The sequence below is a fragment of the Halomonas aestuarii genome (assembly GCF_001886615.1).
Taxonomy (GTDB): Bacteria; Pseudomonadota; Gammaproteobacteria; order Pseudomonadales; family Halomonadaceae; genus Halomonas; species Halomonas aestuarii.
Genome location: NZ_CP018139.1, coordinates 2,248,834 through 2,303,037 on the forward strand (window position 1 = coordinate 2,248,834; position 54,204 = coordinate 2,303,037).

A 54,204-nucleotide genomic window follows, 5' to 3' on the forward strand; every position below is an offset into this window, starting at 1 on the left:
ACGGCGCAATCGGCTCAATCGCTACCAGGCGAACTAGCCGCGACACCGCCGCCGCCAGAGCGTAACCTGACAGAACAACCCCATGATTTCATGGGGTTGTTCCATTTATGGGCAGTCGAAAAGCGGGTGTGCGAGAATAGCTACGCCTTCGTGACAGCAGACCAGGGAAGCCATGAGCCAAGCCGACCCCCATGTCATCGACGAGGTGGCGCGCCTGCGTGCCGAGCTCGACGACGCCAACTACCGCTACTACGTGCTCGATGAGCCCCGGCTGACCGATGCCGACTACGACCGCCGGCTGCGTCGTCTTCAGCAGCTCGAGGAGGCGCATCCGGAGCTGGTGACCGCCGACTCGCCCACCCAGCGGGTCGGGGCCGCGCCCGACGCCGGCTTCCCCGAGGTGCAGCACGCCGTACCCATGCTCTCCCTGGACAACGCCTTCAACGAAGAGGAGATCAAGGCCTTCGTCCGGCGCGTCGCCGACCGCCTCGAGACCCACGGCGACCCGCTGGCCTTCTGCTGCGAGCCGAAGCTGGACGGAGCTGCCGTCTCGCTGGTCTACGAGCGGGGCGAGCTGGTCACCGGCGTCACTCGCGGCGACGGCCGCACCGGCGAGGGCATCACCTCCAACCTGCGCACCCTGCGCTCCATCCCGCTCAGCCTTCGCGGCGACGCGCCCCCCGACCTGCTGGAGGTGCGCGGCGAGGTGATCATGAGCCACGAGGGCTTCGAGGCGCTGAACGACCGGGCCCGGGAGTCGGATGGCAAGGTCTTCGCCAACCCGCGCAATGCCGCCGCGGGTAGCCTGCGCCAGCTCGACCCGAAGATCACCGCCACCCGCCCGCTGGAGTTCAGCGCCTACCAGGTGGCGCGCATCGAGCCCCAGCCGGGCGACGCCAGCCACAGTCAGCTGATGGCCCGGCTCGGCGACCTCGGCTTTCGCACCAGCCGCGAGCTGACGGTGGTGGAGGGAGCCGAGGGCGTCATCGACTACTGCCGCGAGCTCGGCGAGAAGCGTGACGCCCTTGGTTACGACATCGATGGGGTGGTGATCAAGGTCGACGACCTGCGCCTGCAGCGCGAGCTGGGCTTCGTGGCCCGTGCCCCGCGCTGGGCCATCGCCTTCAAGTTTCCCGCCCAGGAGGAGACCACCCGGCTCAACGACGTGGAGTTCCAGGTCGGGCGCACCGGCGCGATCACCCCGGTGGCCAGGCTCGAGCCGGTCTCGGTGGCCGGCGTCACTGTCTCCAACGCCACCCTGCACAACGCCGACGAGATCGCCCGACTCGATGTGATGATCGGCGATACCGTGGCGGTCCGCCGGGCCGGCGATGTAATCCCCCAGGTGGTGAGGGTGCTGGAGGAGCGGCGCCCGGCGGATGCCCGGGCGATCGTCTTCCCCGAGCACTGCCCGGCCTGCGGTTCACAGATCGAGCACCTGGAGGGCGAGGTGGTGGCGCGCTGCTCCGGCGGGCTCTACTGTCCCGCCCAGCGCAAGGAGGCGCTCAAGCACTTCGCCTCCCGGCGAGCCCTGGACATCGATGGCCTGGGTGAGAAGCTCATCGAGGCGCTGGTCGAGCGAGACTGGGTGACCACCCCGGCGGACCTGTTCCGGCTCGAGGCCGAGCGCCTCGCCGAGCTTCCGCGCATGGGCAGGAAGTCCTCCGAGAATCTGGTGGCCGCCCTCGAGAAGGCCAGGCAGACGACGCTTGGCCGCTTCATCTTCGCCCTGGGGATCCGCGAGGTGGGCGAGGCCACCGCGGCCAACCTGGCCCGCCACTTCGGCAGCCTGGAGGCGCTGATGGGGGCCGATATCGAGGCGCTGGAGGCCGTGGAGGACGTGGGCCCCATCGTCGCCGCCCACGTGCATACCTTCTTCCGCCAGCCCCACAACCGCGAGACCATCGACGACCTCCTGGCCTGCGGCCTGACCTGGGAGGAGCAGGAGGTCGGCGAGCGCCCCCAGCCCCTGGCGGGGCAGAGCTGGGTGCTCACGGGCACCCTGGCGAGCATGACCCGCGACGAGGGCAAGGCGCGACTCCAGGCGCTGGGCGCCAAGGTGGCGGGCAGCGTCTCCCGCAAGACCGCCTGCGTGGTGGCCGGGGAGGCCGCCGGCAGCAAGCGGGAGAAGGCCGACCAGATGGGGGTCGAGGTCATCGACGAGGACGAGTTCCTGCGCCGCCTGGCGCGGTGGGAAGCGGGGGAGGACGACCATGGATGACGGCCGCTTCATCGAGGTGCCCTACCGCATGCTGCCGCCGGAGACCCTGGACGGCCTGCTGGAGGCCTTCGTCACCCGGCAGGGCTACGACACCACCGACACCGGCGAGGGCATGCGCGGCTGGGTCGGCCAGCTCAAGGCCCAGCTCGAGCGGGGCGAGCTGCTGATCGCCCATGACCTCAGGACCGAGTCCACCGAGGTGATGACCCTCGCCCAGTGGCGGGCCTTCGGGCGCGACCTGGCCGACGACGAGGAGGGCTGAGCGCCAGCCCGCCTTTCTCTACCTCAGACTCGACCGCGATGTACGGCAGGCGGCGTCCGGAGGCCTCACGCCGAGGCGCCGGACAGGAAGACCGCCGTGCAGTGCCGCGCCCGGGCCTCGCACTGCGCCGGGCCAAGCTCCATGCGCCGTCCCAGCAGGGTGTCGATGTGCCACTCGCCGAGCAGCATGCCGATGAACATGCCGGCCGCCTCGCGAGGATCCTCGAGGGCCAGCCGGCCGCGCGCCACCTGGTCGGCGAGGTAATCGGCCAGGGCCTGGCGGGTGCGGTCGGGGCCACGCCTCAGGAACAGCTCGCCGAGCTCCGTGGCCCGCTCGGCCTCGAAGGCCAGGCCGCGCACCAGGCGGCCACCCGGGAACTCACTCCATACGCAGATCGCGCGGCAGGATCGTCGCAGCGCTGGGAGGGCTCGTCGCCCTGACGGCGCTGGCCTGGTGGGGCGTGGGCTGGTGGCAGACCGGACGCTTCCTCGAGGAGACCGACAACGCCTATGTGCGCACCGACAGCGTGGCGGTGCGCGCCGAGCTCCCGGCGCGGGTCGTCGAGGTGGCGGTGGACGACAACCAGGCGGTGAAGCGAGGCGACCTGCTGGTGCGCCTGGACGCCGAGAGCTATCGCGACCGGGTCACCCAGGCCGAGGCCCGGCAGGCGGTGGCGGCGGCCTCCATCGCCCAGTCCCGTCGCCAGGTGGACCTGCAGCAGGCGGCCATCGATCAGGCCAAGGCCCAGTAACAGGCGGCCCGGGCCGACGTCGACCAGGCTCGCCAGCACCTGGAGCGTTCCTCGTCGCTGGCCGCCAGCCAATACGGCTCCCGCCAGCAGCGCGAGGATGACCAGGCCGCGCTGCGGGTCTCCGAGGCCAAGCTCGCCGAGAGCCGCGCGGCGCTGGTCTCGGCCAGGCGCCAGCTGTCGGTGGCCGAGGCCGATGTCACTCGCGCCGAGGCCAACCTCGAGGCGGCCAGCGCCGATCTCGACTACGCCCGCCATCAGCTCGACAAGACCCGCATCGTCGCGCCTCGCGATGGCGTGGTCGGCAACCTCACCGTCGAGGCCGGCACCCTGGCGCAGCCGTCGCTGACGCTGTTGCAGCTGGTTCCCATCGACTCGGCCTATGTGGCGGCCAACTTCAAGGAGACCCAGCTCGAACGGATACGGGGCGGCCAGCCGGTCGAGGTGCATCTGGATGCCTACCCGGACATCACCTACGAGGCCGTGGTCGACAGCCTGGCGCCGGCCACCGGCACCGAGTTCAGCCTGCTGCCCCAGGACAACGCCACCGGCAACTTCAACAAGATCGTCCAGCGCGTGCCGGTCAAGATCCGCATCACCGGGCCCAATGAGGCCCTGGGACAGCTGCGTGCCGGGCTCTCGGCGGTACCCGAGGTCGATACCCGCGAGCTTGAACCGAAGGAGGGAGGGCTCGCCGACGGCCTGGCCGAGGCGTCGAGCGAGGCGCCCCCGGTATCCTCCGGCGCCCGGGACGGTTCGTGAGCGAACGGTCCGGCGCCCCGGCCCTCGCCAGGACTGCCGCGGTCTCCAGCGACATGCCGCCCTGGCCGCAGCGGATCGGCTTCATCGCCGCGGTGTTCGGCATGTTCATGGCGATCCTGGATATCCAGATCGTCGCCAGCTCGCTCAACGAGATCCAGTCGGGGCTCTCGGCCAGCGAGGACGAGATCTCCTGGGTGCAGACGTCTTACCTGATCGCCGAGATCGTGATGATCCCGCTGTCGGGCCTCTTGATGCGCATCCTCTCGACCCGGGTGGCCTTCACCCTGTCCTGCGCCGGCTTCACCCTGGCGAGCCTCGGCTGCGCGCTGGCGACCTCCATCGAGCAGCTGATCGTGCTGCGGGCCATCCAGGGCTTCATGGGCGGGGCGATGATCCCGATTACCCAGGCGGTGAGCTTCTCGATCTTCCCGCGTCGGGCGATGGGCAGCGTGCAGGCGGTGATCGGCATGGTGGTGACCATGGCACCCTCGATCGGCCCCACGGTGGGCGGCTACGTCACCGAGGCGTTCAGCTGGCACTGGCTGTTCCTGGCCAACGTGATTCCCGGGGTGCTGGTGTGCTGGGCCGCCTGGACCTTCCTCGACATCGACAGGCCCAGGCATGAGCTGGTGCGCCACCTCGACCTGATCGGCCTGGTGCTGATCGCGGTGTTCCTCGGTTCGCTGGAATTCGTGCTCGAGGAGGGGCCCGGCGACGACTGGTTCGAAAGCGACCACATCATCCTCTTCAGCCTCACCTGCCTGGTGGCCGGGGTGTGGTTCTTCACCCGCACCCTGCGAAGCGATCATCCGATCGTCGACCTGCGCGCCTTCGCCAACCGAAACTTCGCGATCGGCGCCGGGATGGGCTTCGTCATCGGTATCGCCCTCTATGGGCTGGTCTATCTCATGCCGCTGTTCTTCGGCTATGTGCGCGGCTACTCGAGCCCGCAGATCGGCCAGGTGATGTTCGTCACCGGGCTGACCATGTTCCTGTGCGCGCCGGTGGTGGGGCAGGTCTCCAATCGCCTCGACCTGCGGGTGTTGCTCTTCCTGGGACTGCTGCTGGTCGGCGTGGGCACCATGATGAACGCGAACCTCACCGTGGAGTCGGGCTTCTGGCAGTTCTGCCTGCCGCAGGTCGTGCGCGGCATGGGGCTGATCATGTGCATCATCCCGGCTTCGCGCATTGCGCTTGGCACATTGCCGGCGGACGAGGTGGGCAACGCCAGCGGGCTCTTCAACGTGATGCGTAACCTGGGCGGCGCCATGGGGCTGGCGCTGCTCGACACGGTGCGCGACATCCGCGAGGACTTTCACTGGAACCAGCTCATTCCGGCCATCGATACGGGCCGCGAGGTGGTGGTGGCGGAGATCGCCAGGTACGAGGCAATGCTCGCCGGCTCGGTGCCTGATGCCTATCACGCCGCCGTCGGCATGCTGGTGCAGCGGGTCTCCCAGCAGGCCCAGGTGCTGGCCTTCAACGACATCTTCACCTGGATGGGGCTCATCTACCTGGTCAGCGTGCCGCTGGTGTTCCTGCTGCGGCGGCTGTCGGCCTGATTCGTCGACGTGTCAGATGACGCCTCGCATACCAACGCGGCCCCTGCACACGCAGGGGCCGCGTCGTTCAAGACCTGTCGGGATCAGGCGCCAGGGCGCCCTGTCAGCGCCTCACAGGTGGCGGGCGCTTTCGTCGCCGACGTAGGCCGGGTCGAAGGCCGGGCGGCTGAAGATGCGCCGCACCATGGGGGCGAAGTGCTCGAGCGGCCGGGTCGGGTAGTCCGGGTCGAAGGAGGCCTGATCCCAGCGCTCGCAGAAGTCGACGCAGCGCTGGTACCAGGGGTGATCCCGGTAGCGGTCGCGCTCCAGCGGATCACCGCCGAAGTGGTGAATGTAGTAGTAGTTCTGGAACAGCCCGTGGTGCTCGATGATCCAGGTCACCTCGGCTCGCACGTAGGGGCGGATGATGGACGCGGCGTACTGGGAGTGGTTGTGGGGCGCGAGATCATCACCGATGTCGTGGAGCAGCGCCGCCACGATCATCTCCTCGTCCTCGCCGTCGTCCTCGGCCCGGGTCGCGGACTGCAGCACATGCTCGAGCCGGGAGACCCGGTAGCCGGATAGGGTGTTCTCCAGTGCCCGGAGCGCCTCGAGGATGCGCTCGGGCAGCCCCTCGACGAAGCGCTCCTCGAGCTCCCCGAGCATCATGTACTCGTCCTTGGTGCCATCCTTCATCTGGGTGAAATTCACGGTATTCATGCGGCGGTCACGCTCTCGGTGGTCTCGGTGGCTTGATGGGGACGCGCCTGCTTGACGATCGCCCGGTAATGGCCGGTGGGGCCGTCGCGGTCGATGTAGCAGCCCTGCAGGTGGCGGAAGCCCTCGTTCGGGTCGTAGGCGGTGCGGCCGTGCAGCACCCGGTTGTTATCGAACATCATCAGCTCGCCATCGCCCAGGGGGAACTGGATCTCGTAGTCCGGATGGGCGAACAGCTCGCCGAGGCGGCGGCGGGCACGATGAAACGCCTTGGTGCTTTCCTCGTCCATCAGCGGCAGATAGTCCAGACGCGGACTGTAGTGCACGCCGTCCATCTTGCCCATGGCGTCCAAGTGGATCATCGGCCGGCGCTCGATCAGCTCGACCCCGTCGTCGATGAAGCGGAAGCGCACCGGCACGGTGGCCAGCAGGCGATAGCCCTCCGGGTCCTCCTCGCGCAGCTGCTCAGCGACGGCGAGGCTGTCGACCAGCGTCGACAGGCCGCCGGTGGTCTCGTTGGTCAGGCAGTGCAGCAGCTGGATGCCGGGCACCGGGTCGCGATAGGGGTTGTCGGTGTGCGGCGCCAGGGGCACGCTGCGATAGGCCAGGTCGTTGGACTCGGGGCGCGAGCAGACCTCGAAGTACTTGCCGAAGTTGGTCGAGCGCACGTGGCCGAAGGTCTCGCCTACCTCGACCAGGCGCGCGCCGTCGGTGGGCACGTTCTGCAGGATGATCACCCCGTGGCGCAGGTAGGTCTCGAGGGCCTCGCGGAAGGCGTCGTGATCCGAGAGCGCCTCCCAGTCCCGGGTGATGCAGGCGAAGTCGATGTCGCTGTTCCAGGGGCGCGGGGTGGGCAGGCCGTCCTCCTGGTCGAAGTCATCGGCGAAGTGGCGCAGGTCATAGCGCCCGGTGTGGCCGTCGCTGAAGGTCAGCCGGGCCCAGTGGCCGCCGAGATGCTCGGCCGCCACCAGGGCCAGGTCCGCGTCGAGCTGGTGCGGATTGAACAGCCGCTGCTGGGTGGGGCCGTCCAGGCTCTCCGGCTCCTGGCAGCGCTCGCGAAGCCACAGGGCCGGCAGCTCGGTGCGGGTGCCAGCGGCGTCTGTGGCGAAGACCTTGGCGGGGGATTCTTGGACGTGAAACATGGGGTCTGACATCATCTTGGCCCTGACGAAACGTGTGGGCCGGCATTCTACGCATCGGCCAGGCGCCAGGAAGGCGTGCCCATCTTATGCATCCCATAGAGTTGCCTTATGGCCGACAACGACGACGCACAGCCCAGCCTCAAGGCGCTCACCGCGTTTGAAACCACCCTGCGGCTGGGCTCGCTGACCGCGGCGGCCAAGGCCCTCGGCGCCACCCAGCCGGCGATCTCCCAGCGCATTCGCGGGCTCGAGGGGCAGGTGGGGCTGGTGCTCTTCGAGCGCAGCGGCGCCGGTCTCACGCCCACCCGGGAGGCGCTGCGCTACTACGACGAGATCGCCCCGGCGCTCAACCGCATCGACAACGCCACCCGTGCGCTCAGAGCCCGGGCGCGCTCGACCCGTCCCCGGGTGCTGATCGCCGCCAACTTCGGTTTCGCCCATCTGTGGCTGCTGCCGAGGCTCTCCCGGCTCGAGTCGGCCTTCCCGCAGGTGGATATCGAGGTGCTGGCGGTCGACCGGGACGACCAGGACCATCGCGCCGATATTGCCATCCACTGTGACCGCGAGAGCGAGCCCGGGGATCTCTTCACCCCCGAGGAGGTGTTTCCGGTCTGCAGTCCCGCCTTCGCCGCCGAGCATGGGCTCGAGGCGGGGGACGCCCCGGCCCGTTGGATGGAGCTTTCGCTGCTGCACATGGATGAGCGCAACTCGCGCTGGATCGACTGGCGGGAGTGGTGTGCCCTGGCGGGGGTGCCCTTCGAGGAGCGGGGGGCCGTGTTCCGCTACAACAACTACCCGCTTTTGATCAACGCCGCCCAGGCCGGCAAGGGCATTGCGCTTGGCTGGGACCTCCTGGTCGAGGAGGCACTCAAGGACGGCAGCCTGATCCCCCTGGCGCCGCCGATCCGCCGCGAGAGCCACGGCTATATCCTGCGCACCCGCTACGCTCACAGCGCCCTGATCGGCGAGATCATCCGCTGGGTGACCTCGGAGATCGAGCGCCGCGAGCCGTCATCGGCGACGAGCCCGCGCAAGGGGTGAGGCTTTATCAGCCGCGAGTCCCGCGTCCCTGCCCCCGTCACGACGTTGCCATCCGACGGACATGCCACTGTCAGCGATCCGTCATCTCAACGAGGGATCATTCCCCGTGCCGATCACCGGCGTCGGCCTTCGCTGCGAGGCGAGGGCGGCGTCGCTCGACGTGACTCGACCCATTTGATGACCAAGGACGCTCCAATGACCCAATCTGTCGACACGAACCGCCGCCGTCTCCTCGGCTTCATGGCGGGCGCCCCTCTGCTGCCCCTCGCCGGTGGTCTTGCCAGTCTGGGCGCCAGCGGTTCCGCCTTGGCCGCGAGCCAGGCCACGCTGGCGTCGGTCAACTTCCTGCCCATGCCGGCGCCCTCCCTGAGCCATCCGGCTGCCATGGCGACCACCACCATCGGCTCGGCCATGCAGCTGAAGATGAGCGACGGCACCAGCCGTCAGGTCAAGCTGGCCTACCATCCCTTCTTCATCACCGGCGATCGCTTGCCTGACGGCCAGGGCGGTTCCCTGGTCGCCGGCGGCTACTACGATATCGATAACCAACCGATTCGCGACCCCTCGGCCGACAACCGCCAGTTCTTCTCCGACTGCCCGGACGGCACCAGCCTGCTGACGGTCGAGAATGCGCAGGTCGACGGTGTCTACGGCAACCCGGTGTTCGCCGTCGTGCAGTTCGAGTACACCAGCCGCAACGGCGCCGATGAGGCGATGTATGGACAGCTGCCGTCGCCGATCGCGGTGCTGACCCTTGACCAGAACCCGGAAACCGGCGAGCTGACACTGGTCAAGTACCACAATGTCGATACCTCGGCGGTCGACGGCCTGTGGATCACCTGTGGTGCCAGCCTGTCACCCTGGGGCACCCACCTTTCCAGCGAGGAGTACGAGCCGGACGCCTCTGCGCCCGACGATACCTTCAGGAGCTTCTGCACCCACCTGTTCGGCGACGAGAGTCGCGGCAACCCCTACCACTATGGCCACCTGCCGGAAGTGACGGTCAACCCCGACGGCAGCGGCACCATCGCCAAGCACTACAACCTGGGCCGCATCTCCCACGAGCTGATTCAGGTCATGCCGGACGAGCGCACCGTGCTGATGGGCGATGACGCCACCAACGGTGGCCTGTTCATGTTCGTCGCCGACAGGCCGCGGGACCTGTCATCCGGCACCCTGTACGTGGGCAAGTGGACCCAGGTCTCGGGCGAGGGCCCCGGCGCCGGCGACATCGGCTGGATCTGCCTGGGCCACGCCAGCAGTGCCGAGATCAAGACGATGATCGACGACGGCATCCAGGCGGCGGACATCATGGACATCCGCACCGAGGATCCCGAGGACGACGGCTTCACCCGCATCCCCTTCAGCGGCAGGGTCAACTGGGTCAAGCTGAAGCCGGGCATGGAAAAGGCCGCCGCCTTCCTCGAGACGCATCGCTACGCGGCCCTGGTGGGTGGCTCGATGGGCTTTACCAAGATGGAGGGCACGACGGTCAATGCCGCCGACAAGAAGGCCTATTCGGCCATGTCCTACATCTACAAGACGATGACCGACGGCAGCAACGAGATCCATGTCGAGGGCCCGACCGCCGGCGCGGTCTATGAGCACACCCTGCGCGGCGGTCAGCACGACAGCGACGGCCAGCCCATCGACAGCGAGTGGGTGTCGGTGCACATGGCGGCGCCGCCCAACCTTTTCGGCGAGGACCTGGCCGAGCCCGACGCCCTGGGCAACACGGCGCATGCCGAGCGCATCGCCAACCCCGACAACATCAAGTTCTCCGAGGCGCTGCGCACGCTGTTCATCGGCGAGGACAGCGGCAACCACGTCAACAACTTCCTGTGGGCCTACCACGTCGACAGCGGTGAGCTGACGCGCCTGCTGTCCTGTCCTGCCGGCGCCGAGTCCACCGGGTTGCAGGCCGTCGATGCGATCAATGGATGGACCTACATCATGAGCAACTTCCAGCACCCGGGTGACTGGGCAAGCCCCCTGCACGACAAGGTCCGGGAGACCCTGGATCCCTACGTGCGCGCCAATTACAAGGACCGCCATGGCGCAGCGGTGGGCTACATCACCGGCATGCCGAAGCTCGGCTGACCCGCGCAGCAGCGTGCATGGCGCATGCCCTTGCGCCATGCACGCTGCCCGACCGCTCCCCCCGACGACGCCGGCGGGGTTCTGGCCGAGCGTCATCCACGCGCCCGGCCGTGCCTCGACGGCGAGCCCGCCTGAGTCATCAGGACGGGCCGAGGGTGCTTCCGCATGCCTGGCCCGTTATCGGTTCGTCTGGCCCGTGATCAGCTCGCGGATCAGCCGCCGCCCCGGGTGCAGGTGGTCGACCAGCGCCCCCTCCAGGGGCATCGGCTCGTCGCAGATCCGTGAGGCGATCACCTCGGCGCACAGGGGCGCGCTGGCAAGCCCGCGGGAACCATGGGCGGCGCTGATCCACAGGCCCGGATGATGGGCACCGGGCGTGTCGGGGATGCGCCTGGCGTCCTTGGCGAGGCTCGCATAGGCGTCGCGCCAGTGCGGGGTGTCCGGCACCGGACCCGCGTAGGGGGTCTTGTCCGGGCTCGCCGCGCGGATCGCCACCCGGCCGTCGAGATGTTCGGGGGTCAAGTCGACGCCGGCCTCCCTGAGTGCGGCGGTGAAGTTCGGCAGGCTCGCCTCCAGTTCTGCGAGGTTCGCCGCATGATCGGCCTCGCGCAGCGTCGTGTCGGTGTCATGGGGCGCGAAGGTGGCGCCGAAGCACAGCACGCCATCCACCGCCGGGGGCACATAACCGCCGGCGCAGACCACCCGCGACAGCGCCGGCACCTCGGCGCCCCGGGGCAGCCCGACGGCACTGACCTGACCACGGATCGGCTGCAGCGGCAGCGCCTCGGTCTGGGCGAAGCGGTTGGCGAGGGCGGCCGTGGCCACCACCACCTGATCGGCGGCGAGGGTCTCGCCGTCCCCCAGCGACAGCGTCCAGCCTTCCCCCTGGTGCGCAGGGCGAGCGGTGGGCGTCAGCTCGGTGACCTCTCCGCGGTGCAGGGTGATGCCCGGCGTCGCGGCGAGGCGCTCGCAGAGCAGGTCGGGCCTCACCCAGCCTGCGCCCGGGTAGTCGAGCCCCGTCGATTCGATCGCCACCCCGGCACGGGCGGACGCCTCCCCGGCGTCCACGCCCGTCACCACGCTCTCCGGCAGGGGATGATGGGCCAGGAACCGGGCCTGGCGCCGGGCCTCCCTTTCACCGGTCGCCAGCTGCAGCACGCCGCAGTCGTCCCAGAGCGTGCGCTCGGGGTCCAGCAACGCCAGCCAGCGCCGGCTGTATAGGAGCCCGGCCAGGTACACCCGGCTCTGGGCATTGGTCTCGGCGGCGAGCTTCACATAGAGCGCGCCCTGACGGTTACCGGAGCCGCCGGCGCCGGGGGTCTCCCGCTCGACCAGGGTCACCGCGACGCCGCGCCGGGCCAGCGCCGCGGCGGTGGTCGTGCCGGCGAGGCCTGCCCCGATCACGACCACATGGCGGGCCGGCCGGGGGGCGGGGGGCATGAACCAGGGCGTGGCGGTGCGACGAGGGTCCGCCGGAGACTCGGCGATCTCGCCGGCCAGCATCTCGCGCTTGCGGCCGAAGCCCGGGACCTTGCGCCAGGCGAAGCCGGCCGCCGCGAGGCCGCGCTTGACCGTCCCGGCACAGGTGAAGGTGGCCAGGGTGGCGCCGGGGCGCGAGCGGGTGGCCATGGCGGCGAAGAGCTCGGGGCGCCACATCTCCGGATTCTTCGAGGGGGCGAAGCCGTCGAGGAACCAGGCGTCGACCCGGCCATCGAGGCGCTCGAGCCGTTCGGTGGTGTCCCCGAAGTGCAGGTCCAGGGTGACCCGGTCATCGAGCCACAGCCGATGCACGCCGGCCACCGGCTCGGGCCACTGGGCGACCAGGCGGGCGGCCCGGTCGGCGAGGTCCGGCCAGGCGGCCAGCGCCCGGGCGAGATCGTCCCGCGCCAGGGGGAACTTCTCGGTGGAGACCAGGTGAAGCCGGGCGTGCGGCGAGGCATGGGCATCGAAGCAGGCCCAGGCGCAGAGCATGTTGAGCCCGGTGCCGAAGCCGGTCTCGCCGATCACGAAGGGGCGCGGGCCCTGCCAGGCGGCGAACCGCTCGGGCAGCCGGTTGGCGTCGATGAAGACATGCTCGGTCTCGGCGCGGCCGTCATGGCGCGAGAAATAGACGTCATCGAAGGCCCGGGAGTGGGGGGCCTCCTCGCCGCCCTCGTCCCGGCGCCAGTCCAGGCGGGCGGTCTGAAGGCCGGCCAGCGGGGGCAGGGCGTCGGGGGCAGCGGTCACGGCAGGGCTCCGGTCATTCCGGTCGAGGGTGGTCAAGGTTTGATCGATCGTGCCGCAGCGGCTCGCCGGCAGGGCTGGCGGAAGGCGTCCGCGGCGTTTCAACAGACTTGTCCACAGCAGCTGTGGGAAAACGGCTGTGGACAGGGCAGCCTGTGGGCAGGATCAGGGAAGGACCTTCTTGAACGGCTTCACGGTCACCTGGGCGTAGACGCCGGCGATCATGTAGGGGTCGGCATCGGCCCAGGCCTGGGCGCTTTCCAGGTCATCGAACTCGGCGACGACCAGGCTGCCGGTGAAGCCGGCCTCGCCCGGGTCCTCGCTGTCGATGGCGGGGTGGGGGCCGGCCAGCACCAGGCGGCCCTCGTCGCGCAGCGCCTCGAGGCGGGCCAGGTGGTCCGGGCGGGCGGACAGGCGCCGCTCCAGGCTGTTGTTCACATCTTCACTGATGATGGCGTAGAGCATCTCGATTCGTCCTCGGTGGTGGGCGGCTCGCGCCGCGACTGCACGGCGCCCGGCATTGACCGTCATCGGTCCTGCGAGCACCATGGCGAGATATTCTGACAAAGTCACCTGCCGGCGTCATGCCCATGACAGCACCCCCCGCGCGTTTCGAGGGCGAGCCTCTCACCATCGACCTGCACATGCACTCCACGGCCTCCGACGGCGCCCTGCCGCCGGCCGAGGTGGTGTCGCTGTGCCGGGCCAGGGGGCTGACCCTGATGGCGCTCACCGACCATGACACCATGGTCGGCATCGACGAGGCCCAGGCCGCCGCCCGGCAGGAGGGCATCGGGTTGATTCCCGGCACCGAACTCTCGACGCAATGGCGCGGCATCAACATCCACGTGGTGGGGCTGCTCCCCGAGGGCCCCCGCGGCGACCTGGTGGAGGGCCTGGCCGCCCAGGCCGAGGCCCGCGAGCAGCGCTCCTGGCGCATCGCCGAGCGACTCGAGAAGATCGGCCTGCGCGATGCCCTGGCCCGGGCCCGCGAGCAGGCCGGGTCCGATCGCCCCCTGGGGCGGCCTGACTTCGCCAGGGCGCTGGTGGCGGCGGGGCTGGTGCCCGACATCGGCAGTGCCTTCAAGAAGCACCTCGGCAACGGCAAGGCCGGCGACATCAAGGCCCACTGGCCCTTCCTCGCCACGGCGGTGGCCTGGATCCTCGACGCCGGCGGGGTGGCGGTGCTCGCCCATCCGCTGCGCCACGGCCTGACCCGACGCAAGCGCGGGCTGCTGCTCGATGACTTCGCCGCCGCCGGCGGCCAGGCCGCGGAGCTGGTCAGCGGCTTCCAGAACGCCGACGTGACCCGCGACCTGGCGCGCCAGCTCCAGGAGCGCGAGCTCTACGGCTCGGTGGGGAGCGACTTCCACTTTCCCGGCGGCCACCTGTCGCCGGGCAGCATGAGCCCCGTGCCGCGCACGGCCACGCCGCCGGTGTGGACCCACCCGCGCCTGGCCGGCATCGCCGCGTCGGCCGCCGCCTGAGACCGGCGGGCGGAATCGCGACGCGCTAGAGTGACAGACACCTCAAGAGTGACAGAGACCTTACGACCGGCCACCGAACAGGGAACGCGAATGAGCCAGTTCTTCCAGATCCATCCCGACAATCCCCAGAAGCGCCTGATCGACCAGGCGATCCAGATCATCCGTGGTGGCGGGGTCATCGCCTACCCGACCGACTCCGGCTACGCCCTGGGGTGCCACCTGGGCGACAAGAAGGCCATCGAGAAGATCAAGTGGCTGCGTTCGCTGGACGACAAGCACAACTTCACCCTGGTCTGCTCGGATCTCTCGGAGATCGGCACCTACGCCAAGGTGGATAACGCGGTCTTCCGGCTGCTCAAGGCCCACACTCCGGGGGCCTATACCTTCATCCTGGACGCCACCAGCGAGGTGCCGCGGCTGCTGCTGCATCCCAAACGCCGCTCCATCGGTGTGCGGGTGCCGGACCATGCCATCACCCGGGCCCTGCTCGGCGCCCTGGGCGAGCCGCTGATGAGCGTCACCCTGATCCCGGTGGGAGATGAGCTGCCGATGACCGACGCCGAGGAGATCCGCGAGCGCTTCGGGGCGCACCTCGACCTGGTCATCGATGGCGGCGCCTGCCACCTGGAGCCCACCAGCGTGATCGACCTGCGCGACCTGCCGCCGAAGATCCTCCGCGAGGGCCGCGGCGACATCACCCCCTTCCAGGCCTGATCCCCACCGCCGGTTCAGCGTGCCGGCGGCGGCTCTTCCTCGTCATCGTCCGCCTCCTCGCGAGCCTGCCACCAGGCCTCCTGGGCCTTGTCGCTCAGGTGCGGGTCGGGCGTGTTCTCGTCCAGCCAGGTGCCGCAGCGCAGGCAGTACCTTGCACGCTGCTCGTGACGGTCATGGCCACAGCCAGGACAGGCCTCGTCGGAGTAGCGGTCGGCGCGGATCGAGCGGATCACCTCCGCGGAGAAGACCCCGGTGGGCACCGCGATGATCGAGTAGCCGATCAGCATCACCATCACCGATATCGCCTGGCCCAGCGGGGTCACCGGCACGATATCGCCGTAACCCACCGTGGTGAGGGTGACGATGGCCCAGTAGATCGCCGTGGGAATGCTGGTGAAGCCGGCTTCCCGGGGCTCGATCAGGTAGACGATCGAGGCGAAGATGGTCACCAGCATGAACACCGTGAACAGGAACAGGAAGATCTGGTGGCTGCTGCGTTTCAGGGCGCCCACCAGCAGCCGCCCCTCGCCGACGAACTCCATCAGGCGCAGCACCCGGAAGATGCGCAGGGTGCGCAGCAGGCGGACCATCACCAGAGTCTGGGCGCCGGGCACGATCAGCGTCAGCCAGGTGGGCAGGATGGCGATGACGTCGACCATCCCGTAGAAGCTCTTCAGGTACTGAAGCGGGCGCTCGAGGCAGTAGAGGCGGACCGCCAGTTCGAGGGTGAAGGCGATGGTGAAGCCCCACTCCAGCCAGAAGAACCAGGTGCCGTAGTCGGCGCGCAGGCTCTCGATGCTCTCCAGCATCACCACCAGCACGCTGGTCAGGATCGCCGCAATCAGCGCGATATCGAAGCCCTTGGCCAGCGGGGTGTCGGACTCGAAGATGATCTGGAAGACCCGGGTGCGAAGGCCTTCGCCGGCGGGCTTGGGGTGGTGGTTCACGGGGTTCGTCCTTGTGGTGGCGGGCCCGGGCCTGGGGAGGTTCGATCAGGCCAGGTCGACGTCGCCTTGCCGTCGGCGGGCCAGCCGCAGCAGCCGGCGCCCGACCTCCGGGGTCAGCCAGGGCGAGGTGGAAAGCGCCTCGACCAGCCGGCGGGCGTCGTCACGTCCTGGCGCCTCGTCAGGGGCATCATCGCCCAGTTCCGCCAGCCGTTGGAAGGCCCGGCGTGCCTCGCCGCGCCAGGCGTCGACGCCGGTGTCCGCCAGGGCATCCAGCGCCACGCTGGCGCGATGCAGCCAGCTCGCGGGGTCGCTGGCCTCGGGCAGGCCCCAGTCGCCGCCGAGCAGGGCGCCGCCCCGGGCCGCCTTGCTCGTGTCCGAGGGCCGCAGGGCCACCGAGTCGGCCAGGGCCTCGGCCAGTGACCAGAGGGCGTCCGGGGTGCCCGCCTTGAGCTCGAGCTCCAGCTCGCGGATCGCCACGACCCGCTCGCCCGCCCGGATCTCGCCGATATCCAGGGCGAGCTCGATGGTCGCCTCCCGGTCCTCGAGCCACCAGGTCTCGCGCACGAAGTCGGTGGCGAAGCGGGGTACCAGGCGCTCGAGCAGGCCGTCATCCCGCCCGGCCATGGGGGGCAGCCCGGCCAGTCCCTGGAGATCCAGGCCCGGGCCTTCCACCTCCCACTCCCACTCGCCGCGGGTGGACAGGCCGCCGCCGCCCTGGCCCCGCGTCTTGAGGGTCTGCAGCAGCCGGTCGTCGGCGCGGCGCAGGCGCAGTGCCATGCGGGCCCGCTCCAGGTCGCCCTCGGGGGTGTCGAAATAGGTGTTGCCCAGGTGCGTGACCGTCGGCGCCAGGGCGGCCAGGCGGGGGTGGCGGCGCAGGGCCTCGGGGGCCTCGGCCCCCAGGGCCAGCTTGAGCTCGATCTCGTCTGCCATCGGGGTGCCACCTCGGTTTGATGAACAATGGATGAATTTGTCATGACGATGGGGGCCTCAGTCACTATACTGACGCCGCCATTTTTCCAGGTTCATAGATGCCCCATGGTGACATCCAATCCCTTCTCCGCGATGTTCGGCCGCTCGCCATTCCATCCGCTGCTGGCCCATATCGTCAAGGCCAACGCCTGTGCGGACGAGCTGCTGCCCTTCTTCGAGGCCTCCCTCGAGGGTGACTGGGAGACCGCCGAGCAGCATCGCGAGACCATCACGCGCCTCGAGCACGAGGCCGACGAACTCAAGACCGAGCTGCGTCTCAACCTGCCCAACACCATGTTCCTGCCGGTGTCGCGCTCCGACCTGCTCGACCTGATCAGCGTCCAGGACAAGATCGCCAACAAGGTCCGCGACATCACCGGCATCATGCTCGGCCGCCGGATGCAGGTGCCCCAGGAGCTGGCCCAGCCGATGCGCGACTACATCCATACCGCGGTGTCCTGCGTGGCCCAGGCGCGTCATGCCCTGGAAGAGCTCAAGGACCTGCTCGAGTCCGGCTTCGGGCGCAACGTCTCCGACGTGATGCAGAAGCTGATCCGCGAGCTGCACGTGCTCGAGCAGCAGGCCGACAGCCAGCAGGTGGCGATCCGCCGCCAGCTGTTCGAGCTGGAGGAGCGCCTGCCGCCGGTGGACGTGATGTTCCTCTACAAGATCATCGACGGGGTGGGCGAGCTCTCCGACCGCGCGGAGCGCGTCGGCAGCCGCCTGCAGATCATGACGGCCAACTGAACGAAGCGGCCCCGGCACCACCGGGGCCTCGTCGTTTCGACTTTCTTCTGACCGCAAAAAGGGAACCCTCCCTATGTCGATCATTGCGCAGCACGGCGATATCTTCATCATCCTCGCCTGTCTCTTCGGCTTCTTCATGGCCTGGGGCGTCGGGGCCAACGACGTGGCCAACGCCATGGGCACCTCGGTGGGCTCAAGGGCCATCACCATCAAGCAGGCGATCATCATCGCCGTGATCTTCGAGTTCCTCGGTGCCTGGCTGGCCGGCGGCGAGGTCACCGATACCGTCCGCAAGGGCATCATCGACCCCCAGCTGCTGCAGGGCGAGCCCCAGCTGCTCGTCTACGGCATGCTTTCCGCCCTGCTGGCGGCGGCCACCTGGCTGCTGGTCGCCTCCACGAAGGGCTGGCCGGTCTCCACCACCCACTCCATCGTCGGCGCCATTGTCGGCTTCGCGGTGGCGGGCCTCGGGGCGGGCTCCGTGGACTGGGGCTCGGTGGGCAAGATCGCCGCCAGCTGGGTGGTCTCGCCGCTGCTGGCAGGGACCATCGCCTTCACCCTCTTCAAGTCGGTCCAGCACCTGATCTTCGAGGCCAGGGATCCCTTCGCCGCCGCCAAGCGCTACGTGCCGATGTATGTCTTCCTGGTCGGCTTCGCCGTGGTGATGGTGACCCTCACCAAGGGCCTCAAGCACATCGGCCTGCACCTGAGCTTCGGCACCAGCCTGCTGCTCGCCATCCTCGCCGGCCTGGTGATCGCCGCGATCGGCGTGGCCATGGAGCGCCGCGTCAAAGCCACCAACCGTCAGGCCGACCAGTTCGGCTTCAGCGGCGTGGAGCGGGTCTTCGGCGTGCTGATGATCTTCACCGCCTGCGCCATGGCCTTCGCCCACGGTTCCAACGACGTGGCCAACGCCGTGGGCCCGCTGGCGGCGGTGATCAACGTGGTCCAGGCCGGCGGCGAGATCGAGGGCGCTTCCATGGTGCCCTGGTGGGTGCTGGTGCTGGGCGGCGGCGGCATCGTCGTCGGCCTGATCACCTATGGCCACAAGGTCATCGCCACGGTCGGCACCGGCATCACCGAGCTCACCCCGAGCCGTGGCTTCGCCGCCACCCTCGCGGCGGCCACCACCGTGGTGCTGGCCTCGGGCACCGGCCTGCCGATCTCCACCACCCACACCCTGGTCGGTGCGGTGCTGGGCGTGGGCCTGGCCCGCGGCATGGCGGCGCTCAACCTGCGGGTCATCGGCACCATCGCCATGTCCTGGCTGATCACCCTGCCGGCCGGGGCCGGGCTCTCGATCCTGTTCTTCTTCATGTTCAAGGGCATGTTCGGCTAGGGCACTGCCTGCCGCAGCACCTGGCGGGCAGCACGGACGGCGGCACCACCCCCTCGGTGGTGCCGCCGTTTTCTGGGCTCTGGTATAGTGGATTCAGCTTCCCCCTTCGTTCACCTGCTGCCGGAGTGCGGCCTTGGATACTCGTTTCCCCTTCGTCGACTGGTTCCGCAATTCCTCGCCCTATATCAATGCCCATCGGGGGCGAACCTTCGTCATCCTGATCGAGGGAGAGGCCATGGCGAGCGGCCGAGGGGAGCAGCTGGTCCAGGACCTGGCCCTGCTGCATACCCTGGGCGTGCGCCTGGTGGTGGTGTTCGGCATCCGCCCCCAGGTCCAGCAGGCCCTTGACGAGGCGGGGATCGTGCCGACACGGCACCGGGGCCGGTGGGTGGCCGACGAGGCGATCATGGCCCGGGTCGAGCGCATCGCCGCCGAGCAGCGGCTGTGGCTGGAGGCGAGGCTCTCGCCGGGCCTGCCCAACACGCCGCTCCACGGGATCGAGATGACCGTGGTCTCCGGCAACCTGGTGATGGCCAAGCCCCTGGGCGTGCGCGATGGCGTCGACTTCGACCGCAGCGGCGAGGTGCGCCGGGTGCGCGAACAGGCCATCGAGGGCCTGCTCGAGCGGGGAGCCCTGGTGGTGCTGCCGCCGCTGGGCTTCTCCAGCACCGGCGAGGTCTTCGACCTGGATGCCGCCGAGGTGGCGCGCCATGCCGCCACGGCGCTCGGCGCCGACAAGCTGATCCTGCTCGGCGAGGCGAGCGGGCTGTTCGACCGCAGCGGCCAGCTGCAGCGCCAGCTGACGCCTGCCGAGGCCGCGCCCCTGCTCAAGCAGGCCGACCCGTCCAGTGAGCTTGCCCGGCATCTCGGGGCGGCCTGCGCCGCGGCTCGCCATGGCGTCGCCCGCACCCACCTGCTCTCCTGGCACGACCACGACGCCCTGCTGGGGGAGCTGTTCACCCGCGACGGCGTGGGCACCATGATCACCGAGCATCGCTACGAGCAGCTTCGTCCGGCGGAGCTCAACGACATCGGCGGGCTGCTGGAGCTGCTCGAGCCGCTGGAGTGGCGTGGCATGCTGGTGCCGCGCTCCCGGGAGCGGCTGGAGTACGAGATCGACGACTACCTGGTGATCGAGCGCGACGGCATGATCATCGGCTGCGCCGCTCTGCATACCTTCGGCGAGGCCGAGATGGGCGAGCTGGCCTGCGTGGCCGTGCATGACGACTACCGGGGGGGCGCGCGGGGCGAGCTGCTGCTCGCCGAGATCGAGCGCCGGGCCCGTCGCCTGAGGCTCTCGTCGCTGTTTGCCCTCACCACCCATACCACCCACTGGTTCTTCGAGCACGGCTTCCGCCTGGCCGACATCGAGGTGCTGCCGACCCTGCGTCGCGACACCTACAATCACGCCCGCAAGTCCAAGATCCTGGTCAAGACCCTCGCCTGAGCGGCCGGGCTGTCGCCGCGAGGCGTCGCCCGGCCTGGCGGCGTCGCCTTATGGCAACGCTGTAACCTGTTGATGGTAAATGGGATTCAGATAACCGCGCGAAAGGCGTCGCCAACTGGAGACGAAATGTCGCCGTCAAGGCCCGTCTTTTCCCCTTCCGGCCGTCCACCTTCGGCCATTCCCGCCTCGCCACCATTCCAACTTGTTGATATATATGAAATATACCGATTCCTGGCACGCGACTGGCAGTAGACAGGGTGAGCAAGGGAAACGGTTCACACGGCTCGAATCGTTTTCCGGTTGCCAAGGCGAGTCGGGTCATCACGACCCTGTGCGCCCGGCCCCCGACGCGACCAGTGTCTGCTCCAAGCGATGTGTGACTTTAGGTTGCGATGAGACGGTACCGCCGAACGGCAAGGATCGGTATCGAGAGGGCAAGGATGCCCTGGCAAGGATGCCACTCCCCCCGGGCTTCGGCCCATCCGGGGGAACCGAATCGCGCAGCATCGCCGTCGGCCCTGTCGAGGCGGTGTTGCCAGGAACGGAGCAGGGCGGTGCGCCAGGCGATGGCACACCACCCGCGTGAGAATGATCCAGCCCCTGGTGGCAGATGGCATTCTCATGGCTTCGGGGCTTAGGCCCATGGAAAGGCGAGCCATGGACGGACCAGGTCGTCGACGGCTGGCCTTTTCAGACCCTTCAGTTCCCTGCGTATTGGGCCGGCCATGCCGGCCCTTTTTTTTCGCCTGCGGGCGTCGATCGATCGATGGCGGGGCGGTTGGTCGAACTCTGGTATCCTAAGGGATGGACAATGGTGGTTCCCTTTACCCTCCTGCAAAGATCGCTTTCCATGACCTCAGCCGTCACGCGTCGCTGGCGCCCGCGCTCGCTGCTGCAGCTGGTGTTACTGGCCTTCATGTTCGTCATGCTGCCGCTGGCGGTGCTGATGATCCAGGCCGGCCAGGCCCTCTCAGAGCTGTCGCGCCTGGCCGATGTCAGTGCCCGCCAGGCGGTGGAGGAGACTCGGCGCGCCCGCTCCCTGGGGGCCCTGGCGCTGGAGATGGAGCGTGGTGCCCGGCAGTATGCGGTGGTCGAGCAGGAAGGGCTCCTGGACATCTTCGACGAGCGACTCGCCGAGTTCCGGCAACTGCTGGATCAGCAGCAAGAGCTGCTGCCCGATGACCCCGACGTGGCGGCACTGGAGGAGGCGCTGGACGGTCTCGCCGAGCTCCCCGGCCTGCCGCTCGAGGACTTCAAGGCGCGCCTCTCGGACTTCATTCCCTTCGCCCAGCACACCGAGGCGATGCGTCAGGCCACCAACCAGCGCATCGACGAGCGCATCGACGCCATCAGCGCGCGCGCCGAGGACGTGCAGGTCCGCCTCTGGTGGCAGACCGCGGCGCTGGTCTCGGCGAGCCTGGTGCTTATGCTGCTGTTCACGCGCCTGATCATCCAGCCGATCCGCCAGCTCGAGCGGCGCATCCTGGGGATCGGCAGCGTGGGCGGCGATGCCGGACAGCATGACCAGCCCCTGAAGGGCCCGGCGGAGCTGATCACCCTGGGCGAGCGGCTGGACTGGCTGGCCTCCCGGCTCGATGAGCTGGAGGCCCAGAAGCAGCAGTTCCTGCGCCACATGTCCCATGAGCTCAAGACTCCGCTGGCCAGCGTGCGCGAAGGGTCGTCATTGCTCGCCGACGGGGTGGCCGGCGAGGTCACGCCGCGTCAGCGCGAGATCCTCGACCTGATCGACGCCAGCGGGCGGGAGCTGCAGCAGCTCATCGAGCAGCTGCTCGACTACAACCTGCTCAGGCACAGTCGCCAGCCCGACATCGAGCGGCTGGATGTCGCCACCGTGGTCAAGGAGGTGCTGGCCAAGCACCGCCTGGCGCTGGACCACAAGGAGATGCGGGTCAGCTGCTTCAATGGCCCCCTGACCTGGCAGCTCGACCGCACCGCCACGGCCCGGATCCTCGACAACCTCATCTCCAACGCCGTGGCCTACGGCGAGGACGGCGGCGTGCTGGAGATCCGCGCCCGGTCGCTGACGGACCGCCTGGTGATCGAGGTGGCCAACAGCGGCGAGCCGATCGCCGAGGAGGATCGCGGGCTACTCTTCGAGGCCTTCTACCAGGGAAGGGTGCGCCGCAAGGGGCCCCTCAAGGGCTCCGGCATCGGCCTCTCGGTGGCCGCCGACTGCGCGCGACTTCAGGAGGGCCGACTGGAACTGGTGGACGACCCGCGGCTGGCCGTGTGCTTCCGGCTCACCCTGCCGTGGCCGACCCCGGTACCCGACAAGGACGACGAGACACCGGCACCCGCCCTGGCGGGTGGAGACACAAGGAAGGATTTCTCATGACCCTACGCCCCTGGCTGCTCTGCCTGATGACGCTATGGCTGGCCGGATGCCAGTACCTGCCGGAGTCGATGCAGCCTCAGTCCAGCTCCCCGTCCGTGAAGACCCCCTCGCTCGGCGCGGCGTTCTGCCGGGGCGAGCTGCCGGACTTCGACAACGCCGACTGCCTGCTCCACGACTGGGTGGCCTTCGGCCTCGCCGCCCAGCGCGGCGACCGGGTGTGGCGGGAGGCCACCCTGATCCGCCTGGAGGGCGACTCCAAGGCGCGCCGCCTGGCGCGAGCCGTACTGCTCTCCTGGGGGAGCCAACAGCAGTGGAACCGCGCCTCGGAGCTCTTCAAGGCCGACCTGGCCAGTGCCCCGACCGAGCTGCAGCCGCTGCTGCGCTACTGGCTCAACGAGCTGGAGGGGCGCCGCCGCCTGGCCGGCCAGCTCGCCGAGCTGCGCACGGCCCACGAGACGGCCGTGGAGGAGAACGAGGCGCTCACCGAGGAGCTCGAGGCCATGGCCGAGAAGCTCGAGCAGCTCACCGCCATCGAACAGAGCATCAACCTGCGACAGCAGAGTGAATAACCCGGGAGAGACGACATGAAGCAGACCGGACGCCTGCCCAACGCCGGCCAGCAAGGCGCACACATCCTGCTGGTGGATGACGACGTCAGCCTCTTGAAGCTGCTGGGCATGCGGCTGGAGAGCCGCGGCTACCGCGTCACCACCGCCGAGAGCGGACGCGAGGCCTTGAAGCGGCTGGAAGTCGCTCGCCCCGACCTGGTGCTGACCGACCTGCGCATGGACGAGATGGACGGACTGGCCCTGTTCCAGGAGATCCAGCGCCGGCTACCGGGGCTGCCGGTGATCCTCCTCACTGCCCACGGCTCGATCCCCGATGCGGTGAGCGCCACCCAGCAGGGCGTGTTCAGCTTCCTAACCAAGCCGGTGGACCGCGACGAGCTGTTCTCCGCCATCGATGACGCCCTCGCCCAGACCACGACCTCGGCCACCGAGGGCGACGACCGCTGGCGCGAGGGCATCATCACCCGCAGCCCCGAGCTGGAGCGCATCCTGGAGCAGGCCCGCATGGTGGCCGCCTCGGACGTCAGCGTTCTGGTCACCGGCGCCTCTGGGACGGGCAAGGAGCTGCTCGCCTGTGCCATCCACAAGGCGAGCCCGCGGGCCGACAAGCCCTTCGTGGCGATCAACTGCGGGGCGCTGCCCGAGCAGCTGCTGGAGAGCGAGCTGTTCGGCCACACCCGGGGCGCCTTCACCGGGGCGGTGAGCGAGCATCGCGGCCTCTTCCAGGCGGCCGACGGCGGCACCCTGTTCCTCGACGAGATCGGCGACATGCCGATGACCCTGCAGGTCAAGCTGCTGCGGGCCCTGCAGGAGCGCCAGATCCGCCCGCTGGGCTCGACTACCTCGGTGCCCATCGACGTGCGCATCATCTCGGCGACCCACCGCGACCTGGATCGCGCCATGCACGAGGGGGAGTTCCGCGAGGACCTCTACTACCGGCTCAACGTGGTGAACCTGCGGCTGCCGCCCCTCAGGGAGCGCGCCGAGGATGTGCCGCTGCTGGCCAAGCACCTGGTCGCCCAGGCCGCCGCCCGGCACAAGCCCTTCGTCAAGGGCTTCTCGCCGGAGGCGCTGAACCTGCTGGCCTCCTCGGCCTGGCCCGGCAACGTGCGCCAGCTGGTCAACGTGGTGGAGCAGTGCGTGGCCCTGACCACCTCGCCGATGATTCCCGAGGGGCTGGTGGCCCAGGCGCTGGCCGCCGAGGACAATGCCCTGCCGACCTTCAACGATGCCCGGGCCGGCTTCGAGCGCAGCTACCTGGTCAAGGTGCTCAAGATCACCGAGGGCAACGTCACCCAGGCGGCCCGCATCGCCGGACGCAACCGCACCGACTTCTACAAGCTGCTGGCCCGCCACGAGCTCGAGCCCGGCGCCTTCAAGCCGGCCGCCCGCCAGGTCGAACAGACCTGACGAAGGCCTCGTGCCAGAAGCCACAACGCAAGACCCCCTGCCGAGGCAGGGGGTCTTGCTTTGCGAGGTGAACCGCCGGCCTTACTTGGGCAGCTTGGTCTTGCGCAGGTAGGGGAAGATGGTCTCGAACTCACCGAACTTCGCCTTGGCATCCTCGTCGGAGACCGTCGGCGGGATGATCACGTCCTCGCCGGTGGTCCAGTCGGCCGGCGTGGCCACGCCCTTGCCGTTGGCGGTCTGCAGGGCGTCCAGGGCGCGCAGCACCTCGGCGAAGTTGCGGCCCACGTTCATCGGGTAGGTCATGGACAGCTTGAGCTGCTTGTCCGGGCCGATGATGAACACCGAGCGCACGGTGGCGCTGTCGGCCGGGGTGCGGCCGTCCGGCAGGTACGCCTCGGCCGGCAGCATGTCGAACAGCTTGGCGACCTTGAGGTCCTCGTCGGCGATGATCGGGAAGCCGACCTCGCAGCTGGCGAAGCTCGAGATGTCATTGATCCACTTCTTGTGATCCTCCACGCCGTCCACGGAGACGCCGATCACCTTGGTGCCGCGCTTCTTCCACTCCTCGCTGAGCTTGGCGACGGCACCGAACTCGGTGGTGCAGACCGGCGTGAAGTCCTTGGGGTGGGAGAACAGGATCGCCCAGCTGTCGCCGATCCACTCGTGGAAGCGGATCGGGCCCTGGCTGGTGTCGGCTTCGAAATCCGGTACGACGTCATTGATGCGCAGTGACATGGTGTTGCTCCCTGTGGGTTGGGGTGTGACCCCGAGCGTCCGATCGTCGTGCCCGGGGAAGTGCCTGGCTCCTTGGGATATGGGTATGGGCCCGTCGTCCTCAAGGAGATGGCATCAGTGTAGTTATCATCTTATGGAATACATATATTCCAAAATCTATCACTCCGATGTCTTCCCGCCATGGGACCCGGGATTGTCGGCTTCGACGTCGCCCTCGATGCCGGCCACCGTGAGGGCGAGTCGCCCTTCGCCCAGCCGGGCCTCGAGCGCCTGGCCGGGGGTCGTGTCCGCTGCCCGGCGGACCACCCGGCCCCGGTCGTCCTCGAGGATCGCATAGCCGCGGCCCAGCACCGCCAGCGGGCTCACCGCCTGCAGCTCGCGGGCGAGCCCGCCCAGCCGCTCGCGATGCCGGGCCAGCGCCCTCGGCATCGCCTGGTGGAGGCGCAGCGTGGCGCGCTCGAGCCGCTGCCCGGCCTGGTCCAGCAGGCGGTCCGGCGAGCGCAGGGCGAGGCGCTGGCGCAGGTGGCGTTCGCGGCGCCGCTCCAGGACCAGCCGCGCCTGCACGGCCCGCCGCAGCCGCCCCGCCAGCTGGTCCAGCTGCCGGCGACGCGCGGCCAGCACCTCGCCGGGATGGCGCAGCCGGGCGCGCAGGTGATCCAGGCGCTGGGCCTCGGTATCCAGGCGGGTCCGCTGGGCGCGGGCGAGCCGGTCGGCGAGTCGGTCGAGGCGGTGGGCGAGGTCGCGGCGGTCCGGCACCAGCTGCTCGGCGGCGGCCGAGGGCGTGGGCGCGCGCACGTCGGCGGCGAGGTCGGAAAGCGTCGTGTCCACCTCGTGGCCCACCGCCGACATCACCGGCAGCCGGGAGTGGAAGATCGCCCGGGCCAGGTGCTCGTCGTTGAAGGCCCACAGGTCCTCGAGGCTGCCGCCGCCGCGGGTGATCAGGATGGCGTCGCGGGCCGGGTCCAGCGCCTGCTGGCGGTTGAGCAGCCCGAGTGCCGCGATCATCGCCGGCGCCGCCTCGCGACCCTGCACCGGCACCGGGATCAGCGTCACCTGGACCAGCGGCCAGCGCGCTGCCAGCACCGCCAGCACATCGCGGATCGCGGCGCCGGTGGGCGAGGTGAGCACCAGCAGGTGACGCGGCGGGAAGGGCAGGGCGCGCGCATTGGCGAACACCCCCTCGGCCGCCAGCCGGGTCTTCAGCCGCTCGAGGGCCGCCAGCAGCTCGCCTTCGCCCGCCGCCTTTACCGCCTCCACGATCAGCTGGTAGTCGCCGCGGGGCTCGAAGAGCGACACCTGGCCGCGCACCTTGACGCGGTCGCCGTCGCGCATCGGCGCGGCGACGAAGCGCGCCCGGGTGCGAAACAGCGCGCAGCGCAGCTGGGCCCGCTCGTCCTTCAGGGTGAAGTAGACGTGCCCCGAGTTCGGCCGCGACACCCCGGAGAGCTCGCCCTCCACCCACACCTCGCCGACGTCCTGCTCAAGGGCCTGGCGGGCGCGGCGGTTGAGCTCGGTGACGGAGAGGGGCGCGTCCTCGGGGCGGGTCATGGTGCGGTCATCCCTGGAGGTAAAGCGTTACCCTACCATGCGCCGTCCGCCTCGCGGCAGCGGCCCGGGCGGGGGCGGCCCCGGGTGTCGCCATCCTGCTCATTGCCCGCCCCCCGGCTTGGTCGTTATAATGGGGGATTAACTTCACTCCCTCCTCCCACCAGTTCACTGGGTGTCGCCGCATATGCTACGTATGGCCCAAGAAGCGCTTACGTTCGATGACGTATTACTCGTCCCCGGGTACTCCGAGGTTCTGCCCAACGAGGTCAGCCTCCGGACCCGCCTGACCCGGGATCTCTACCTGAACATCCCGCTGGTCTCCGCCGCCATGGACACCGTCACCGAGGCGCGACTGGCCATCGCCATGGCCCAGGAAGGGGGCATCGGCATCATCCACAAGAGCATGACCATCGCCCACCAGGCCGCCGAGGTGCGCAAGGTCAAGAAGCACGAGAGCGTGATCGTGAAGGATCCGGTCACCGTCGGGCCCAATGCCAAGCTGGCCGACCTGCTGGCGATGGCCGAGGAGCACGGCTTCTCGGGCTTCCCGGTGGTGGAAGGGGAGGCGCTGGTGGGCCTGGTGACCCAGCGCGACATGCGCTTCCAGCCCAACCACGGCGACAGCGTCTACGACATCATGACCCCCGGCGAGAAGCTCGTCACCGTGCCCGTGGGCACCAGCCTCGACGTCATCAAGGGCAAGATGCAGGAGCACCGCGTCGAGAAGATGCTGGTGGTGGACGACGACTTCCACCTGCGCGGCCTGGTCACCTTCCAGGACATCGAGAAGGCCCGCACCTTCCCCTTCGCCGCCAAGGACGCCGATGGCCGCCTGCTGGTCGGCGCCGCCGTGGGCACCGGCCCCGAGACGCCCGACCGCGTGGCCGCCCTGGCCGAGGCCGGCGTCGACGTGGTGGTGGTCGATACCGCCCACGGCCACTCCCGGGGCGTGATCGAGCGCGTTCGCTGGGTGAAGGAGCACTTCCCGCAGGTCCAGGTCATCGGCGGCAACATCGCCACCGCCGAGGCCGCGAAGGCCCTGGCCGAGGCCGGCGCCGACGCCGTCAAGGTGGGCATTGGCCCGGGCTCCATCTGCACCACCCGCGTGGTGACAGGCGTGGGCCTGCCGCAGATCACCGCCGTCTCCAACGTCGCCGCGGCCCTGGAGGCCTACGACATCCCGCTGATCGCCGACGGCGGCGTGCGCTTCTCCGGCGACCTGGCCAAGGCCGTGGCCGCCGGTGCCAGCACCGTGATGGCCGGTGGCCTGCTGGCCGGCACCGAGGAGGCCCCGGGCGAGATCGAGCTCTACCAGGGCCGTACCTACAAGGCCTACCGCGGTATGGGCTCCATGGGCGCCATGTCCCAGACCCAGGGCAGCGCCGACCGTTACTTCCAGGACAAGAGCGAGGGCGCCGAGAAGCTGGTGCCGGAAGGCATCGAGGGCCGCGTGCCCTACAAGGGCATGATGAGCGCCATCGTCCATCAGCTGATGGGCGGCCTGCGCGCCTCCATGGGCTACACCGGCTGCCGCAACATCCAGGAGATGCGCACCAAGCCGGAGTTCGTGAAGATCACCGGGGCCGGCTTCAACGAGTCCCACGTCCACGACGTGCAGATCACCAAGGAAGCCCCGAACTACCGGGGCGGGTGATACCGACCCACAGCACGACCGCGGCGGGGGAAACCCCGCCGCACGCTTTTGTATCCGGCCCGCCGCACACCGAGACACCTCCATGACCGATATCCACGCCCACAAGATCCTGATCCTCGACTTCGGCTCCCAGTACACCCAGCTGATCGCCCGCCGCGTCCGCGAGATCGGCGTCTACTCCGAGGTCCGCGCCTTCGACATCACCGAGGCCGAGATCCGCGAGTACGCGCCCAACGGCATCATCCTCGCCGGCGGCCCGGAGTCGGTCACCGAGCTGGATTCCCCGCGCGCGCCGGCGTGCGTGTTCGAGATGGGCCTGCCAGTGCTCGGCATCTGCTACGGCATGCAGACCATGGCCGAGCAGCTCGGCGGCAAGGTGGCCGGGTCCAATATCCGCGAGTTCGGCTACGCCCAGATCCGCCTGGACGCCGAGACCGCGCTGTTCAAGGACATCTCCGACCACATCGACCACGAGACCGGCAGGAGCCTGCTCGACGTGTGGATGAGCCATGGCGACAAGGTGGCCGAGGTGCCCGCCGAGTTCACCGTGACCGCCTCAACCCCGAGCTGCCCCATCGCCGCCATGGCCTGGGAGGAGAAGCGCTTCTACGGCGTGCAGTTCCACCCCGAGGTGACCCACACCCTGCAGGGCCAGCGCATCCTCGAGCACTTCGTGCTGGACATCTGCGGCAGCGAGCGCAACTGGACCCCGGCCCGCATCATCGAAGACCAGATCGCCCGGGTGCGCGACCAGGTGGGCGACCGCCACGTGCTGCTCGGCCTCTCCGGCGGCGTGGACTCCTCCGTGGTGGCCGCGCTGCTGCACAAGGCCATCGGCGACCAGCTGACCTGCGTGTTCGTCGACAACGGCCTGCTGCGCAAGGCCGAGGGCGACCAGGTGATGGAGACCTTCGCCAAGCACATGGGCGTGAAGGTGATCCGCGTGGACGCCGAGGACCTGTTCCTCGGCAAGCTTGAGGGCGAGGCCGACCCCGAGGCCAAGCGCAAGATCATCGGCAACACCTTCATCGACGTGTTCGACAGCGAGGCCGCCAAGATCGAGGGCGTGGACTTCCTGGCCCAGGGCACCATCTACCCGGACGTGATCGAGTCCGCCGCCAGCAAGACCGGCAAGGCCCACGTGATCAAGTCCCACCACAACGTGGGCGGCCTGCCCGAGACCATGAAGCTCAGCCTCGTCGAGCCGCTGCGCGAGCTGTTCAAGGACGAGGTGCGCAAGCTCGGCGTCGAGCTCGGCCTGCCCTACGACATGGTCTACCGCCACCCCTTCCCTGGGCCGGGCCTCGGCGTGCGCATCCTCGGCGAGGTGAAGAAGGAGTACGCCGACATCCTGCGCGAGGCCGACGCCATCTTCATCCAGGAGCTGCACAACGCCGGCTGGTACCACAAGACCAGCCAGGCCTTCGCCGTCTTCCTGCCGGTGAAGTCCGTGGGCGTGGTCGGCGACGGCCGCCGCTACGAGTGGGTGATCGCCCTGCGCGCCGTGGAGACCATCGACTTCATGACCGCCCGCTGGGCGCACCTGCCCTACGAGCTGCTGGAGAAGGTCTCCAACCGCATCATCAACGAGATCACCGGCGTCTCCCGCGTGACCTACGATGTCTCGAGCAAGCCGCCCGCCACCATCGAGTGGGAGTGATCGCTGGACTATAGAATTCGCACCTGCCATCCTGCTGGCAGGTGCGTTAATTAAAGGGATAAAAACGCAGGGAGGCTGAATGTCAACGGATGGCCAAGAGTTTTTATATCGTCAGTTTTTTAAATTGAAAGTTTATGCCTCGCATGGTGATAGCTTTCAAAATCTCTTCTCTGACTTGATGACTTATTATGATCCGGCGTTTCAAGCTATTGCACCATGGGGGAGTTGGGGTGATGGCGGTAATGATGGCTGGATTCCTAGTCAAGGTCATTACTTTCAAGTTTATGGTCCAAAACCTACTACCAGTATCTCTGAGACTGTTGCTGTAAAGAAAGCTGTGGAAGATTTTGATAAACTTCCTGAGAAATGGCTCGATATAAAAAATATTCTTTTGTGATGAATGACAGGTTTTGCGGTATTCCTGCGCCTGTTGCTAGTGCTCTTCAAGATTTATGGAAAGTTAAAGAGCTTGAATATGCTGGTGCCATAGGAGCAAAAGAGCTTCTTAAGTTTTTTATGGAGCTGCCTACAGGTGAAAGGCAGGATTTAATTGGTGGTGTTCCTGCAGAGCTCCCAGAGTTTGTAGAAGCTTCTGCAGTTGGTGAGCTTCTTTCCTATCTTGCTGATAACCCAAGCTTTAGCTTTGGATGCCTTTCTGGTAAGGCTCCTGATTTTGATGAAAAAGCTGAATACAATGGGTTGAGTGAGTACGTTAAAAAGCGCATAGAGGTTAGTTCATATCAAGCCTTTCTTGTTGATGACTTCCTAGAAGCTGATTCAGACCTCAAGCAGTCTATTTCAGAAGAAGTGAATAAGAAGTACCAAGAGAGTAAGCAGGTGATTAGCGATGCTGCCGAAGGTGCTGCCGATTTGCGCTATTTTTGGTTGGTTGAAAGTTTGATTCCAGAAGTCAGCAATATGAATCCTCATAGTCAACAAGCATTCTGGTCAGCAGCAGAGCTTATTTTGGCAAAATATTTCGAGAGTTGCGATGTCTATGAAGATCCAAGCCATAATATCACCTCATAAACATGTTAGGTTTAGTGCTTCTCTCGTTGGTTTGGCTGGAGCTGTGCGGTATCTGCTTGACGAGCCTCGGACATTGGATGAGTTATGGGCTTTGATAGAGTCTGATAAGTTAAGACTTCCTCATAAGCCAACATTTACCCAAATGGTTTTGTCGTTAGACGTTCTTTGTGCACTGAAAGTTGTAGATTTGGATTTTGAAGGAAGGGTTTTTTTAAATGATGAAGGTTCTTTTGTAGAATTGGATGGCTTATGAAGCTAATAAAGTTGACATGTGATCAACCTGGCTTTCATCCCCTTGTTTTTAATGATGAGGGCGTGACTCTGATTGTGGGAGATGGGCCAGAAGGTAAAGAGTCTAGTAGTAATGGTGTAGGAAAGACTTTGGCGCTAGGTCTTGTCCATCATTGTCTTGGAAGCAATAGCGATAAGCTTTTAAGATCTGTGGTTCCTGATTGGTGGTTTACCCTTTATTTTTGTGTTAACGGAGTGGGTCATAGGGTTGATCGCAACGGAGATGGTAGAAAGATTCTTCTTGATGGAAAGTCAGTTAATGTCACTGGTTACAGGGATTGGTTGAATCAGTGTGGAGCTTTTTACTTAGATCCGGATGTTCCTTCGATTAGCTTTCGATCGCTTCTTAAGAGGTTTGCGCGTTACTCTAGAGGTGATTGCCTTTTTCCAACAAAGACTGAGCGAGAGTCTGAATATGATGCTAGACTTCGGACGCTATATCTTTTAGGTGTCGACTGTTCTTTGGTTTGGAGTAAAAGAAAAACCAAGCTGGAGCTCGATAGTATAGCAAAATCCTTAAAGAATTGGAGAGAGGATGACTTTCTAAAAAGCATGTTCCGAGCCGGTTCTAGGCCTAAGTTCCGCCATGAGTGGCTAGAAAGAGAGATCGATAAGTTAAAAGAAGATTTGCGTGATTTTAGAGTTTCTGAGAACTATCGTTCCATAGAGCTGGAGGCGGGGGAGCTTACTAAAAGGCTTAGGGATATTGACGGTGAGTTGGCGGTTAAAGCCTTTCATATAGACAGTATTGAAAAATCATTGCGGAAGCATCCAGATATATCTAAGCAGGATTTGATGGATTTGTATGAGGGTCTGAAGCACGTTTTCAAGCCAGAGGCGCTGGAGCATTTTGAAGCTGTTGAAGAGTTTCATAACTCTCTCTCAATGAACCGTCGATCAAGGCTTGAAAATGATAAAAGGAAGCTTGAATTCCAGAAGAGAGATTTGGAGCAAGAGAGGAATGATGTTGCCTCTGCTCGAGACAGGAAAGTGCAGTCACTCCAAGGGAAGAGAGCGCTGGATGAATATGCTGCTATATCTTCTAAGGTAGCTAGTTTAGAAGAGGAGAGAGATAGGATATATGAGTATTTAAACTATTCTGAGAGTCTTCAAGAAAAAGCTCAAAAAATACGAGAGCTCAGGGTGGAAGAAGATAGAGAAGCACGAAACTATCTTTTTAACTATCCTCTTCAGAAGATGGATGAACAGTTTGCCGAGATGGCTGAGGCTATGTATCCGTCTGCTCCTGCAGGCATTGAAATAGATAATAACACTGGTGATAATCAGATTAGATTTGATGTTGCTGTTCAAATTGAGGGTGATGATTCAGATGGTATCAATGCCGCACGAATAATTGGGTTTGATGTGCTGAATCTTATGAGTGGTTCAAATCACTCTATGAGTTTTGCTTGGCATGACAATAGGCTTTTTGCAGATATGGATCCCAAACCTAGGGCTGCTTGGTTTAAGTATGTGATGTCAAGGTTTTCAGGCAGTGGAAAGCAATACATAGCTTCTTTAAACACTGAGAATTTCGAGGCTATGAGACGTTTTATGTCTGAAGACGAGTGGGATGAAATAAAATCTTGTATTTCTTTAGTTCTTCGAGGGGATCGCGAAGACAGCAAGCTGTTGGGTATTCAGTTTGGGAAAAGCTCACTGGGTGTACAGTGATGGTAATCACCTGACACATGTCCCCGTGGTGCCCCTATAGTTAAGCAGTGTTTTCCGCCGTTTTCCTAGGCGCCTTCTTCGGTGATTTGGGGAGCCCTTTCTTGAATGCCGCATAGGGTGTCATCCCCTTCATGTTGCGCCCTTGGTGAGAACCAATCGGGGACAGACCCCAATTAATGAAGCTGTCCCCGCCGTCTATCTAGCGGCTGGCGAGTCGCTGACGAAACCTCGGCAGGTGTCGAGCGACCGGTGGCAATCGGGTCGCCATGATCAGGGCAGACACCGTGGCATACAGGGTCCACTCCCCGAGGTCGGCGCGTACCACCCAGAGGAAGTGCAGCAGTATCATCCCCAGGATGGGATAGGAGATCTTGTGCAGCGGATTCCAGCGCTTGCCCAGACGGCGCATCGACCAGCGGTTCGAGGTCGCGCCCAGGGAGTCAATTGGGGACAGACCCCAATTTCCCATATGCGGGCATGCCCGAGCCAAACGGCACGCTTTCCCCTAGGATGGGCGAAGCACCGGGACAAGGACCGCCGATGACCGCCTCCCAACGCCTCACCCTGACGCGCGCCGACGCCCGCCGGCTGCTGGTGCGCTATCACTTCCGGCCGGCGCCGCTGGCGAGCGTCATCCGCCGCCTGGGCACCATCCAGTTCGATCCCCTGGCGCCGGTCGGCACCAACCCGGACCTGGTGCTGCAGGCCCGGGTGCCCGGCTATCGCCAGGGCGACTGGCAGCAGGCGGCCTACGGGCAGCGGCTGCTGGTCGATGGCTGGGACAAGCAGGCCAGCCTGATCCAGCCCGCGGAGTGGTGGGCCCAGGCGCCGTTCCATCGCTGGTTCGCCCGGCGCTGGCAGCGGCGGGGCGTGGACGTCGATGCTCCCGAGGCCCGCGCCCTGGTCGAGCAGGTCGAGCGCCATGGCCCCTCGACCAGCCTCGAGCTCGGCGACCAGCGGGCCGACCCCGCCCTGCGCGGCAGCTGGTACGGCCCCAAGCGCTCGCGGCACCTGCTCAAGGCGCTGTGGGACGCCGGCCACCTGATGACCCACCATCGCGTGGGCGGTCGCCATGCCTACGATCTGCCCGAGCGGGTGCTGCCCCAGGGCGCGGACGTGGCGGACGCCACGGACGACGAGGCCCTGCAACGGCTGGTGGTCCGGCGCGTGCAGGCCGCCGGCTTGCTGCGCCCCGCCGCCGATGGCGCCGTCTGGTTGCTGCCGTGTTCGCGCGCGGAGCGGGATCGCATCGCCGCCCGGGCCCTCGCCCGAGGCGCCCTGGTCGAGCTCGAGGTGGACGGCACCGTCTACTGGACGACGCCCGAGGCCCTCGCGGTGCTGGAGGCGGCCCCCGAGCCGGGTCCTGCCATGGAACGAGGCGTGCGCTTTCTCGCCCCGCTGGATCCCCTGATGTGGGACCGTGGCGGCGTCGCCCGGCTGTTCGGCTTCGACTACGTCTGGGAGGTCTACAAGCCCCAGGCTCAGCGCCGCTGGGGGTACTACGTGATCCCGGTGCTGTGGGGCGAGCGCTTCGTGGCCCGCTTCGACGCCAAGTGCCAGGAGGGCACCCTGACCCTGCTCGCCTGGCACTGGGAGCCCGACATCCTGCCGGCCAGGCTGCCCGAGGGCCTGGCCGAGTCGCTTGAGCCAGCCGCCCGGCATTTTCTCGAATACCTCGGCGCCTCGCGCCTCGTCCTGCCCAGGGGGCTCGGGCGCGAGGCGCGCCGCGCCTGGCAGCGGGCCGCCAGATAGATGCCCCCGGCAGTGGATGGAAACTCGGTGGACCCTGCGCCCAGGGCTATTCAACAGGCGACATCGGCACGACTCACCCGCTGGCCAGACCCAACCGGGGACACACCCCCATTCTTGGCTCGAAACAGCCACCGTCGCATAGGCTGAATATGATGGTCCCGTGGCACTGCATCTCGTCTGCCCGCTATGGTGTTGCTATTGATAGGGCACAGGCCGGGAGGTAATCGCGATGGAGCAGCGCGTGAGTCTGATCACCCTGGGCGTCGGCGACCTGGCGCGGGCGCGGCGCTTCTATGAGGGGCTGGGCAGGCAGTGGACGGCGACATGACCCCCTTCCAAGAGGCGCGACAGGCTTTCCGCTCGGAAGGGGTGATCCTTCAAGGCGCCGTGGGCCGTGGAAGCATATTACTCCTCTGCCTGCAGGCGATGGAGATACTCGGCGATAGCCAGTATCCGGGCACGAATCACGGACTCCGAATCGTACTCGAAGTCAAAGTACTTTTCGGCCGCTTCCATGCCGTATCGTTGTCCCCAGACGGGCATGTCTCGTGAGCCGTGCGCCTGGACGTCGGCCCTTCCGTCGATGATTTCGTAGACACGCGCCAGGGGGAAGACGTTGTCATTCCTCTGCGAAAGCGTGGTGAGATCTGGAATGCCTGTTTCGATTACCCCGGCGAGTGGTCCGTCGCCCTTGCCCTCCTCGCCATGGCAGGCGGCACAGCTGTTGATGTATTCGTATTTGCCGACATCCACCTTTTCGTCCTGAGCGTGGCCGGTTGTCCAGATCAAGCCCATGATGATGGCCGCCGAGCAGGTGCTGATTTTCTTGGTGTTCATGGCTGCTCCCTTCTGTAGGAATCTACTGATTTTTATCCGGTGTTCGGTTGATAACTGTGTAACAGGGTCGAGATATTTTGTAGCCGTTTATTGCATGCACTCGTTGAATTTATAGTCGGGGTCGCCTGCACGTGCAAGCGAGGGCCGAGGGCCGAGGGTTCATGGTGATGGGCATCATCGGCGTATTCATTTAATTAACCTGCGATTTTTTTTCATGATTTTGCATGTAGTTTCTATGGAATGTTGACCAGTTCCTTTAGGGGGTTCGGTGGAGAAGGAATGGAAAGATCTGGGTTGTTTTCCGATCAAAGAGCTCATGATTTTGAGCTGTCAGTGTTGAGAAATTTGCTTTTGTTTTTCCAGTGAGACCCGATGCCAGCGTGTGACGGCTCTATCCCCCGGGGTTACAAACGGCCTTCGCTGCTTGCCAGTCGAGCAATCGTCATGGAGGAGTGGGGCGGTCGAGCGCGGCAGGGCGCTGGCGGTCGTCTTTGATGGTGCCGGGCTGCCCAGCAGCGAGAGGGCCGCCGGGAAGCTCCGTCGTCTAGGCTGTCAAAGGATAAAAAGGGGAGGGGACTGCGATGCTCAAGGCGGTACTGCTCGATATCAGCGGCGTGCTGACCGAGGACGGCGAGGCCCTGCCCGGCGCCGTGGCGGCGGTGGAACGTCTGCAGGCGAGCGGGCTTTCGCTGCGCTTTCTCACCAACACCTCGCGCAGGACCTCGGCGGCGGTCTGCGAGGAACTGCAGCGGCTGGGCTTCGACGTGGCGCCCGCGCAGGTGTTCACCGCTCCGGGCGCGATCCGTCGCCATCTCGAGCGCCATCGGCTGATTCCCTACCTGCTGATCCACGAGCACCTCGAGCCGGAGTTCGCCGACCTGCCTCGGGGGGAGCCCAACGCCGTGGTGCTCGGCGATGCCGAGCAGCGCCTGGATTATGCCCACCTCGACGCGGCCTTCCGGCTGCTGCTGGAAGGGGCGCCGCTGCTCGCCGTGGGCACCAACCGCTACTTCCGTCAGGCCGGCACACTGCACCTCGATGTGGGGCCCTTCGTGCGCGCCCTGGAGTACGCCGCCGGCATCGAGGCGCGGGTGCTGGGCAAGCCCTCGGGCGATTTCTTCCATGCCGTGCTCGAGGATGCCGGGGTGGCACCCGGCGAGGCGCTGATGGTGGGCGACGACGTGGAGTGCGACGTGGCCGCGGCCATGGCGGTCGGCCTCGAGGCGTGCCTGGTGCAGTCCGGCAAGTATCGCCCGGGCGATGAATCGAAGGCGCCGGGGGCCCGCTGCGAGGCGAACCTGGCCGATCTTGTCGAGGCACTACTGGCCGGGCGCTAGGCCGGACGGAAGGCGCCTCGTCTCCGGCAGGGTATACTGCTCGGCTCGGGCGCCCTCGAGCGGGGCGCACAGTCAACGCGGAGAACGAGGCAAGCGATGAGCCACACTCCCTTTGAGGCGCTGGCCTGTCCGCTGGACGGCGACGTGCTGCTGCGTAGCGGCAGTACCTGGCGATGCGGCCTCGGGCACAGCTTCGATATCGCCCGGCAGGGCTACGTGAACCTGCTGCCGGTGCAGCGCAAGCGCTCCCACGACCCGGGCGACAGCAAGGCGATGGTGGCGGCGCGCCAGCGCTTCCTGGCGGCCGGCCACTACCGGCCGATCGCGGAGGCCGTCAGCCACGCCGTGCTGGCCGGCGAGATCGACGAGGCGCCGCTGAGCTGCCTGGATGCCGGCTGCGGAGAGGGCTACTACCTTCGCGAGCTGGCCGAGGCCGCCGACGATGCAGGCGCTGAAGGGCAGGGCGACGGGCCGAGGCTTTCCCTGCTGGGCGTGGATATCTCCAAGTGGGCGGTGCTCGCCGCCGCCCGGCAGGGCAAGCAGGCGGGGCTCGCGGCCAGCTGGGTGGTGGGCAGCAACGCCCACCTGCCCGTGCAGCCCGGCACCCTGGACCGGGTGCTCTGCCTGTTCGGCTTCCCCGTCTACCCGGAGTTCGCCCGGGTGCTGAGGCCCGGCGGCGTGCTGCTGCTGGTCGAGGCCGGGCCGGATCACCTGCGCGAGCTGCGCGAGGTCATCTACCCCCGCCTCAAGCCCGAGCGCCCGGCGGACCCCGGGGTGCCGGAGGGCTTCGCCTCCCTCGGCACCGAGACGCTGCGCTACGCGCTCGACCTCGAGGGCGCCGAGCCCATCGCGGACCTGCTGGCCATGACCCCGCACCTGCATCGTGCCAGCGCCGAGGGCCGCGAGCGGGCGGCGGCGCTTTCCTCGCTCACCGTCACCGTGGAGGTGCGCCTGACGCGCCTCGAGCGCGTCGCCGCCGAGGCGGCCGAGCCGTCTCCCTCCCCGGGGCCCGACGCAGGCGAACAGGCCCCTTGACCCCCATCACGCAACAGCAGCAGCTCGATGCCGTGCTGGCCGCGCGCCCGGCGGTGCTGGTGCTCTATGGCGGCGGGGCCTGTGGCGTCTGCCAGGCCATCAAGCCCCGTCTCGAGGCGATGCTGGCCGCGGAGTTCGCCGAGATGGATGCCCTCTACGTGGATTGCCAGGGCGAGGCCTCGCCGCTGTGCGCCCAGCAGCGTGTCTTCTCGCTGCCGGTCGTGCAGCTGTGGTTCCAGGGCCAGCTGTTCGAGACGTTCGTGCGCGTCTTCTCCCTCGGTGAGGTACGCCGTTCCCTCCAGCGCCCCTATGCCATGCTCTTCCCGCCGGGCTGATCGCGGCCTGTCCCGCTCGGCGTCGATGGCATCGCCATCGCCATCGCCAACAGCGCCATCCCGTCGACCGGCTGCATGGCCCTGCACGCGTGGTGAGCCGCTGCGCTGACCCGGGGCGTCGGGCGGCTTGCGCGGCTCAGGCAGGGCGGGGTGCCGTCTGCGGGGCGGAGAGCCACGCCTGCACCATGCCGCTGGCGAGGATCAGGCCACAGCCGGCCAGCGGCAGCGGCCCCATCGCCTCGCCGAACAGCGTCCACCCGAAGATCACCACCGCCACCGGCTCGCAGTAGGCCAGGGTGCCGTAGAGCGCCGTGGGCAGGCGGTGGATCGCCATCACCGCGCACAGCAGGGCCACGAAGCCCGGCAGGACGCCGGCCGCCAGCAGCCAGGGCCACTGCCAGGCGGCGGCCGAGAGCCCCTGGGGCTGCCAGAGGGCGAAGGGCAGGATCACCAGGGCGCCGACCGCCAGTTGCCAGAAGGCGCAGGTGCGGTCGTCCAGGTGGCGAGGCAGGCGGCGGTTGCAGAGGATGAAGCCGGCGTAGGCCAGCATGGCCAGCAGGGCGAAGCCCAGCCCCTTGGCGTCCTCGCCGCCGCTCAGCTCGATGTGGAACTCCTGCATCATGGCGAAGCCCAGCAGGGCGATGCCGATCAGCGCCGTCTGGCGAGCCCCCAGCGTCTCCGCCCACAGGAAGTGGGCCGCCACCGAGGCCACGACCGGGGCCAGGTAGATCATCAGGATGGCGTTCGCCATGCGGGTGTAGTTCATCGCCTGCACGTAGAACAGGATGAAGGCGGCCAGCAGGGCGCCGCTGAGCACCACGCTGCGGCCCGGCAGGGCGCGCAGTCCCGCGGTGCGGCCGACCAGCGCCAGGTAGGCGAGCAGGAAGGCGGCACCGAGGCCCAGCCGGTAGAAGGTGATGTTCTCCGCCGGCAGCCCGGTCTTGCGCGAGATGACCCCGATGGTGGCCATGCCTACGGCCGCCACGATGGCCAGCAGCAGGCTGGAGGGCGCCGGGGTGTCGTCGAGGCGTCGGCTGGCGGTCATCGGAGAAGGCTCGCGTTGGGGGGCGGGAGCGCGGCAGGATAGCCTGCCCCCGCGGCCTCTGCCAAGGCGTGCGGGCGGCACCCCGAGCCCCGTGCGCCGCGCACGAGCCGGGCCTTCACGGCCGCGGCAGCCGTGCCTTGCGGGCGGCGGCTTCCCCGCCTCACTGGCCTGCCGGGCGAGCGTTCCCCGCGTGGTGGGGGCCGGCCAGGTCGGCTATCGTCAAGGCAGCGGGTCGGATTTCCCGGCCCGCGCCGTCACGGCCCGGGGGACCGGGCTTGGAGGCTGCCTCATGGAGCGCATCCGCCACATCCACTCCATCACCCGACGCCTGATCGTCATGACCACGGCGGCGGTGGCCGTGCTCGGGGTGATCTTCGCGCTGACCTTCTTCTACAACCAGCGCTTCCTGGTGACCTGGGCGGTGCCCCTGTGCGGCATCATCGGCGGGTTCGTCAGTATCCAGCAGCGCCTGAACAAGGTCACGGACGAGGAGCTCGTGCTGCTGGATGCCTCCTGGTTCCAGATCCTGCTGGTGCCTATCTTCGGCGGGGTGTTCGCTCTGGTGCTCTACCTGCTGTTCCTGTCCGGCATCGTCGCGGGGGACCTCTTTCCCGCCTTCACGTTTCCGACCCAGGATGATATCGCCGAGGGAGAGGACTTCATGCTGCGCATCTTCCGGGAAACCTATCCGAGCTCGGGGCCGGATCTCGCCAAGCTGCTGTTCTGGTCCTTCGTGGCGGGCTTCACCGAACGTTTCGTGCCCCAGCTGATCAGCAAGGTCACCTCCCGGGTGTCGGAGGAGGACGAGCGGGACGACGCGGGGGATCGCTGAGCGTTCAGCGCCAGCCCATCCGCCAGGTCTCGTCATCCTTGAGGGCCTGCCAGGGCAGGGTGGTCTCGCGGTGGGTATAGACCGCCTCGAGGATCACCTCGACCACGTTCTCCTCCTCGTCGCGCAGCAGTTTCGTCACGATGAAGTGCTTCTCCTTGTGGCGGGGCCGCGCCGCGGTCCACTTGCTGTGGTGCAGCTTCTCGGGGTTGATGGCGTTCATGGCCGTCTCCTCCTCGGGGTGGGAAGGTGCCCGGCGCTGCACGCGGCTCTCAGCCGTGAGCGGGTCATGGGTCTGGACCGGGGCTCGGGCGGTGCAGGGCGGTGCTGGCCGGGGAGGGCACGCAAGAAGGGTGCGCCGGCTCGGCCGGCGCACCCCCTGCGCAGGGACATCAGGCGTTACGGATCAGAGCCTGACCAGCATCTTGCCGCGGTTGGCCCCCTCGAACAGCTTGAGGAAGGCGTCCGGGGTGCGCTCGAGGCCCTCCTCCACGGTCTCCTCGTAGTCGATCTGGCCGCCCTCGACCTGCGGGCCGACCTCCTCGAGGAACTGCGGGTAGTGCGCCCAGTGGTCGAAGACGATGAAGCCCTCCATGCGGGCGCGACGGATCAGGATCATCGCCAGGTTGCCCGGGCCGGCGCTCGGCGTGTTCTCGTTGTAGCGGGCGATCATGCCGCACACGGCGATGCGCGCGCCGACCCTGAGGGTGTTCAGGGCCGCTTCCAGGCAGGTGCCGCCGACGTTCTCGTAGTAGACGTCGAAGCCCTCGGGGCAGGCCTCGCGGAGTGCCTCGGTGAGCTGGGCGGCGTCCTTGCCCCGGTAGCTGACGGCCTTGACGCCGCGGGCCTCGAGCCAGTCGAGCTTGTCCTGGGAGCCGGCGATGCCGACCACGGTGCCGCCCTTGGCCTTGGCCAGCTGCACGGCCAGCGAGCCCACCGCCCCGGCGGCACCGCTGACCAGCACGTTGTCGCCGTCCTGCATCTCGGCGATGCGATTGAGGCCGGTCCAGGCGGTCATGCCCGGCATGCCGAGCACGCCCAGGTAGGCCTGATCCGGCACCTCGAAGGCGGGCAGGGGCTCGAGCTGGGCGCCGGGCAGCTGGGCGATATCCCGCCAGCCGCCCATGTGGCGCACCTTGGTGCCCTCGGGGAAGGCCGAATCCCGGGACTCGACCACCTCGCCGATGGCCGCGCCTTCCAGGGGCGCGTTCAGTTCGAACGGATCGATGTAGGTCTTCACGCCGCTCATGCGGCCGCGCATGTAGGGGTCCACCGACAGCCAGGTGTTGCGGATGCGCACCTCGCCCTCGCCGAGGGTAGGCAGCTCCTGCTCATGCAGCTCGAACAGTTCCCGTGCCGGGGTGCCCTGCGGATAATCATTGATGGTGAAGTAGCGGGATTGCATCGAGTGCGACTCCTTCGCTCGGTGAGTAGACGACCAGTCTAATACAAGGGCAGGGGACGGGCCAACCCGTCCGGAATGCGCACCGTCGCCCCCGCCAGAGGTGCGTGAGGGTGCGGCTGGGCCCGTCAGCCGTCATGATGGGGGCCGCCCGCTCACGGTGGTCACGCCCATGCTCTCCTTCGGTATCCTCTATTCGCTGTCGCTGATCCTGTTCGGCCTGAGTGACGACCCGCGGGTTCGCTTCGGCGGGGCCGTGGCGACGCTGCTGGCGGCCGGCGCGATCGGCTACTCGAGCGGCACCTTCGTGCTGGCGGCGCTTTGCTATGTGGCGCTGACGGCGTGGATGGCAGTGCCTGCCGTGTCGCCCTGGCTCGCCTGGGGGCGCAGGGCGATGTGGGGCGTCGCCAGCCTCGGGCTCGTGATCCATGCCTGGCCGGGCCAGGAGGCGCTGGTGGTGGCCGAGCAGGCGGTGCTCAAGCCCGGGAGCGTTCCGATGAGCCTCCTCTTCCACCACGACAAGGTGCTGGTGGCCTGGTCGCTGCTCGGCTGGGTGCCGCTGTTCGGGGTGAGCCTGGGGGCCGGCGGGGGTGGCCCGGTCTGGCGCCTGCCGCTGCTGGTGGGGGGCGGCCTCGCGGCGATCATGGGGCTCGCGATGGGGCTGGGGCTGCTGGCCTGGCAGCCGGGCCTGCCCGCGCTGTTCTGGGTGTTCGCCATCGCCAACCTGCTCAATACCTGCGTGGCGGAGGAACTGGTGTTTCGCGGCCTGCTGCAGCGCTGGCTGATGGGCAAGGTGGGGCCCGTGGCGGCCGTGACGGCCACCGGCGCGCTCTTCGGCATCGCGCATCTCGCCGGGGGCGTCGCCTTCGTGCTGGTGGCCACCGCGGCCGGGCTGCTCTACGGCCTGGTCTACTGGTGGACGGGCCGGCTGGTGTGGTCCGTGCTGGTGCACTGGGGACTGAACCTCACCCACCTGCTGCTCTTCAGCTATCCGCTGCTGGCGGATGCCTGAGTCTTGCGGCGGCACGCAGAAAGGCCCACCAGGGGTACCTGGTGGGCCGTGCCGTCCCTGGCGTCCCGATCCATCGGGGCGGATTCCTTTCAGGGGTGGCTCTTCCCTGAGCCTCTCGCCTTGACGAGCCCCGCTACGGGTATCGGCCCTTCCCTGAGCCGCTCGTCGCCACGAGTCTTTCTCCCCATGCGTTGCCAAGGGCGTGCCAGGGTTTGAATGATTCCCCTTTGATCAGTGGTTTGGAGGGTTTCTCCGGCTCCGGTGCCCCTGGTCGGGCCGCGCGCTGCCCGGCGAGGCGTCGCCAGCCCCCAACACTTCAGGCGCCCCTGCCGGAAAGACCCACGATAGCGGGCGGGAATATGTCGCCATATGGCGACATAGCCCCGCGATAGGACTTCTCGATAGTGCCTCGCCATGCCCCGGAGGCGACGCCCGGCCAGACAGGCCTGGCCGAACGGGGCGGGTGGACTAGCCTGAGGTGACTGCACCCCGGTGGGGCGCCGGCTCTCGGGTCATCGGGGATGAGACGCATGCTGGAAAGCTATATCACGGGCCTGGCGCTCAACGGGGGGTTGATCGTCTCCATCGGCGCCCAGAACGCCTACCTGCTCGGGCAGGCGATTCGCCGACAGCACCACTGGTGGTCGGCGGGGGTCTGCATCGTCAGCGACGTGCTGCTGCTCGTGGCCGGGGTGTTCGGCATCACCGCCATGCTGCTGGCCCTGCCCGTCACCCTGGAGGTGATGCGCTGGCTGGGCGTGGCGTTCCTGGCCGTGCTCGGCGCCCTGGCCCTCCGGCGTGCCGTCACCGGAAACGACCGGCTGGTCTCGACGCTTGGCCGGGTGCGCAGCCGCCGAGAGGTCCTGGTGGCGATGGCGGCGGTCACCCTGCTCAATCCCCAGGTCTACCTGGAGACCCTGGTGGTGCTCCCCTCGGTGGGCGTCCAGCTCGAGAGCGCCTCGGTCTTCATGATGGGGTCCGTCACTGCCTCGGTGGCCTGGTTCGCCCTGCTGGCCTGGGGAGGCTCCCGGCTCGCGCCCTGGTTGTCCCGGCCCGCGGCGTGGCGGGCCATCGAGATCACCACCGGGGCCATGATGGCGGGCATCGCGGTGCACCTGGCCAGCGGGTCGACCTGGATAGGCTGAGGCGGGGCGGCCGGGGCTGACTCAGTCGCCATTCCCCAGGGCGTGAAGGCCCCTGGCAATGAGTTCGTCGGCCAGCGCCCGGGAGGCCAGCGCGAACTCCACCCGTGCCGTGGCCAGGGCGCTCAGGTCGCGCGAGTCGACCTCGTGTTCCAGGCGGTCGAGGCGCGCCTTGGCCTCGGCCAGCCGACGGGCCAGTGACGCCTCGAGACCGATGCAGACCTGGGGCAGGTCGGGCATCGGGAGGGGCTGCTCCACCAGTTCGTGGAGTCGTGCATCGGGCAGCGCGCAGGCCAGGGATGGGAGGTTCATGTCGCGAGCTCCTTGGCATCAGGGGGCGGCCAGGGGGTGACCCCTTGTGGCGTGAGACCCGCCACCGGCGCCCGGTGCTCGGATCCCAGGCCGGACTCTTCCTGGTATCCATCGTCAGGAAAGGGGGTGTCCCGTTCCCCTCCCGCTCCCTCGTTCGAGCAGCAACGTGGGGGTAGGGCCTTTTCTGAGACTATAGTGTGTTTTTTTGTAATTTGAAGGGCGTTGTGCGGCTGCCCGGGCCAGCCGCTACCGTGCACCGCTCAGGGCGTGGTAGCCCGAGGGTCGCTGGAGGCGCCTCCACCAGGTCTGGCCGCTGTGTCGCGCCGGAACGAAAACACCCCATCCGGCGGGGCCGAATGGGGTGCGGTGACTGCACTTGCCGGAACGGTCACGGCCTCAACGGTGAGGCTCTTCCTCGAACAGCTCTGCCTTGGCATCACGCATGACGTCTTCGCAGGCGGCCTGATGGGCGAGCTGGGTGAGCAGGCTCTGGGTAAGGGCGAAGCCCTTCCCCAGGCAGGTGTCGACTTCTTCACGGCTCACTTCGGGGGTGACGTTGCAGTCGATCTTCAGCGTTCTTCCACCACCGTCCAGTCTGTCGGCGAACTCCCTGAAATGCCAGGCGATTCGTTCCTTCCAGCTGGCTGATTCTTCCACGCCTTCGTTTACGCTAAACGTGCACTGCCACTCCGGTTTATAGACCTTCATGAGAACCTCCCGTGCTGGCTTGAAAGAATGATCGATCGTGTTGTCTGCTCCATGTCTCAAAGGTGTTGCCCATTCATCATACAGGCTTTACGCCGTCGGGCCATCGCCCATGTCACAGAGGCCGGGACTTTCCTGGCCGGTACCTGGCCATCGGGTTGTCTCAGGGACGAGTGTGATCCTGATCCGGTCAATGGTGCCGGCTCGGGGCAGGTCGGTCGTCAGCCAAGGAAGGCGGCGAAGGCCTCGAAGCCGGCCCGCTGCAACTGGGCCCGATCTGCCCAGCACTGCAGCACGTCGGAATCGGTCGGACGTATTTGCGCTTGTGGGGTAGTCTTCGCCGTTGCCCTCCTCGAGGGAGTTGCATCATCACCATGGGCGTTTTTTTGATGCAATGCAGCGAAGGCTTTGAAGCCGGCCCGCTGCAACTGGGCCTGGTGTGCCCAGCACTGCAGCACGTAGGAATCGATCGGACGTAGTCGCGTTTGTGGGGTAGTCATCGCAGTTGCCCTCCTAAGGGGGTTGCATGATCACCATAGGCGCTTTTTTGCTGCAATGCAGCAAGAGTTTTGATGTGAAATGTCCAAGTGCGCCTTCCTCGGCCGATGTCGTTCGCCACGGTTCGGCGGGCTACCTCAGGCTGACCTCGCCCAGTACGCCGGTCAGCCGTTCCAGCACCGCGCCGCTGTGTCGCCAGAAGTGCCAGTAGAGCGGGACGAAAAGCGCCCGCTCTGGGGCGATGCTGGCCAGCCGACCCTCCGCCACGAGGGTCTCCACCTGCATCATCGGCATCATGCCGTAGCCCATGCCGGCGCTGGCCAGGCGCACGAAGCCCTGGGAGGACGGGCAGAGGTGGTAGGGAAAGCCGCCGTGGTAGCCACAGCCCTGCAGGAAGCGATGCTGCAGCTGGTCATGGGGGCCGTAGACGATGGCCGGGGCGCTGCCGAAGGCCTCGGCGGTCGGCCCCTCGGGGAAGTGCCGGGCGATGTAGGCCGGCGTGGCGAAGGGGTGATAGACCATGTGCCCCAGCGGCACGCAGCGCGCCCCGGCGATGGGCTGGTCGCTGGCGCAGAGGCAGGCCGCCACCTCGCCGTCGCGCAGCCGCTTCAGGCCCACGTCCTGATCCTCGATCACCAGGTCCAGCAGCAGGCCCTCCGACTGGCAGAAGTCGCCGACGACGTCGGCCCACCAGGTCGACAGGCTGTCGGCATTGAGGGCGATCCGCAGACGCGGCGAGGCCTCGCCCAGGGTGGGTAGCGTCGAGCGCAGGTCCCGCTCCAGCAGCTGCACCTGCTGGTAGTGGTTGAGCAGCCGCTGGCCCGCCGGGGTGGGGTGCAGGGCCGGATGGCGGATCAGCACCGGCTGGCCGAGCCGGATCTCCAGCGCCTTGATGCGCTGGGAGACTGCCGACTGCGAGAGCCCCAGCCGGTCGCCGGCGCGCTCGAAGCCGTCGCACTCGACCACCGTGGCCAGGGCCTGGAGCAGCTTGTAGTCCAGCATCGGGACCTCTCGTGAAACGGGGAAATGGCGATAAGTAAAACTGATGAACGATTAATAGGATGATTTTTGAGTATATCGGCATCCGGCTAAGCTTGCCGCTCGACACGCCACGACGTCAGGGGACACGCGATGCTGGAGAGCTATTTCACGGGACTGGTGGTCTGCGGCGGGATCATCGTCGCGATCGGCGCACAGAACGCCTACGTGCTGGGGCTGGCGGTACGCCGCGAGCATCACTGGTGGTCGGCGGGACTCTGCATGAGCGCGGATGTGCTGCTGCTGGTGACCGGCATGTTCGGGGTCAGCGCGGTGCTGCTGAGCATGCCCAGCGCCATGGAGGCGCTGCGCTGGCTGGGCGTGGTCTTCCTCGCCTGGCTGGCGGCCCTGGCGTTCCACCGCGCCGCCGTCGGCCGGCAGGGGCTGTCCGTCGGCGGCGCCGGGGCGAGCACGCCGGGGCGCGTGCTGCTTGCCACCCTCGCGGTCACCCTGCTCAATCCCCAGGTGTACCTGGATACCCTGCTGCTGATCCCCTCCATCGGCGCCCAGCAGCAGAGCACCGTCACCTTCGCGGCGGGCACCATCACCGCCTCGATCCTCTGGTTCAGCCTGCTGGCCTGGGGCGGATCGGCGCTCTCGCCCTGGCTCTCCCGCCCCCTGGCCTGGCGGGCGATCGACGGCGGCATCGGCGTGATGATGGCGGTCATCGCCGTGCACCTGGCCCTCGGCGCGCCCATGGCCGCCTGATCGCTAGCCTTCGTTGCCGGCCAGGGCCTCCTTTCCGGGCATCTGCTCCTCTCCGGCCGCCTGTTCCTCCAGCGGTGTCCACTCGACCGCGGCGCTGATCACGTCCAGGTAGTTGCGGATCCGCTGGACGTAGTGCACCGGCTCGTAGCCCCGGGCATAGCCGTAGCGGGTCTGGGGGTAGTAGCGCTTGTCGGCCTTCAGTGGCAGCACCTCGCGCATGTCGGCCCAGGAGTCCGGGTTCTTGCCGAGCTGTCGGGCCAGCTCCCGGGCATCCAGTAGGTGGCCGCGGCCGATGTTGTAGCTCGCCAGGGCCAGGTAGGTGCGGTCCGGTTCGGGAATGGTGTCGGGCAGCCGGTCATGCCGGTCGGCCAGGTAGCGGGCCCCGCCGTCGATGGCCTCGGCCGGATCCAGACGATTGGTGACGCCGACGGACTTGGCGGTGTTGCGGGTGAGCATCATGATGCCGCGCACCCCGGTGGGGGAGACGGCGCCGGGATCCCAGTGGGACTCCTGGTACGCCAGGGCCGCGAGCAGGTCGGCGGGCATGCCGGTCTCCTCCGAGGCCTCCAGGAAGAGCTCCAGGAAGGAGGGCAGGCGTTCCTCGATGCGCCGGTTCAGGGCCCGCAGGTCGACGAAGTCGAATTCGCCGATGTAGTCGTAGTAGCGGTGCTGCATCTCGTCGAGGCGGGCCTGCCCCTCGGGGCCGGCCATCCACTCCCTGGACCGCTCGGCGAGGGCCTGGTGCCCGGCGGGAAGGTACCAGCCCAGCCGGTCGCCGCTGGTCAGGTTCATGGCGACCTCCAGGTGCGGGAAGTGACGGCGCACCACCTTCACGATGTTGGAGTCAGCCAGGGTGCACTCGATCTGTCGGTTCGCCACCGCGGCGAGCAGCATCTCGGTGGTGCGCGGGTCTTCCTCGTAGTCGATGCCGGTGTAGGTGTTGACCAGGCTCTCGAGCTTCTCCGCGTAGCTCGAGTCCGCCGTGACGCGGATCTCGACGTCGGCCATCTCCTCCACCTCGCGGGGCATGGGGCGCAGCTCGCGATGGCACACCAGCTGCTCGACGATGTCGGTGTGGGTCGGCCCCTGGAGGAAGCGCTCGTCACGCGAGGGGAGGTGGGTCAGGCCGGCGGCCGCGAGGTGGACCTCGTCGCTCTCCAGGGCCTCGAGTACCTCGGCGGTGGACCCCGCCAGCGTCCACTCGACCTGCCAGTCGTTGGCCTCGGCGAAGGCCTGCACCAGGTCGTGCTCCGGCCCGGCCGGGGCCTCCTGGCGGTCGAGGTAGTAGGTGGTGGCGGCATTGCGGGTGACCACCTTGAGGGGCTCGCCGGGGGCGGGCGGGTCGAGTTGCACGACCGGGGGCTCGTCCGGGCCACAGGCCTGGAGCAGGGCCAGCGGCAGCAGGGCGAACAGCAGGCGTAACCTGGGCATGGAGGTATCTCCTGACCGGGAGGGAGGGTCTGGGGCGAGGGTCCAGCCTATCAGTCTCGCGCCATCTTCCCCTGCCGGCGAGTCAACGCAGGGCGGGGCGCGCCGGCCACAGCCTCGACGCCAGGGCCACGGTGACGGCCAGCAGAGGCAGCCAGGCACTCCCCTCCCCGAGGGTGTCGAGGGTGAGACCGCTCAGCAGGCACCAGAGCGCGGGCACGACCAGCAGCGCCCAGGCGCGGGCGGCAGGTTCGGCCAGGGCCGCCACGCCCAGGGTGGCCATGGCGAGCGGGTCGGGGGTGAGCCCGATGACCTCGGCGCCCGCGAGGCCCCGGCCCATCGCCAGCGCGACGAGGGGATGCAGGGCCAGGGCATAGGTGAACAGCCCCACGCCGAGGCCGCGCCGCACGCTCCAGTGACGCGGCAGCCGGAGCCCGCCGCGACAGGTCCCGAGGGCCACCACCAGCAGCGCCTGCAGGCCGAACAACGGGACGACGTAGGCGATGCCCCAGTGGATGGGGGCGTAGCGCCGCCACAGGAAGGCCCAGGCCACGAAGGCCCAGGCCACGGCCAGCAGGATGACGAGCCAGCGGATGCCCCGCGGGCCGGGACGCAGCAGCACGGCCAGCGCCAGGCCGCCGAGCGCCAGGGCGAGCAGCTGGGCGGGCCACAGCGCCTGGTTGTTGAGCTCGAAAAGCCGCTCGTAGACCCGTGGCGAGAACATCAGCAGGTCCTCGGGTCGATAGGTCCACCAGGCGCCGCTGCCCATGCCTAGAGCCCCCGGACGTGGTCCGCCATGCGCCGGCGCATGACGTCGTCGGGCAGTGGCTCGCGGGCGGCGGCGAGGTTCTCGCGGACATGGTCGACCCGGGTGGTGGCGGGGATGGCGCAGGTGATCGCCGGGTGGGAGATGATGAACTTGAGGATGAACTGCACCCAGGTGGCGGCGCCGATCTCGGCGGCCCAGGGCGGCAGCGGCTTGCCCGCCAGGCGCCGGATCAGGCGCTTGCGCTGGAAGGGGCGGTTGGCGATCACGCCGATGCCGCGCTCCCGGGCGAGGGGCAGCAGTCGGCTCTCGGCCTCGCGGTCGACGATGTTGTAGGTGAGCTGCACGGTGTCCAGCGGCGCGCGGCGCAGGATGCTCTCGACCTCGTCGTGGCGGCGTCCGTGGGAGGTGGTGATGCCCAGATGACGTACCTCGCCGGCCGCCTTCATCGCCTGCAGGGTCTCGAGATGGCCTTCCCAGCCCAGCAGGTTGTGCACCTGCAGCAGGTCGAAGTGCGGGACGCCCCAGGCCCGGCGGGAGGCCTCGATCTGCGCCGGCCCCTCGGCGGGGCTCGAGGTCCAGACCTTGTCGGCGGCATAGACGCGATCGACGGCCTCGAGCCGCGAGAGGGCGTGGCCGATGGTCGCCTGGGAGGAGCCGTACATCGGCGAGGAGTCGATCAGGCGTCCCCCTGCGGCGAAGAACGCCGCCATCACCTCGGTGCACGCCTCGAGCAGTACCGGGTCGTCGCCGACGTTGAAGGTGATCCAGCTGCCCAGTCCGACCAGGGGCAGCGCCTCGCCGCTGCCGGGCAGCGCCCGAGTCAGCGGTTCGGCCGCCCGCGCCGGGGCGGCGAGGGCGGGCAGCGTCGCGGTGGCCGCCGCGGCGAGCAGGCTGCCCAGCAGCCGGCGGCGGGACAGGGGAGGGAGATGGGCCATGGTGTGCTCCTGGTCATGCTGAGCACAGTGTAGTTGCCCCGGAAGGGCGGCCGGGCGCCTCAGGAGCCGTCGGTCGGGAAGGCTGGAGCGGCCTGCCACGCCTCGAGCCGGTCGCGCAGATCATCGGCGGCGGGCTCGGCCTGGCGTAGGATCTCCTCGATGCGGTTGAAGTGCAGCAGGCGCACGCCGCGGGCCTCCGGGTGCAGGTAGAGGTCGGGTGGCCGGTGGCGCAGCGACTGTCGGATGATCGCCTGCTGCATGATCTTGAAGCTGTTGAACAGCATGTCGGTCAGGCCGATCTCCTCTCCATCGTCCAGCTGTGGGCTGCCCGAGACGTCCACGGCGATGATCAGGTCGACCTCGTCGCGGAGCAGGTCGAAGGGCAGGGGGGTGGAGGTGCCGCCATCGATCAGCAGCCGCTCGCCACGGTGGATGGGCAGGAACAGCCCCGGCACCGCCATGCTTGCCTCGATGGCCGGGAACAGCGCCCCCTGGTCGAGGACCACGCTCTCCCCCGTCCAGTAGTCCGTGGCCACCACCTCGAGGGGGATGCGCAGCTCGTCGAAGGTGCGCACCTCGGTATGGCCGGCCAGGAAGCGCAGGAAGCCGGCGGAGTCGAGCAGACCGGCATCGTCGTTCCCGAACGGCATGAGCGCCGTCAGGTCCACCTCCGACTCGGCCAGGCCCGAGAGCGCATCCAGGGGCGAGCCGGCCACGTCGTCGAAGATGTCACGGATCTCCTTGGCCGGGAGCCCGGCGGCATAGAGCCCGCCGATCACCGCGCCGATGCTGGTGCCGACGATGCGGTCGGGCACGATCCCGAGGTCGTCGAAGACCTGCAGGATGGCGATGTGCGCCAGGCCGTTGGCGCCGCCCGACCCCAGCGCCAGGCCGATGGTCGGACCGGGCGCCGGGGTGTCCTCGGGGGTCGCCGCGACCGGGGTCGCCGCGACCGGGGCCGCCGCCGGCAGGGCGGCGGTGAGCAGGGCCGCGATGCGCCGTGGCGTCATGCTCAGTCTCCGGGGCCGCACTCCATGCAGCGCTCGGTGATGGCCGGGCCCTGCTGCAGGGCGGCGTTGAGGTCGCGTAGCGCGCCGCGCAGCCCCTCCTCGAGCACCGGGTGGTAGAAGGGCATCTCGAGGATGCGGCTCACGCTGAGCTTCTGCTCCAGCATCCAGGCCAGCAGGTGCGCCATGTGCTCCACCCGCGGGCCGAAGAGCTCGGCGCCCAGGAACTGACCCGAGCCGTGCTCGGCGTAGAGGCGCATCAGGCCGCGGTTCTGGCGCATCACCATGGCCCGCCCCTGGTCCTCGAAGGAGGCCTCGCCGGTGGCGATGCAGTCGCAGCCGCCGTACTGGCCTTCCAGCTCGGCACGGCTGACGCCGATGGTGGCCATCTGCGGGTCGGTGAAGACCACGGCGAGGGGCACGTTGCGGTTGCCGGCGCGCAGTTCCGGGTAGCGGCCGGCATTGTCGCCGGCGATGCGTCCCTCGTTGTTGGCCTCGTGCAGCAGCGGCAGCGCCTGGTTGGCATCGCCGGCGATGAAGATGTGGCCGGGACCGTCATCGGCATTGCGGCACTGCAGGGTGAAGCGGTTGTAGTGGGGCATGCCCTTGTCGTCGACGGACAGCCCGGCCTTCTCCAGGTCGAGCCGGTCGACGTTGGGGCGCCGGCCGGTGGCCGCGAGCAGGTAGTCGAAGCGCTCGGTGAGGCGCTCGCCGGTGTCGCGCTCTAGGAAGGTGACCACCACGGCGTCGCCGTCACGCTCGATGCGTTCCACCTTGGCATCGGGGTCGACGTAGAGCTCCTCGTTGAAGGTGCGGTCGGCGTAGTCCCTCACGGCCTCGTCCCGGAAGGGCCCCAGGGCGCCGCCCACGCCGAAGACCCGCAGGCGCACGCCCAGCCGGTGAAGCGCCTGGCCGAGCTCCAGGCCGATCACGCCGGGGCCGAACACGGCCACCGACTCGGGCAGGTCGTCCCACTCGAAGACGTCGTCGTTGACGACCAGCAGGTCGCCGGCCGCCTCGAAGAAGCCCGGCCAGGTGCCACGCGAGCCGGTGGCGATGACGATGGTGCGGGCCCTCACGCGGGTATGTTCGCCGACGATCAGGGTGTGCGGGTCGTCGAAGCGCGCGTGGCCCTCGAAGCGGTTCTCCTCGCCGATGCGCTCCACCGTCTTCAGCACCCGCCCCACGAAGCCGTCGCGCTCGCGCTGGACGCGCTCCATGACGGCCCGGCCGTCCACCTCGACCGAGCCGACCCGCACCCCGAAGCCGCCGGCATCCCGTGCATGGTGGGCGGACTCGGCGGCGGCGATCAGCAGCTTGGAGGGCATGCAGCCGACCCGGGCGCAGGTGGTGCCGTAGGTCCCGCCCTCGATCAGCAGCACGCTGTCGCTGTGCTTGCGGGCGGCGTGCCAGGCGCTCAGTCCGGCGCTGCCGGCTCCGATGATGGCGATATCGACCTCACGTTCCTGCATCGGGCTCTCCTCTCGTACATGTGCATGCGTCGGTGTGCATGGACCCACTATGGCACAGGGTAGGGAGGTTTGGCCGGGCCACTGCGGCGGTGTCTTGACGCAGGACAGGACGCCCGGCCCCTCAGGCGGCCAGGCGCAGGGCGAAGCCGATCAGCAGGGAGCCGAAGGTCCAGCGCTGGAGTCGCTGCCTCAGGGGGCTGCCGGCCAACCAGCGCTGCAGGGCGGCTCCCAGGGTGGCGTAACCGGCATCGAACAGCAGGCCGACGCCCACCAGCAGGCCACCCAGCAGGGCGAACTGCAGCAACACGGCGCCCTCGTCGGGTTGCACGAACTGGGGCAGCAGCACCGAGCAGAACAGCAGCGACTTGGGGTTGAGCAGGTTGGTCAGCAGGCCTCGGCGCCAGGCGCGCCGGAGGCCGGCAGGGAGGACACCTGGCCGGTCCGTCTCGAGGTTCGGGGTGACCGCGGGGGAGCGAAACAGCTGCAGGCCGATCCAGGCCAGGTAGGCTCCTCCCGCGTAGCGCACCGCATCGAAGGTCCAGGGCGCGGTGGTGAAGAGTGTGGCCAGCCCCAGGGCCGCCAGGGCCACGTGCAGGCCGCGCGCCACGGCCAGTCCCGCCGCGGTGGCCAGCGCCCGGGCGTGCCCCTGCAGGCTGCCGGTCTGCAGCACCAGGAGCATGTCGGGGCCGGGCAGCAGGTAGATCGCCGCCAGGGCACCGATGAACAGCCACAGCTCCATGGACTCGCCTCCTTCTGTTGCGAAACGTCTGGTCGCGACACGCCTTGTAGCGATACCCCCGGTCGCGACACCCCTTTTCCATACACCCCGGGTCGCGACATGCCGGGCACGAGACATCCTCTGTCAGCACCGTGCCAGTCTAGCGCCGGGGGCGCCGGCAGGTCCTTGCGAATTCGACCGGGAAAGCGGATCACTTTGGCATCTTGTGCCAATGAAAAAGAGATAGGTGACGTTTCATGCCAATGTATCGGTTGGATGCCATCGATCGGCGTATCCTGGCGGCGCTGCAGCGCGACGCCCGGCTGAGCAACGTGCAGCTGGCCGAGGAGGTGAACCTCTCGCCCTCGCCCTGCCTGCGCCGGGTTCGCCAGCTGGAGGCGGCGGGGCTGATCCGCGGCTACCACGCCGAACTGGACCGCGGGGGCGTGGGGCTCGGCCTCACCGTCTTCGTCGGCGTCAAGGTAGAGCGCCACCACGAGGCCGAGGCCAACGCCTTCCGCGAGGCGGTCGTCGCCCTGCCGGAGGTGGTCTCTA

The 54,204-nt window shown here is 67.7% G+C and carries 55 protein-coding genes (2 of these 55 cut by a window edge); 31 read left to right on the plus strand and 24 right to left on the minus strand.

Features of this window, described 5'->3' with window-relative positions; all coding sequences use genetic code 11:
- The 3 genes from zipA to BOX17_RS10460 all read left to right on the plus strand — a co-directional run.
- Window positions 1-37: the final stretch of a cell division protein ZipA gene (gene zipA / locus BOX17_RS10450; protein ID WP_071944323.1), read on the plus strand. Its footprint begins 1,622 nt before the window's first position; only the last 37 of its 1,659 coding nucleotides appear in the window; its start codon lies beyond the left edge, outside the window; the stop codon is at window positions 35-37.
- Window positions 38-172: 135 nt separating this feature from the next.
- Window positions 173-2,221 carry an NAD-dependent DNA ligase LigA gene (gene ligA, locus BOX17_RS10455; RefSeq protein ID WP_071944325.1) on the plus strand — a complete coding sequence of 683 codons (2,049 nt, stop codon included), beginning with the start codon at window positions 173-175 and terminating at the stop codon, window positions 2,219-2,221.
- Window positions 2,214-2,483 (plus strand): YheU family protein, encoded by a 270-nt coding sequence (locus BOX17_RS10460; protein ID WP_071944327.1) that lies wholly within the window; start codon window positions 2,214-2,216, stop codon window positions 2,481-2,483. The genes ligA and BOX17_RS10460 overlap by 8 nt, the downstream gene beginning before the upstream one ends.
- Before the next feature lie 65 nt (window positions 2,484-2,548).
- On the opposite strand, the gene BOX17_RS10465 is transcribed toward BOX17_RS10460, so the two are convergent.
- Window positions 2,549-2,842, minus strand: a complete 294-nt coding sequence (locus BOX17_RS10465; protein ID WP_244272130.1) for a TetR/AcrR family transcriptional regulator C-terminal domain-containing protein — start codon at window positions 2,840-2,842, stop codon at window positions 2,549-2,551.
- 101 nt (window positions 2,843-2,943) lie between these two features.
- On the opposite strand from BOX17_RS10465, the gene BOX17_RS17170 reads away from it, so the two are divergent.
- The 3 genes from BOX17_RS17170 to BOX17_RS10475 all read left to right on the plus strand — a co-directional run bounded on the left by BOX17_RS17170 (window position 2,944) and on the right by BOX17_RS10475 (window position 5,555).
- Window positions 2,944-3,234, plus strand: coding sequence for an HlyD family secretion protein (locus BOX17_RS17170; protein WP_244272131.1), 291 nt, complete (start codon window positions 2,944-2,946; stop codon window positions 3,232-3,234).
- A gap of 180 nt (window positions 3,235-3,414) precedes the next feature.
- Complete coding sequence (locus tag BOX17_RS17175; protein ID WP_482793287.1) at window positions 3,415-3,993, plus strand: hypothetical protein; 579 nt, start codon at window positions 3,415-3,417, stop codon at window positions 3,991-3,993.
- Window positions 3,990-5,555, plus strand: a complete 1,566-nt coding sequence (locus BOX17_RS10475) for a DHA2 family efflux MFS transporter permease subunit (protein ID WP_244272132.1) — start codon at window positions 3,990-3,992, stop codon at window positions 5,553-5,555. The genes BOX17_RS17175 and BOX17_RS10475 overlap by 4 nt, the downstream gene beginning before the upstream one ends.
- A 111-nt stretch (window positions 5,556-5,666) precedes the next feature.
- Here the strand turns inward: BOX17_RS10475 and BOX17_RS10480 are convergent, their stop codons facing one another.
- A complete protein-coding gene (locus BOX17_RS10480) occupies window positions 5,667-6,254 on the minus strand; it encodes an HD domain-containing protein (RefSeq protein WP_071944331.1) in 588 nt (195 codons plus the stop codon).
- The gene (locus BOX17_RS10485; protein WP_071944333.1) at window positions 6,251-7,393 is read right to left on the minus strand and encodes a TauD/TfdA family dioxygenase; all 1,143 of its coding nucleotides are present in this window, start codon (window positions 7,391-7,393) and stop codon (window positions 6,251-6,253) included. Before BOX17_RS10485 ends, BOX17_RS10480 begins: the two co-directional genes overlap by 4 nt.
- A 108-nt stretch (window positions 7,394-7,501) precedes the next feature.
- Here BOX17_RS10485 and BOX17_RS10490 point away from each other — a divergent pair, with 108 nt between their 5' ends.
- On the plus strand, window positions 7,502-8,434 hold the full coding sequence (locus BOX17_RS10490) for a LysR family transcriptional regulator (protein WP_071944335.1): 933 nt from the start codon (window positions 7,502-7,504) through the stop codon (window positions 8,432-8,434).
- 195 nt (window positions 8,435-8,629) lie between these two features.
- Entirely contained in the window at window positions 8,630-10,534 is a 1,905-nt protein-coding gene (locus BOX17_RS10495) for a PhoX family protein (RefSeq protein WP_071944337.1), read from the plus strand.
- A 177-nt stretch (window positions 10,535-10,711) separates the two neighbouring features.
- On the opposite strand, the gene mnmC is transcribed toward BOX17_RS10495, so the two are convergent.
- Window positions 10,712-12,760 carry a bifunctional tRNA (5-methylaminomethyl-2-thiouridine)(34)-methyltransferase MnmC2/FAD-dependent 5-carboxymethylaminomethyl-2-thiouridine(34) oxidoreductase MnmC1 gene (mnmC, locus tag BOX17_RS10500; RefSeq protein WP_071944339.1) on the minus strand — a complete coding sequence of 683 codons (2,049 nt, stop codon included), beginning with the start codon at window positions 12,758-12,760 and terminating at the stop codon, window positions 10,712-10,714.
- 162 nt (window positions 12,761-12,922) lie between these two features.
- Entirely contained in the window at window positions 12,923-13,222 is a 300-nt protein-coding gene (locus BOX17_RS10505) for a YciI family protein (RefSeq protein WP_071944341.1), read from the minus strand.
- A 119-nt stretch (window positions 13,223-13,341) separates the two neighbouring features.
- Here BOX17_RS10505 and BOX17_RS10510 point away from each other — a divergent pair, with 119 nt between their 5' ends.
- Both BOX17_RS10510 and BOX17_RS10515 read left to right on the plus strand, forming a co-directional pair.
- The gene (locus BOX17_RS10510) at window positions 13,342-14,244 is read left to right on the plus strand and encodes a PHP domain-containing protein (protein WP_071944343.1); all 903 of its coding nucleotides are present in this window, start codon (window positions 13,342-13,344) and stop codon (window positions 14,242-14,244) included.
- 90 nt (window positions 14,245-14,334) lie between these two features.
- Window positions 14,335-14,958 carry an L-threonylcarbamoyladenylate synthase gene (locus tag BOX17_RS10515; protein WP_071944346.1) on the plus strand — a complete coding sequence of 208 codons (624 nt, stop codon included), beginning with the start codon at window positions 14,335-14,337 and terminating at the stop codon, window positions 14,956-14,958.
- Between the two features lie 14 nt (window positions 14,959-14,972).
- Here BOX17_RS10515 and BOX17_RS10520 read toward each other — a convergent pair whose 3' ends face one another.
- Together BOX17_RS10520 and BOX17_RS10525 are read right to left on the minus strand one after the other, a co-directional pair.
- The gene (locus BOX17_RS10520; protein ID WP_071944348.1) at window positions 14,973-15,905 is read right to left on the minus strand and encodes an ion transporter; all 933 of its coding nucleotides are present in this window, start codon (window positions 15,903-15,905) and stop codon (window positions 14,973-14,975) included.
- 45 nt (window positions 15,906-15,950) lie between these two features.
- On the minus strand, window positions 15,951-16,835 hold the full coding sequence (locus tag BOX17_RS10525; RefSeq protein WP_071944350.1) for a CYTH domain-containing protein: 885 nt from the start codon (window positions 16,833-16,835) through the stop codon (window positions 15,951-15,953).
- Window positions 16,836-16,940: 105 nt separating this feature from the next.
- Between BOX17_RS10525 and BOX17_RS10530 the strand changes: the two genes are divergently transcribed.
- From BOX17_RS10530 to glrR, 6 genes are all read left to right on the plus strand, one after another.
- Window positions 16,941-17,621, plus strand: coding sequence for a TIGR00153 family protein (locus BOX17_RS10530; protein ID WP_071944352.1), 681 nt, complete (start codon window positions 16,941-16,943; stop codon window positions 17,619-17,621).
- Window positions 17,622-17,694: 73 nt separating this feature from the next.
- A complete protein-coding gene (locus tag BOX17_RS10535; RefSeq protein ID WP_071944354.1) occupies window positions 17,695-18,960 on the plus strand; it encodes an inorganic phosphate transporter in 1,266 nt (421 codons plus the stop codon).
- Window positions 18,961-19,093: 133 nt separating this feature from the next.
- Window positions 19,094-20,407 carry an amino-acid N-acetyltransferase gene (gene argA / locus BOX17_RS10540; protein WP_071944356.1) on the plus strand — a complete coding sequence of 438 codons (1,314 nt, stop codon included), beginning with the start codon at window positions 19,094-19,096 and terminating at the stop codon, window positions 20,405-20,407.
- 850 nt (window positions 20,408-21,257) lie between these two features.
- A complete protein-coding gene (locus tag BOX17_RS10545; protein ID WP_071944358.1) occupies window positions 21,258-22,763 on the plus strand; it encodes a sensor histidine kinase in 1,506 nt (501 codons plus the stop codon).
- Window positions 22,760-23,332, plus strand: coding sequence for a hypothetical protein (locus BOX17_RS10550; protein WP_071944360.1), 573 nt, complete (start codon window positions 22,760-22,762; stop codon window positions 23,330-23,332). Before BOX17_RS10545 ends, BOX17_RS10550 begins: the two co-directional genes overlap by 4 nt.
- A gap of 15 nt (window positions 23,333-23,347) precedes the next feature.
- Window positions 23,348-24,742, plus strand: a complete 1,395-nt coding sequence (glrR, locus tag BOX17_RS10555) for a two-component system response regulator GlrR (RefSeq protein WP_071944362.1) — start codon at window positions 23,348-23,350, stop codon at window positions 24,740-24,742.
- 81 nt (window positions 24,743-24,823) lie between these two features.
- On the opposite strand, the gene BOX17_RS10560 is transcribed toward glrR, so the two are convergent.
- Window positions 24,824-25,477, minus strand: a complete 654-nt coding sequence (locus tag BOX17_RS10560; protein WP_071944364.1) for a peroxiredoxin — start codon at window positions 25,475-25,477, stop codon at window positions 24,824-24,826.
- Window positions 25,478-25,636: 159 nt separating this feature from the next.
- On the minus strand, window positions 25,637-27,025 hold the full coding sequence (gene xseA / locus BOX17_RS10565; RefSeq protein ID WP_071944366.1) for an exodeoxyribonuclease VII large subunit: 1,389 nt from the start codon (window positions 27,023-27,025) through the stop codon (window positions 25,637-25,639).
- Window positions 27,026-27,209: 184 nt separating this feature from the next.
- On the opposite strand from xseA, the gene guaB reads away from it, so the two are divergent.
- The 6 genes from guaB to BOX17_RS10590 all read left to right on the plus strand — a co-directional run bounded on the left by guaB (window position 27,210) and on the right by BOX17_RS10590 (window position 33,333).
- Window positions 27,210-28,679 carry an IMP dehydrogenase gene (gene guaB / locus BOX17_RS10570; protein WP_071944368.1) on the plus strand — a complete coding sequence of 490 codons (1,470 nt, stop codon included), beginning with the start codon at window positions 27,210-27,212 and terminating at the stop codon, window positions 28,677-28,679.
- Window positions 28,680-28,761: 82 nt separating this feature from the next.
- On the plus strand, window positions 28,762-30,339 hold the full coding sequence (gene guaA, locus BOX17_RS10575) for a glutamine-hydrolyzing GMP synthase (RefSeq protein WP_071944370.1): 1,578 nt from the start codon (window positions 28,762-28,764) through the stop codon (window positions 30,337-30,339).
- A 79-nt stretch (window positions 30,340-30,418) separates the two neighbouring features.
- Window positions 30,419-30,736: a hypothetical protein gene (locus BOX17_RS16780; RefSeq protein WP_125925544.1), complete on the plus strand. Its 318-nt coding sequence runs from the start codon at window positions 30,419-30,421 to the stop codon at window positions 30,734-30,736.
- Window positions 30,706-31,368, plus strand: coding sequence for an ABC-three component system protein (locus BOX17_RS16785; RefSeq protein ID WP_125925547.1), 663 nt, complete (start codon window positions 30,706-30,708; stop codon window positions 31,366-31,368). Before BOX17_RS16780 ends, BOX17_RS16785 begins: the two co-directional genes overlap by 31 nt.
- The gene (locus tag BOX17_RS16790; protein ID WP_071944373.1) at window positions 31,331-31,621 is read left to right on the plus strand and encodes an ABC-three component system middle component 6; all 291 of its coding nucleotides are present in this window, start codon (window positions 31,331-31,333) and stop codon (window positions 31,619-31,621) included. The genes BOX17_RS16785 and BOX17_RS16790 overlap by 38 nt, the downstream gene beginning before the upstream one ends.
- 62 nt (window positions 31,622-31,683) lie before the next feature.
- Complete coding sequence (locus BOX17_RS10590; RefSeq protein ID WP_208858058.1) at window positions 31,684-33,333, plus strand: DUF2326 domain-containing protein; 1,650 nt, start codon at window positions 31,684-31,686, stop codon at window positions 33,331-33,333.
- Between the two features lie 199 nt (window positions 33,334-33,532).
- On the opposite strand, the gene BOX17_RS10595 is transcribed toward BOX17_RS10590, so the two are convergent.
- Window positions 33,533-33,742: a cytochrome b family protein gene (locus BOX17_RS10595; RefSeq protein WP_425268692.1), complete on the minus strand. Its 210-nt coding sequence runs from the start codon at window positions 33,740-33,742 to the stop codon at window positions 33,533-33,535.
- Window positions 33,743-33,873: 131 nt separating this feature from the next.
- Here BOX17_RS10595 and BOX17_RS10600 point away from each other — a divergent pair, with 131 nt between their 5' ends.
- On the plus strand, window positions 33,874-35,085 hold the full coding sequence (locus BOX17_RS10600) for a DNA glycosylase AlkZ-like family protein (RefSeq protein WP_071944377.1): 1,212 nt from the start codon (window positions 33,874-33,876) through the stop codon (window positions 35,083-35,085).
- A 405-nt stretch (window positions 35,086-35,490) separates the two neighbouring features.
- Here BOX17_RS10600 and BOX17_RS10605 read toward each other — a convergent pair whose 3' ends face one another.
- Window positions 35,491-35,922 (minus strand): c-type cytochrome, encoded by a 432-nt coding sequence (locus tag BOX17_RS10605; RefSeq protein WP_083582132.1) that lies wholly within the window; start codon window positions 35,920-35,922, stop codon window positions 35,491-35,493.
- A 581-nt stretch (window positions 35,923-36,503) separates the two neighbouring features.
- On the opposite strand from BOX17_RS10605, the gene BOX17_RS10610 reads away from it, so the two are divergent.
- The 3 genes from BOX17_RS10610 (at window position 36,504) to BOX17_RS10620 (ending at window position 38,629) form a co-directional block, all read left to right on the plus strand.
- Window positions 36,504-37,259, plus strand: coding sequence for a TIGR01458 family HAD-type hydrolase (locus tag BOX17_RS10610; RefSeq protein WP_071944379.1), 756 nt, complete (start codon window positions 36,504-36,506; stop codon window positions 37,257-37,259).
- A gap of 96 nt (window positions 37,260-37,355) precedes the next feature.
- A complete protein-coding gene (locus tag BOX17_RS10615; RefSeq protein ID WP_071944381.1) occupies window positions 37,356-38,294 on the plus strand; it encodes a putative RNA methyltransferase in 939 nt (312 codons plus the stop codon).
- Complete coding sequence (locus tag BOX17_RS10620; protein WP_071944383.1) at window positions 38,291-38,629, plus strand: thioredoxin family protein; 339 nt, start codon at window positions 38,291-38,293, stop codon at window positions 38,627-38,629. Before BOX17_RS10615 ends, BOX17_RS10620 begins: the two co-directional genes overlap by 4 nt.
- A gap of 136 nt (window positions 38,630-38,765) precedes the next feature.
- Here BOX17_RS10620 and BOX17_RS10625 read toward each other — a convergent pair whose 3' ends face one another.
- On the minus strand, window positions 38,766-39,674 hold the full coding sequence (locus BOX17_RS10625) for a DMT family transporter (protein WP_071944385.1): 909 nt from the start codon (window positions 39,672-39,674) through the stop codon (window positions 38,766-38,768).
- 289 nt (window positions 39,675-39,963) lie between these two features.
- Between BOX17_RS10625 and BOX17_RS10630 the strand changes: the two genes are divergently transcribed.
- Window positions 39,964-40,506: a hypothetical protein gene (locus tag BOX17_RS10630; RefSeq protein ID WP_071944387.1), complete on the plus strand. Its 543-nt coding sequence runs from the start codon at window positions 39,964-39,966 to the stop codon at window positions 40,504-40,506.
- Between the two features lie 4 nt (window positions 40,507-40,510).
- Here BOX17_RS10630 and BOX17_RS10635 read toward each other — a convergent pair whose 3' ends face one another.
- Entirely contained in the window at window positions 40,511-40,726 is a 216-nt protein-coding gene (locus tag BOX17_RS10635) for a TIGR02450 family Trp-rich protein (RefSeq protein ID WP_071944389.1), read from the minus strand.
- 183 nt (window positions 40,727-40,909) lie between these two features.
- A complete protein-coding gene (locus tag BOX17_RS10640; protein WP_071944391.1) occupies window positions 40,910-41,908 on the minus strand; it encodes an NADP-dependent oxidoreductase in 999 nt (332 codons plus the stop codon).
- A gap of 169 nt (window positions 41,909-42,077) precedes the next feature.
- Between BOX17_RS10640 and BOX17_RS10645 the strand changes: the two genes are divergently transcribed.
- Window positions 42,078-42,917, plus strand: a complete 840-nt coding sequence (locus BOX17_RS10645) for a CPBP family intramembrane glutamic endopeptidase (RefSeq protein WP_071944393.1) — start codon at window positions 42,078-42,080, stop codon at window positions 42,915-42,917.
- Window positions 42,918-43,447: 530 nt separating this feature from the next.
- A complete protein-coding gene (locus BOX17_RS10650) occupies window positions 43,448-44,062 on the plus strand; it encodes a LysE/ArgO family amino acid transporter (RefSeq protein ID WP_071944395.1) in 615 nt (204 codons plus the stop codon).
- Window positions 44,063-44,083: 21 nt separating this feature from the next.
- On the opposite strand, the gene BOX17_RS10655 is transcribed toward BOX17_RS10650, so the two are convergent.
- From BOX17_RS10655 to BOX17_RS10665, 4 genes are all read right to left on the minus strand, one after another.
- Window positions 44,084-44,371 carry a hypothetical protein gene (locus BOX17_RS10655; protein ID WP_071944397.1) on the minus strand — a complete coding sequence of 96 codons (288 nt, stop codon included), beginning with the start codon at window positions 44,369-44,371 and terminating at the stop codon, window positions 44,084-44,086.
- A 396-nt stretch (window positions 44,372-44,767) separates the two neighbouring features.
- A complete protein-coding gene (locus BOX17_RS10660) occupies window positions 44,768-45,079 on the minus strand; it encodes a hypothetical protein (protein WP_071944399.1) in 312 nt (103 codons plus the stop codon).
- A gap of 218 nt (window positions 45,080-45,297) precedes the next feature.
- Entirely contained in the window at window positions 45,298-45,576 is a 279-nt protein-coding gene (locus BOX17_RS16975) for a hypothetical protein (protein ID WP_164508635.1), read from the minus strand.
- Between the two features lie 130 nt (window positions 45,577-45,706).
- Window positions 45,707-46,576, minus strand: coding sequence for a LysR family transcriptional regulator ArgP (locus BOX17_RS10665; RefSeq protein WP_071944401.1), 870 nt, complete (start codon window positions 46,574-46,576; stop codon window positions 45,707-45,709).
- Window positions 46,577-46,705: 129 nt separating this feature from the next.
- On the opposite strand from BOX17_RS10665, the gene BOX17_RS10670 reads away from it, so the two are divergent.
- Window positions 46,706-47,320 carry a LysE/ArgO family amino acid transporter gene (locus BOX17_RS10670; RefSeq protein WP_071944403.1) on the plus strand — a complete coding sequence of 205 codons (615 nt, stop codon included), beginning with the start codon at window positions 46,706-46,708 and terminating at the stop codon, window positions 47,318-47,320.
- Window positions 47,321-47,323: 3 nt separating this feature from the next.
- Here BOX17_RS10670 and mltF read toward each other — a convergent pair whose 3' ends face one another.
- From mltF to BOX17_RS10700, 6 genes are all read right to left on the minus strand, one after another.
- A complete protein-coding gene (mltF, locus tag BOX17_RS10675) occupies window positions 47,324-48,751 on the minus strand; it encodes a membrane-bound lytic murein transglycosylase MltF (protein ID WP_071944405.1) in 1,428 nt (475 codons plus the stop codon).
- Between the two features lie 82 nt (window positions 48,752-48,833).
- On the minus strand, window positions 48,834-49,517 hold the full coding sequence (locus tag BOX17_RS10680; protein ID WP_071944407.1) for a DUF6064 family protein: 684 nt from the start codon (window positions 49,515-49,517) through the stop codon (window positions 48,834-48,836).
- Between the two features lie 2 nt (window positions 49,518-49,519).
- Window positions 49,520-50,452, minus strand: coding sequence for an aldo/keto reductase (locus BOX17_RS10685; RefSeq protein WP_071944409.1), 933 nt, complete (start codon window positions 50,450-50,452; stop codon window positions 49,520-49,522).
- 59 nt (window positions 50,453-50,511) lie between these two features.
- Window positions 50,512-51,462, minus strand: a complete 951-nt coding sequence (locus tag BOX17_RS10690) for a patatin-like phospholipase family protein (protein ID WP_071944411.1) — start codon at window positions 51,460-51,462, stop codon at window positions 50,512-50,514.
- Between the two features lie 2 nt (window positions 51,463-51,464).
- Window positions 51,465-52,931, minus strand: a complete 1,467-nt coding sequence (locus BOX17_RS10695; protein ID WP_071944413.1) for a dihydrolipoyl dehydrogenase — start codon at window positions 52,929-52,931, stop codon at window positions 51,465-51,467.
- Window positions 52,932-53,052: 121 nt separating this feature from the next.
- On the minus strand, window positions 53,053-53,670 hold the full coding sequence (locus BOX17_RS10700) for a LysE family translocator (protein WP_071944415.1): 618 nt from the start codon (window positions 53,668-53,670) through the stop codon (window positions 53,053-53,055).
- A 236-nt stretch (window positions 53,671-53,906) separates the two neighbouring features.
- Between BOX17_RS10700 and BOX17_RS10705 the strand changes: the two genes are divergently transcribed.
- Window positions 53,907-54,204: the 5' portion of an Lrp/AsnC family transcriptional regulator gene (locus BOX17_RS10705; RefSeq protein WP_071944417.1), read on the plus strand. Its footprint extends 200 nt past the window's final position; the window shows 298 of its 498 coding nt (coding positions 1-298); its start codon is at window positions 53,907-53,909; the stop codon falls past the right edge of the window.

Excerpts from the sequence above, each read along its gene's own strand:
- ligA (WP_071944325.1), top strand. The coding sequence starts at position 173 with ATGAGCCAAGCCGACCCCCATGTCATCGACGAGGTGGCGCGCCTGCGT.
- BOX17_RS10460 (WP_071944327.1), top strand. The coding sequence starts at position 2,214 with ATGGATGACGGCCGCTTCATCGAGGTGCCCTACCGCATGCTGCCGCCG.
- BOX17_RS10480 (WP_071944331.1), bottom strand. The coding sequence starts at position 6,254 with ATGAATACCGTGAATTTCACCCAGATGAAGGATGGCACCAAGGACGAG.
- BOX17_RS10485 (WP_071944333.1), bottom strand. The coding sequence starts at position 7,393 with ATGTTTCACGTCCAAGAATCCCCCGCCAAGGTCTTCGCCACAGACGCC.
- BOX17_RS10490 (WP_071944335.1), top strand. The coding sequence starts at position 7,502 with ATGGCCGACAACGACGACGCACAGCCCAGCCTCAAGGCGCTCACCGCG.
- BOX17_RS10495 (WP_071944337.1), top strand. The coding sequence starts at position 8,630 with ATGACCCAATCTGTCGACACGAACCGCCGCCGTCTCCTCGGCTTCATG.
- BOX17_RS10505 (WP_071944341.1), bottom strand. The coding sequence starts at position 13,222 with ATGCTCTACGCCATCATCAGTGAAGATGTGAACAACAGCCTGGAGCGG.
- BOX17_RS10510 (WP_071944343.1), top strand. The coding sequence starts at position 13,342 with ATGCCCATGACAGCACCCCCCGCGCGTTTCGAGGGCGAGCCTCTCACC.
- BOX17_RS10515 (WP_071944346.1), top strand. The coding sequence starts at position 14,335 with ATGAGCCAGTTCTTCCAGATCCATCCCGACAATCCCCAGAAGCGCCTG.
- BOX17_RS10525 (WP_071944350.1), bottom strand. The coding sequence starts at position 16,835 with ATGGCAGACGAGATCGAGCTCAAGCTGGCCCTGGGGGCCGAGGCCCCC.
- BOX17_RS10530 (WP_071944352.1), top strand. The coding sequence starts at position 16,941 with ATGGTGACATCCAATCCCTTCTCCGCGATGTTCGGCCGCTCGCCATTC.
- BOX17_RS10535 (WP_071944354.1), top strand. The coding sequence starts at position 17,695 with ATGTCGATCATTGCGCAGCACGGCGATATCTTCATCATCCTCGCCTGT.
- BOX17_RS10545 (WP_071944358.1), top strand. The coding sequence starts at position 21,258 with ATGACCTCAGCCGTCACGCGTCGCTGGCGCCCGCGCTCGCTGCTGCAG.
- BOX17_RS10550 (WP_071944360.1), top strand. The coding sequence starts at position 22,760 with ATGACCCTACGCCCCTGGCTGCTCTGCCTGATGACGCTATGGCTGGCC.
- glrR (WP_071944362.1), top strand. The coding sequence starts at position 23,348 with ATGAAGCAGACCGGACGCCTGCCCAACGCCGGCCAGCAAGGCGCACAC.
- BOX17_RS10560 (WP_071944364.1), bottom strand. The coding sequence starts at position 25,477 with ATGTCACTGCGCATCAATGACGTCGTACCGGATTTCGAAGCCGACACC.
- xseA (WP_071944366.1), bottom strand. The coding sequence starts at position 27,025 with ATGACCCGCCCCGAGGACGCGCCCCTCTCCGTCACCGAGCTCAACCGC.
- guaB (WP_071944368.1), top strand. The coding sequence starts at position 27,210 with ATGCTACGTATGGCCCAAGAAGCGCTTACGTTCGATGACGTATTACTC.
- guaA (WP_071944370.1), top strand. The coding sequence starts at position 28,762 with ATGACCGATATCCACGCCCACAAGATCCTGATCCTCGACTTCGGCTCC.
- BOX17_RS16780 (WP_125925544.1), top strand. The coding sequence starts at position 30,419 with ATGTCAACGGATGGCCAAGAGTTTTTATATCGTCAGTTTTTTAAATTG.
- BOX17_RS16785 (WP_125925547.1), top strand. The coding sequence starts at position 30,706 with ATGGCTCGATATAAAAAATATTCTTTTGTGATGAATGACAGGTTTTGC.
- BOX17_RS16790 (WP_071944373.1), top strand. The coding sequence starts at position 31,331 with ATGTCTATGAAGATCCAAGCCATAATATCACCTCATAAACATGTTAGG.
- BOX17_RS10595 (WP_425268692.1), bottom strand. The coding sequence starts at position 33,742 with ATGCGCCGTCTGGGCAAGCGCTGGAATCCGCTGCACAAGATCTCCTAT.
- BOX17_RS10600 (WP_071944377.1), top strand. The coding sequence starts at position 33,874 with ATGACCGCCTCCCAACGCCTCACCCTGACGCGCGCCGACGCCCGCCGG.
- BOX17_RS10605 (WP_083582132.1), bottom strand. The coding sequence starts at position 35,922 with ATGAACACCAAGAAAATCAGCACCTGCTCGGCGGCCATCATCATGGGC.
- BOX17_RS10610 (WP_071944379.1), top strand. The coding sequence starts at position 36,504 with ATGCTCAAGGCGGTACTGCTCGATATCAGCGGCGTGCTGACCGAGGAC.
- BOX17_RS10615 (WP_071944381.1), top strand. The coding sequence starts at position 37,356 with ATGAGCCACACTCCCTTTGAGGCGCTGGCCTGTCCGCTGGACGGCGAC.
- BOX17_RS10625 (WP_071944385.1), bottom strand. The coding sequence starts at position 39,674 with ATGACCGCCAGCCGACGCCTCGACGACACCCCGGCGCCCTCCAGCCTG.
- BOX17_RS10630 (WP_071944387.1), top strand. The coding sequence starts at position 39,964 with ATGGAGCGCATCCGCCACATCCACTCCATCACCCGACGCCTGATCGTC.
- BOX17_RS10635 (WP_071944389.1), bottom strand. The coding sequence starts at position 40,726 with ATGAACGCCATCAACCCCGAGAAGCTGCACCACAGCAAGTGGACCGCG.
- BOX17_RS10640 (WP_071944391.1), bottom strand. The coding sequence starts at position 41,908 with ATGCAATCCCGCTACTTCACCATCAATGATTATCCGCAGGGCACCCCG.
- BOX17_RS10645 (WP_071944393.1), top strand. The coding sequence starts at position 42,078 with ATGCTCTCCTTCGGTATCCTCTATTCGCTGTCGCTGATCCTGTTCGGC.
- BOX17_RS10650 (WP_071944395.1), top strand. The coding sequence starts at position 43,448 with ATGCTGGAAAGCTATATCACGGGCCTGGCGCTCAACGGGGGGTTGATC.
- BOX17_RS10655 (WP_071944397.1), bottom strand. The coding sequence starts at position 44,371 with ATGAACCTCCCATCCCTGGCCTGCGCGCTGCCCGATGCACGACTCCAC.
- BOX17_RS10660 (WP_071944399.1), bottom strand. The coding sequence starts at position 45,079 with ATGAAGGTCTATAAACCGGAGTGGCAGTGCACGTTTAGCGTAAACGAA.
- BOX17_RS16975 (WP_164508635.1), bottom strand. The coding sequence starts at position 45,576 with ATGACTACCCCACAAACGCGACTACGTCCGATCGATTCCTACGTGCTG.
- BOX17_RS10665 (WP_071944401.1), bottom strand. The coding sequence starts at position 46,576 with ATGCTGGACTACAAGCTGCTCCAGGCCCTGGCCACGGTGGTCGAGTGC.
- BOX17_RS10670 (WP_071944403.1), top strand. The coding sequence starts at position 46,706 with ATGCTGGAGAGCTATTTCACGGGACTGGTGGTCTGCGGCGGGATCATC.
- mltF (WP_071944405.1), bottom strand. The coding sequence starts at position 48,751 with ATGCCCAGGTTACGCCTGCTGTTCGCCCTGCTGCCGCTGGCCCTGCTC.
- BOX17_RS10680 (WP_071944407.1), bottom strand. The coding sequence starts at position 49,517 with ATGGGCAGCGGCGCCTGGTGGACCTATCGACCCGAGGACCTGCTGATG.
- BOX17_RS10685 (WP_071944409.1), bottom strand. The coding sequence starts at position 50,452 with ATGGCCCATCTCCCTCCCCTGTCCCGCCGCCGGCTGCTGGGCAGCCTG.
- BOX17_RS10690 (WP_071944411.1), bottom strand. The coding sequence starts at position 51,462 with ATGACGCCACGGCGCATCGCGGCCCTGCTCACCGCCGCCCTGCCGGCG.
- BOX17_RS10695 (WP_071944413.1), bottom strand. The coding sequence starts at position 52,931 with ATGCAGGAACGTGAGGTCGATATCGCCATCATCGGAGCCGGCAGCGCC.
- BOX17_RS10700 (WP_071944415.1), bottom strand. The coding sequence starts at position 53,670 with ATGGAGCTGTGGCTGTTCATCGGTGCCCTGGCGGCGATCTACCTGCTG.